Source organism: Alphaproteobacteria bacterium (assembly GCA_040218575.1).
In the GTDB taxonomy this organism is placed as follows: domain Bacteria; phylum Pseudomonadota; class Alphaproteobacteria; order JAVJRE01; family JAVJRE01; genus JAVJRE01.
In genome coordinates, this window is record JAVJRE010000003.1 from 57,672 (window position 1) to 115,342 (window position 57,671).

General features: G+C 66.7%; 51 protein-coding genes (2 of these 51 cut by a window edge). 22 read left to right on the plus strand and 29 right to left on the minus strand.

Features of this window, described 5'->3' with window-relative positions; genetic code table 11:
- From RIE31_04050 to RIE31_04075, 6 genes are all read right to left on the minus strand, one after another.
- Positions 1-760, minus strand: partial view of a YcaO-like family protein gene (locus RIE31_04050; GenBank protein MEQ8639767.1) — the 5' portion only. 491 nt of this gene lie to the left of the window's left edge; 760 of the gene's 1,251 nt are visible here — the first part of the coding sequence; the start codon lies at positions 758-760; the stop codon falls past the left edge of the window.
- Positions 757-1,164, minus strand: coding sequence for a hypothetical protein (locus tag RIE31_04055; GenBank protein ID MEQ8639768.1), 408 nt, complete (start codon positions 1,162-1,164; stop codon positions 757-759). The genes RIE31_04050 and RIE31_04055 overlap by 4 nt, the downstream gene beginning before the upstream one ends.
- A 91-nt stretch (positions 1,165-1,255) precedes the next feature.
- Positions 1,256-1,672, minus strand: coding sequence for a hypothetical protein (locus RIE31_04060; protein ID MEQ8639769.1), 417 nt, complete (start codon positions 1,670-1,672; stop codon positions 1,256-1,258).
- 135 nt (positions 1,673-1,807) lie between these two features.
- Positions 1,808-4,903 (minus strand): adenylate/guanylate cyclase domain-containing protein, encoded by a 3,096-nt coding sequence (locus RIE31_04065; GenBank protein ID MEQ8639770.1) that lies wholly within the window; start codon positions 4,901-4,903, stop codon positions 1,808-1,810.
- Positions 4,904-5,096: 193 nt separating this feature from the next.
- Complete coding sequence (locus tag RIE31_04070) at positions 5,097-6,755, minus strand: gamma-glutamyltransferase (protein MEQ8639771.1); 1,659 nt, start codon at positions 6,753-6,755, stop codon at positions 5,097-5,099.
- Positions 6,752-7,954 (minus strand): MFS transporter, encoded by a 1,203-nt coding sequence (locus RIE31_04075; protein ID MEQ8639772.1) that lies wholly within the window; start codon positions 7,952-7,954, stop codon positions 6,752-6,754. Before RIE31_04075 ends, RIE31_04070 begins: the two co-directional genes overlap by 4 nt.
- A gap of 377 nt (positions 7,955-8,331) precedes the next feature.
- On the opposite strand from RIE31_04075, the gene RIE31_04080 reads away from it, so the two are divergent.
- On the plus strand, positions 8,332-9,216 hold the full coding sequence (locus RIE31_04080; protein MEQ8639773.1) for a transglutaminase family protein: 885 nt from the start codon (positions 8,332-8,334) through the stop codon (positions 9,214-9,216).
- Positions 9,217-9,303: 87 nt separating this feature from the next.
- On the opposite strand, the gene RIE31_04085 is transcribed toward RIE31_04080, so the two are convergent.
- Both RIE31_04085 and RIE31_04090 read right to left on the minus strand, forming a co-directional pair.
- Complete coding sequence (locus RIE31_04085; protein MEQ8639774.1) at positions 9,304-10,158, minus strand: universal stress protein; 855 nt, start codon at positions 10,156-10,158, stop codon at positions 9,304-9,306.
- A gap of 10 nt (positions 10,159-10,168) precedes the next feature.
- Positions 10,169-11,653: a SulP family inorganic anion transporter gene (locus RIE31_04090; protein MEQ8639775.1), complete on the minus strand. Its 1,485-nt coding sequence runs from the start codon at positions 11,651-11,653 to the stop codon at positions 10,169-10,171.
- Between the two features lie 419 nt (positions 11,654-12,072).
- Here RIE31_04090 and RIE31_04095 point away from each other — a divergent pair, with 419 nt between their 5' ends.
- Both RIE31_04095 and RIE31_04100 read left to right on the plus strand, forming a co-directional pair.
- Complete coding sequence (locus RIE31_04095; protein ID MEQ8639776.1) at positions 12,073-13,332, plus strand: MFS transporter; 1,260 nt, start codon at positions 12,073-12,075, stop codon at positions 13,330-13,332.
- On the plus strand, positions 13,329-14,258 hold the full coding sequence (locus RIE31_04100) for a sialidase family protein (protein MEQ8639777.1): 930 nt from the start codon (positions 13,329-13,331) through the stop codon (positions 14,256-14,258). The genes RIE31_04095 and RIE31_04100 overlap by 4 nt, the downstream gene beginning before the upstream one ends.
- Here the strand turns inward: RIE31_04100 and RIE31_04105 are convergent.
- The 6 genes from RIE31_04105 to RIE31_04130 form a co-directional block, all read right to left on the minus strand.
- Positions 14,255-14,899, minus strand: coding sequence for a glutathione S-transferase (locus tag RIE31_04105; protein ID MEQ8639778.1), 645 nt, complete (start codon positions 14,897-14,899; stop codon positions 14,255-14,257). The genes RIE31_04100 and RIE31_04105 overlap by 4 nt on opposite strands.
- A 37-nt stretch (positions 14,900-14,936) precedes the next feature.
- Positions 14,937-15,149: a hypothetical protein gene (locus RIE31_04110; GenBank protein MEQ8639779.1), complete on the minus strand. Its 213-nt coding sequence runs from the start codon at positions 15,147-15,149 to the stop codon at positions 14,937-14,939.
- A 52-nt stretch (positions 15,150-15,201) separates the two neighbouring features.
- Complete coding sequence (locus RIE31_04115; protein ID MEQ8639780.1) at positions 15,202-15,963, minus strand: carbonic anhydrase; 762 nt, start codon at positions 15,961-15,963, stop codon at positions 15,202-15,204.
- A 62-nt stretch (positions 15,964-16,025) separates the two neighbouring features.
- Entirely contained in the window at positions 16,026-17,255 is a 1,230-nt protein-coding gene (locus RIE31_04120; protein ID MEQ8639781.1) for a sulfatase-like hydrolase/transferase, read from the minus strand.
- Between the two features lie 91 nt (positions 17,256-17,346).
- Positions 17,347-18,201, minus strand: coding sequence for a sterol desaturase family protein (locus RIE31_04125; protein ID MEQ8639782.1), 855 nt, complete (start codon positions 18,199-18,201; stop codon positions 17,347-17,349).
- Positions 18,202-18,343: 142 nt separating this feature from the next.
- On the minus strand, positions 18,344-19,141 hold the full coding sequence (locus RIE31_04130) for a hypothetical protein (GenBank protein MEQ8639783.1): 798 nt from the start codon (positions 19,139-19,141) through the stop codon (positions 18,344-18,346).
- 276 nt (positions 19,142-19,417) lie between these two features.
- Between RIE31_04130 and RIE31_04135 the strand changes: the two genes are divergently transcribed.
- From RIE31_04135 to RIE31_04160, 6 genes are all read left to right on the plus strand, one after another.
- Positions 19,418-21,028: an aromatic amino acid ammonia-lyase gene (locus RIE31_04135; GenBank protein ID MEQ8639784.1), complete on the plus strand. Its 1,611-nt coding sequence runs from the start codon at positions 19,418-19,420 to the stop codon at positions 21,026-21,028.
- A 129-nt stretch (positions 21,029-21,157) separates the two neighbouring features.
- On the plus strand, positions 21,158-22,249 hold the full coding sequence (locus RIE31_04140) for a DUF917 family protein (GenBank protein MEQ8639785.1): 1,092 nt from the start codon (positions 21,158-21,160) through the stop codon (positions 22,247-22,249).
- 32 nt (positions 22,250-22,281) lie between these two features.
- A complete protein-coding gene (locus RIE31_04145) occupies positions 22,282-23,934 on the plus strand; it encodes a urocanate hydratase (protein MEQ8639786.1) in 1,653 nt (550 codons plus the stop codon).
- Between the two features lie 44 nt (positions 23,935-23,978).
- Entirely contained in the window at positions 23,979-25,328 is a 1,350-nt protein-coding gene (locus RIE31_04150; GenBank protein ID MEQ8639787.1) for an FAD/NAD(P)-binding oxidoreductase, read from the plus strand.
- Between the two features lie 10 nt (positions 25,329-25,338).
- Positions 25,339-25,713, plus strand: coding sequence for a DUF5368 family protein (locus RIE31_04155; GenBank protein MEQ8639788.1), 375 nt, complete (start codon positions 25,339-25,341; stop codon positions 25,711-25,713).
- 96 nt (positions 25,714-25,809) lie between these two features.
- A complete protein-coding gene (locus tag RIE31_04160) occupies positions 25,810-26,658 on the plus strand; it encodes a hypothetical protein (protein MEQ8639789.1) in 849 nt (282 codons plus the stop codon).
- Here RIE31_04160 and RIE31_04165 read toward each other — a convergent pair.
- The 3 genes from RIE31_04165 to RIE31_04175 are packed head-to-tail and all read right to left on the minus strand — an operon-like array spanning position 26,655 to position 28,749.
- Positions 26,655-27,068, minus strand: a complete 414-nt coding sequence (locus RIE31_04165) for a Fur family transcriptional regulator (GenBank protein MEQ8639790.1) — start codon at positions 27,066-27,068, stop codon at positions 26,655-26,657. The genes RIE31_04160 and RIE31_04165 overlap by 4 nt on opposite strands.
- A 14-nt stretch (positions 27,069-27,082) precedes the next feature.
- Positions 27,083-27,904, minus strand: coding sequence for a metal ABC transporter permease (locus tag RIE31_04170; protein ID MEQ8639791.1), 822 nt, complete (start codon positions 27,902-27,904; stop codon positions 27,083-27,085).
- 14 nt (positions 27,905-27,918) lie between these two features.
- Entirely contained in the window at positions 27,919-28,749 is an 831-nt protein-coding gene (locus RIE31_04175) for a metal ABC transporter ATP-binding protein (GenBank protein MEQ8639792.1), read from the minus strand.
- 212 nt (positions 28,750-28,961) lie between these two features.
- On the opposite strand from RIE31_04175, the gene RIE31_04180 reads away from it, so the two are divergent.
- Positions 28,962-30,047, plus strand: a complete 1,086-nt coding sequence (locus tag RIE31_04180; protein ID MEQ8639793.1) for a zinc ABC transporter substrate-binding protein — start codon at positions 28,962-28,964, stop codon at positions 30,045-30,047.
- 75 nt (positions 30,048-30,122) lie between these two features.
- A complete protein-coding gene (locus tag RIE31_04185) occupies positions 30,123-30,257 on the plus strand; it encodes a hypothetical protein (GenBank protein ID MEQ8639794.1) in 135 nt (44 codons plus the stop codon).
- Here RIE31_04185 and RIE31_04190 read toward each other — a convergent pair.
- Both RIE31_04190 and RIE31_04195 read right to left on the minus strand, forming a co-directional pair.
- Positions 30,254-31,303, minus strand: coding sequence for a 2-oxoglutarate and iron-dependent oxygenase domain-containing protein (locus RIE31_04190; GenBank protein ID MEQ8639795.1), 1,050 nt, complete (start codon positions 31,301-31,303; stop codon positions 30,254-30,256). The two genes, RIE31_04185 and RIE31_04190, sit on opposite strands and share 4 nt — an antisense overlap.
- A gap of 11 nt (positions 31,304-31,314) precedes the next feature.
- Positions 31,315-31,968 carry a DUF427 domain-containing protein gene (locus RIE31_04195; GenBank protein MEQ8639796.1) on the minus strand — a complete coding sequence of 218 codons (654 nt, stop codon included), beginning with the start codon at positions 31,966-31,968 and terminating at the stop codon, positions 31,315-31,317.
- 160 nt (positions 31,969-32,128) lie between these two features.
- On the opposite strand from RIE31_04195, the gene RIE31_04200 reads away from it, so the two are divergent.
- On the plus strand, positions 32,129-33,001 hold the full coding sequence (locus tag RIE31_04200; GenBank protein MEQ8639797.1) for a universal stress protein: 873 nt from the start codon (positions 32,129-32,131) through the stop codon (positions 32,999-33,001).
- Positions 33,002-33,019: 18 nt separating this feature from the next.
- Here the strand turns inward: RIE31_04200 and RIE31_04205 are convergent, their stop codons facing one another.
- The 3 genes from RIE31_04205 to RIE31_04215 form a co-directional block, all read right to left on the minus strand.
- Positions 33,020-33,658, minus strand: a complete 639-nt coding sequence (locus RIE31_04205; GenBank protein MEQ8639798.1) for a glutathione S-transferase family protein — start codon at positions 33,656-33,658, stop codon at positions 33,020-33,022.
- A 63-nt stretch (positions 33,659-33,721) separates the two neighbouring features.
- Complete coding sequence (locus RIE31_04210; protein ID MEQ8639799.1) at positions 33,722-34,333, minus strand: glutathione S-transferase family protein; 612 nt, start codon at positions 34,331-34,333, stop codon at positions 33,722-33,724.
- Positions 34,334-34,434: 101 nt separating this feature from the next.
- Positions 34,435-38,139 (minus strand): hydantoinase B/oxoprolinase family protein, encoded by a 3,705-nt coding sequence (locus RIE31_04215; GenBank protein ID MEQ8639800.1) that lies wholly within the window; start codon positions 38,137-38,139, stop codon positions 34,435-34,437.
- A gap of 160 nt (positions 38,140-38,299) precedes the next feature.
- Here RIE31_04215 and RIE31_04220 point away from each other — a divergent pair, with 160 nt between their 5' ends.
- The 7 genes from RIE31_04220 to RIE31_04250 all read left to right on the plus strand — a co-directional run bounded on the left by RIE31_04220 (position 38,300) and on the right by RIE31_04250 (position 46,464).
- Positions 38,300-39,361: a DUF6282 family protein gene (locus RIE31_04220; GenBank protein ID MEQ8639801.1), complete on the plus strand. Its 1,062-nt coding sequence runs from the start codon at positions 38,300-38,302 to the stop codon at positions 39,359-39,361.
- 51 nt (positions 39,362-39,412) lie between these two features.
- The gene (locus RIE31_04225) at positions 39,413-40,348 is read left to right on the plus strand and encodes a glyoxylate/hydroxypyruvate reductase A (GenBank protein ID MEQ8639802.1); all 936 of its coding nucleotides are present in this window, start codon (positions 39,413-39,415) and stop codon (positions 40,346-40,348) included.
- Positions 40,349-40,481: 133 nt separating this feature from the next.
- Positions 40,482-41,966 carry an amidohydrolase family protein gene (locus RIE31_04230; protein MEQ8639803.1) on the plus strand — a complete coding sequence of 495 codons (1,485 nt, stop codon included), beginning with the start codon at positions 40,482-40,484 and terminating at the stop codon, positions 41,964-41,966.
- Positions 41,967-42,012: 46 nt separating this feature from the next.
- Entirely contained in the window at positions 42,013-42,924 is a 912-nt protein-coding gene (locus tag RIE31_04235; protein MEQ8639804.1) for a DMT family transporter, read from the plus strand.
- A gap of 18 nt (positions 42,925-42,942) precedes the next feature.
- Entirely contained in the window at positions 42,943-44,319 is a 1,377-nt protein-coding gene (locus tag RIE31_04240; GenBank protein MEQ8639805.1) for a YihY/virulence factor BrkB family protein, read from the plus strand.
- A complete protein-coding gene (locus RIE31_04245) occupies positions 44,316-45,323 on the plus strand; it encodes an Ldh family oxidoreductase (GenBank protein ID MEQ8639806.1) in 1,008 nt (335 codons plus the stop codon). The genes RIE31_04240 and RIE31_04245 overlap by 4 nt, the downstream gene beginning before the upstream one ends.
- Positions 45,324-45,474: 151 nt before the next feature.
- Complete coding sequence (locus RIE31_04250; GenBank protein ID MEQ8639807.1) at positions 45,475-46,464, plus strand: homocysteine S-methyltransferase family protein; 990 nt, start codon at positions 45,475-45,477, stop codon at positions 46,462-46,464.
- Positions 46,465-46,515: 51 nt separating this feature from the next.
- On the opposite strand, the gene RIE31_04255 is transcribed toward RIE31_04250, so the two are convergent.
- Genes RIE31_04255 through RIE31_04265 form a run of 3 tightly spaced genes read right to left on the minus strand, consistent with a single transcriptional unit; the run spans position 46,516 to position 50,092 of the window.
- The gene (locus RIE31_04255; GenBank protein ID MEQ8639808.1) at positions 46,516-47,835 is read right to left on the minus strand and encodes an FAD-binding oxidoreductase; all 1,320 of its coding nucleotides are present in this window, start codon (positions 47,833-47,835) and stop codon (positions 46,516-46,518) included.
- Positions 47,836-47,881: 46 nt separating this feature from the next.
- On the minus strand, positions 47,882-48,829 hold the full coding sequence (locus RIE31_04260) for a homocysteine S-methyltransferase family protein (protein ID MEQ8639809.1): 948 nt from the start codon (positions 48,827-48,829) through the stop codon (positions 47,882-47,884).
- A 33-nt stretch (positions 48,830-48,862) separates the two neighbouring features.
- On the minus strand, positions 48,863-50,092 hold the full coding sequence (locus tag RIE31_04265; GenBank protein ID MEQ8639810.1) for an amidohydrolase family protein: 1,230 nt from the start codon (positions 50,090-50,092) through the stop codon (positions 48,863-48,865).
- A 133-nt stretch (positions 50,093-50,225) separates the two neighbouring features.
- Here RIE31_04265 and RIE31_04270 point away from each other — a divergent pair, with 133 nt between their 5' ends.
- Together RIE31_04270 and RIE31_04275 are read left to right on the plus strand one after the other, a co-directional pair.
- Positions 50,226-51,821 (plus strand): gamma-glutamyltransferase, encoded by a 1,596-nt coding sequence (locus RIE31_04270; GenBank protein MEQ8639811.1) that lies wholly within the window; start codon positions 50,226-50,228, stop codon positions 51,819-51,821.
- A gap of 3 nt (positions 51,822-51,824) precedes the next feature.
- Entirely contained in the window at positions 51,825-52,916 is a 1,092-nt protein-coding gene (locus RIE31_04275) for a zinc-binding dehydrogenase (protein MEQ8639812.1), read from the plus strand.
- Between the two features lie 19 nt (positions 52,917-52,935).
- Here RIE31_04275 and RIE31_04280 read toward each other — a convergent pair whose 3' ends face one another.
- The 3 genes from RIE31_04280 to RIE31_04290 form a co-directional block, all read right to left on the minus strand.
- Positions 52,936-53,634: a class I SAM-dependent methyltransferase gene (locus RIE31_04280; GenBank protein ID MEQ8639813.1), complete on the minus strand. Its 699-nt coding sequence runs from the start codon at positions 53,632-53,634 to the stop codon at positions 52,936-52,938.
- A gap of 221 nt (positions 53,635-53,855) precedes the next feature.
- The gene (locus RIE31_04285) at positions 53,856-56,063 is read right to left on the minus strand and encodes a PAS domain-containing protein (protein MEQ8639814.1); all 2,208 of its coding nucleotides are present in this window, start codon (positions 56,061-56,063) and stop codon (positions 53,856-53,858) included.
- 16 nt (positions 56,064-56,079) lie between these two features.
- A complete protein-coding gene (locus tag RIE31_04290; protein ID MEQ8639815.1) occupies positions 56,080-56,544 on the minus strand; it encodes an Hpt domain-containing protein in 465 nt (154 codons plus the stop codon).
- Positions 56,545-56,713: 169 nt separating this feature from the next.
- On the opposite strand from RIE31_04290, the gene RIE31_04295 reads away from it, so the two are divergent.
- Positions 56,714-57,487: an SIMPL domain-containing protein gene (locus RIE31_04295; protein MEQ8639816.1), complete on the plus strand. Its 774-nt coding sequence runs from the start codon at positions 56,714-56,716 to the stop codon at positions 57,485-57,487.
- On the opposite strand, the gene glpD is transcribed toward RIE31_04295, so the two are convergent.
- Positions 57,484-57,671: the final stretch of a glycerol-3-phosphate dehydrogenase gene (gene glpD, locus RIE31_04300; GenBank protein ID MEQ8639817.1), read on the minus strand. 1,465 nt of this gene lie beyond the right edge of the window; 188 of the gene's 1,653 nt are visible here — the last part of the coding sequence; its start codon lies beyond the right edge, outside the window; the stop codon is at positions 57,484-57,486. The two genes, RIE31_04295 and glpD, sit on opposite strands and share 4 nt — an antisense overlap.

Consider the following 57,671-nt stretch of genomic DNA (forward strand, 5'->3'; position numbering starts at 1 on the left):
CTGACGTGATGTCCCAGACGCCAACAGCGATGCCCGCTTCATCAAACTGACCCAGCAACGATCGGCAGAGCGGATCATCAATGCTGTCCAGATCAATACGGGTCAGATTCTGAGCGGCGCTGTTTTGTATCTGCCACAGGGTAGTGGCGTCACGCTCAACCACTTCGAGCATGCCGTGCAGAGTCGCTTCGCTCAGCACATTTCCCGAGGCCAGGCCATTTGAGCCGGACTGAAAAACGCCGGCATGGGGCAGTGCCGGACCGGAGAGATTGAGGCTGACGCATTCGAACGGAATCCACAGGCTCTTATTGGCGGCGATGTCTTCGCCTTCGATCCACAGAATGGGGTCCGACCGGCCGAGGCGGGCGCGGCCCGCCAGCGGCAGCCCGGCGACATCGATCAGGTCCCGGCGGCTGAGCATCTCGTCGATGCTGGCAAGCATGAGTGGTTTGTGAATGGTCTCGGCGTGGTGGGACTCAATCGCCTCCATGACACCGGACGCCTTGGCCGCCTCCAGGGTGGCGCCCTTGCCCTGGGCGACCGAGAGTGACCGTGAGTTCGGGCGCGTGACCATGACGACCGGGATGCCGATCTGGTCGAGGCCCGTGACGTTGGCCACACGGGTAATGCCCATGGCCGGCGCCAGCGGCCAGACGCGATTGAAGGTTTCGGCCGGACTGACGGACCGGTGGGTTCCCCAGCGATACGCCTTGGACGTGAACGTGGCGCCTTCCATCTTTGGCTCGGGGTAGGAGTTCATGCCTTAGCCGCCTGTGCGGAGCTCTCTTCCGCTTCTGACTTTCCGGCCCAGTATGCGATACGCCCGGCAACAAACTCACTGTCGTCGGTCAATGGCAGAACATCCGAAGCGCCACTTTCCAGGCACACTTGCTCCAGGTCCTTTGACGGCACATGGAGCAGGACAATCAACCGGCAGTCGTCGCCGGCGGCGCTCTTCAACCGGACACATCGCGCCCTGGCGGCGTCAAGGCCCGGTTCCATATCAACCACCAGGACGCCTGGCTGGCGCTGCCGACTCTCAAGCACAGCTTCGTCGTCGGTTGCGACGCATAGCGCCTGCAGCGACCGCATGGAAAGCAGGTCAAGGTAGAGCCGTCGCAGCGGCTCATAGGCGATGGCGAGAAAAACTGGCGGACGACTCATCGGGTCGTCCGCCAGGCAGTTTGTATCAATCGGTCGTGTTTCATTTCCATTCACTGGCGATGCCCGGTTTATCCGGTGGTCATCGGCGGGCCTAGCCCTGGGCGGCGGAAATGAAATTCGCCGTTGAGCGACGGTCCATGTCTTCACCGGTGCCGATGAAGTTGGCCGCATGGCGCTGGCTGTCGTCGGGCGTGGTGCCGATGAAGTTGGCCGCATGGCGCTGGCTGTCATCGGGCGTGGTGCCGATGAAGTTGGCCGCGTGGCGCTGGCTGTCATCGGGCGTGGTGCCGATGAAGTTTGCCGCGTGGCGCTGGCTGTCATCGGGCGTGGTGCCGATGAAGTTGGCCGCGTGGCGCTGGCTGTCGTCTGACGGGCGGACCACGCGTCCAACCGAAGACACAGCCTGACTGACGGACGTCTCGATCCGATCAGCCTCACCATTTTCGATACGATAGAGATGGCCGTCTGGCGCGCGCGTCAGTACAGCCGCATTGGATGCCCTGCTCATGGACTTCTCCTGTCATAGTGTGGACCGGGAAGTCAGAGATATCAGTATTTTAGGTTTCGACGGTGTGAGGTTAGTCACACGCCGGGCTGTAGTTAAGCCACGGCTTAAATAGCCTAGTCACAAGAAATCAGAGTGTTACGCGGCGATTCCAAGACGCAAAAGCTCCGACTCAGCGTCGCGAATCATGATCAGGCCTTGCTCGTCCTGCCCCAGGCTGACAAGGGCATGCCCCTTGCCCAGTTCTATGCGGGCCAGCAGGGGGCTCAGCTCATAGCGCTTGGCCAGCTGGAAGGCCGCATCAAACGTCTGGATGCTGTCGCGGGCGGCCTGGGGGGCGGACGGAGCGCCGGTCCTGAGGCCCAGTTCCGCCTGAACACAAAGCGCCAGCGCCTCATTAGCGCGTTCGCCGGTCTCCCGTGCCATGGCGACGGCGCTTGCGGCTGTGCGCATGGCTTTCTTTTTCAGCCCGACCTGGTTCAATGCCTCGGCATACCAGGCCAGATAACGGGACATGTATGTTCTGAGGCCGGAAGACTCGGCGAGGATAAAGGCGCTCTCGAACTCGCTGACCGATTTCCGCGCTTCACCGATACCCAGATAAGCGTAGGCGCTTCCCATCTTCAGGGCGCACAGCCAAACATGGTTATGCACTGATTCCGTGAGGGCGATGCCACGCTCGAACAGGGAAGATGCAGTCACAAAGTCTTTCTGATAGATGTGGACGAGGCCGAGGGCGTGCAGGCAATAGATCTGACTGAAGCGGTCCGATCCGCCAAGTGCGATCGCCAAGCCTTCCTGACCGATCTCGGCGCCGAATTCGAAACGGCCCAGCTCGGCCGCACACCAGGCAAGCTTGGCGCGACCGGCCGCCGCGGTTACCGCGGCAAGGCCAAACCGGGACTGGTCGGCATCGTGTTTTTCGAGCCGGTCCAGTATTTCAGTCCACAGATTCCAGGCGCGCCTGAGGTCGCCGGTGTCCTGACACATGGCGGCCAGGCGGGACCCTGTATGGATGAAGTGGGCATCATCATCGCCGTCCACCGCATGGTCAAAGGCGGCTTCCGCGCAGGCCAACGCATCCTTGAGGTCGCCGATGGACCAGGCGTGCAGCGCCTTGGCCGCCAGGGCCCGGCCGCGCAATTCCCAGTGCTCCAGTTCATCGGCCCGTTTGATCACATGGGCGATCAGGCGTTCCTGCTGCTGCTGCCGGTTCCTGAGGAAATAGAGGACAGCAAGTTCCAGTTCGGCAAAGAGAATCTCCGCCTCGTCGTGGTCGTGATCGCTGTCTGTGGCGATTTTGATCGCCGCCTCAAAATAGCCGATGGCGGTATCGATCGCTGACACCGACATGGCATGTCTGGCCGCCGCCAGACCATAGGTGACGGCCTTCGCCGCCAGTCCGGCGTGCATGGCGTGATGGAACAATTCCGCCCGCGCGTAATTCCCGTCGAGACTCGCGCGACGGGATTCGAGGAAGGCGAGTGCGGTGCGATGCAGAACCCGTCGCCGACTGCGCAGGAGAAGGGAATAGGCGGTTTCCTGGAACAGGGCGTGGGTGAATCGCAGGCGAATGTCCGGGAACAGGCTGTCGACGGCGATATAGCCCTGCAACTCCAGATCGCGGATATGGCGCCTCAGCTTCCGTTCGCTGGTTCTCGACACCGCATGCAGCAGGCCGAAGCTGAACGTCTCTCCGGCGACGGAGGCATAAAGCAGCAGTTGGCGCAGCTCTTCGGGCAGTCGATCAACCCTGCTCAGGATGATGTTTTTCACCGCATCAGGCAGCTCGCCATAGTCGCCAAAGCCCGCATGCCCGGCGGGATTGTCGATCGGATCCCCATGGTGCGGGTTGCTGCCGGCGTCGTGGACCAGCTCGGCGAGAAAGAACGGGACGCCGCCGGAGCGGCGCAGAATGGACCGGTACTGTGCGCTTTCCTCGCTGACCTCACCGAGGCGATCACTGATGAACTCGCGGGTTTCGGTGGGACTGAGCCTTTCAAGCCGCAGCCGGTCCACGGCAATGGGGCATTCCTCATCCGTCCACACGTGAGTGCGCGAGCTGCACAGGAAAAACAGCCGACCGACGGCAATCCGGTCGATGAAACCCTTTATGATGGCGATGGTGTCTTCATCGGAATTGTGCAGGTCTTCGAACACCACCACCATGGTGTGGTCAAGACTGCGGGCCGACAGTATCGCGGCGATGGTCGCTGCAATGTGGTCTTGACGGCTGACATGATCGAGCCGCTCCCACGACGCATCAGAGTGCGGCAAATCCAGAAGCTCGCAAAGAACGGCTGTCGCATGGTGGCCATCTATATGATGGGCCCGGACAAATTCCAGAACCTGCTCATTGCGGAAGCCCGGACTGTCGCCGCCGTCCACGTCCAGAATCGTCTGGACCAGGGAGCGAAGTCCGTGATGGGGCTGCAGGGAACAGATAGGCGATTGCCGGATTCGGATGACCTCGGGCGGTGACGGGGCGGGCTTTATGCGCGTCAGGAACTCTTCGATGAGCCGCGATTTACCCATGCCGGCGCTGCCGTGCACCAGAACCATTTGCGGATTGTCCCTGGCGACTTTTTCATAGGCGCCGGCAAGCTGGCGAAGCTCTGTCTGGCGCCCGATGAAACGGGAAGGCGCCGCCACCGTGTGCGCCGTGCTCGGGCGGGCGCGCTCAAGCTGATAGATGGTGAACGCACGGGTGAAGCCGCGCGGCTGCCAGTCCTCTATCTGGCTGACGGTCATCATGGTGGATACGGATCTGTGTACCGAGTGGCTGAGCAGGGTCTGGCCAGGGGCGGCGTGCTGCTGAAGCCGTGATGCGATATATACGGTTTCGCCAATCGGCCGGTAGTCGATATTGACGTCGTTGCGAACGGCTTCCAGGACCACTTCGCCGCAGTGCATGCCAATGCGAACCTGTGGCAGGGCGGAAGTCCGGGCGGCGCTGGCGACGTTTTGCGTCGGCGCTTTCCCGGTCAGATGCAGCGCCGCGGCGCAGGCGCGCTCCGCATGATCGGATTGGGCAATGGGCGCACCGAACACCACCAGCAGTCCGTCCCCCAGAACCTGGCACACGGTGCCGCCATAGAAGTGAATGATCTCCGTCATGCCCTGCAGATGACGGTTCAGAACTTCCTGGGCGTCTTCGGGATCGCGACCGGCCACAAGACGGCTCGACTCGACGATGTCTGCAAACAGCACGGTCACATACCGTCGTTCGCCCAATCGCAGATCATGTGTCGTGGCGGGAGCCTGGAGCCCCAGGGGGGCGTCCAGACCGGCTGTCCTGACGCGCATGTCACAAGCCAAGGTTGATAAGCGACAAATTAGTGAAAATTGGACCACGCACGGCGCCGGGCGTCCAGCACGAACTGGCCCGGTGAATTCACGGTTAATCTGCAATAACGGCGGAAATCCGCTAAAAACCGGCGACGGCAGTATGGCCCAGTGGGGCGGCGCCCGCCCGCAACAGGCCGTCGGCGGATTTTTCGACGAATCCGACGCGGGAGAAGTTGAGGCGGGTCGGCGCCTCTGGCAGCGGAATGACCGTGTGACCCAGCGCCACCAGCCGCTGGCGCGTGGCGTCGGCGATCCGGTCATCGACCAGCAGGCTGCGCCCCTGGCTGTGCAGGCGCGGCTCGCTGACGGCTGTTTGCAGGTCGTGGTCCAGAACCAGCCGGTTGAGGAGAGCCGCCACAACACCGGAGCCGCTACGCAGGCCGCCGGCCCCGGCGCCGGCCAGGATTCCGCCTGTCGCCTGACGGCCCGTGAGGACAGGTACGCCAAACAACGGCATCTTGCCGGGGGCGACGGCGTTGGGATGATCCGGGCGGGCGTCGAAGTTCTGCATGGAACTGTTGAGGAAGACGCCGCTTTCCGGGTCATAGATCAGCGACCCGTAGGCGCCGGTGACGCTCAAGGTGGCGGCGGCGACATTGCCGGCGCCATCGGCCACCGCCAGATGGCTGGTTCCGGGCAGGGTGGCCTTGGTGGGCGTCGGTCTGTTCGTCCGCGCAATTTTGCGCGAATAGCGCCACGGATCTCCGGCCGGTACCGGCCGCCCGATGGCCTGGTCCATGGCGATCATCGTGCTCCGCTCTCGACAATAGTCCGGGTCGAGCAAGCCGTCGTCCGGCACGGAGGCATGATCGCTGTCCCCGCCGAAGGTCAGCCCGTCGGCGAAACCGAGGGCCAGGGCTTCTCCCAGTATATGCAGGCGGGTCGCTTCATCGCCGGCCCTAAACTCAGCCAGCCGGTAGTGGATGATCGACAGGACTTCCTTGGCGATGGTGTCATCGCCGGTGACATAGGCCAGGTCGGCAAAATGCTGCGGCGTCTCGTCAAAGGTCCTGACGCGATAGGCTGAAAGATCACCCTCGGTCATGATGCCGCCGGCGGTGGTGACGGCGTGGGCCAGGGAGCGGGCCACCGGCCCGTCATAGAAGGCGCGGGCGCCTTCGCCGGCGATGCGGCGCAGGGTGCGGGCCAGCCCCGACTGGTCCATCCGGGACTGCTCCTTGAGGACCATGAAAGGCACCTCAGGCGACTTTCCACCGGGCAGCAACAGATCCGCGGCGGCGGGGAACCCGGCCAGCGTGTCGCGCAGCAGCGCGATGGCCATCGCGTCTTTCCAGTTGAAGTCATAGCCGCGTTCGGCGCAGGCAATCGCCGGCGCCATGATCGTCGGCAGTGGCAGGGTTCCCAGTTCGGCGTGCACGGCGCACAGGCCGGCGACCAGACCCGGAACGCCGACCGCCATGGCGCCCTCACAGGGCCGGGCGGGGTCCCCGAACATCCTTGCGTGGGCCGCGGCGGGGGCGCGGACCTGAAAGTCATAGGTGATAAAACGGCCGGCTTGCGCGCTCCTGGCCGATAGCCGGCCGTGACCGCCAATGCCGCACGACAGGGGTTCGACAACGCAGGCCGTAAAGCCGGCGGCGACGATGGCGTCGAACGCGTTGCCGCCCTGTTCCATTACCGTGACGGCAGCCCGGGCGGCGTCCGGATGGCCGGTGGCGGCGATGCCGTTCTCCACCTCCAGCAGGTCTCTGTGGTGATGATCGCGCGGCAGTTTCATGGATCGGTGTCCGCATAGTCTGATGGCCCGGGGGCGGGCGTGGACCGACGGCCTGTTGTCCGGCCCGTGCGCGGCATCAGCATGGACACAAGCCCACGGCCGACACAACCGACGAGGAGAAGCGTGCACGTGCTGGCGATGAGAACGAACAAAGCATCATGGCCGAATGTCTCCATGACAAGGGCGGCCGGCACCGGGCCCATGAGCAAACCTAAAGAATAGGAAAACATCAATCCGCCATTGACCGCCGTCCTGGTGTCTTCGGGAAGGTCGTCGTTAATGATGGCGGAGCCCTGCGGATAGATGGCGCTGGCCAGGCCGCCAAGCAGAACAATGCAGGTCAGAAAAAGAGCGAGGGATTCGAGCGCATACACCAGGGTCATGCTTGTGGCGGCCAGTGCGACGGAGGTCATGCACAGGGTGAAAGTGCGGCCGAGGCGGTCAGAGAGCAGGCCCAGCGGATAGGGGATCAACATTCCGCCCACCAGCAGCAGCGCCAGAACGGCCGGCGCGGCGACAGTCAGTACAGTCTGCTGGGTGACGTACACGGCCAGCATGCCGAACTGCATCCCGGTCAGGGCGCCGCCGACGACGATCACGAAAATCGGCCAGGGCCGGCGGGACAGCAACAGGGCGGCCCCCCGGATCATGCCGCGCGGCCGGCGCACCGATACGGCCGGCGGCGCAGCGAAGCGGACGGGTAGCGCCGCCAGCGTGACGATCAGGGCGAAGATCAGGAACGGAGTCATGGAGAGGGGTGAGGCGGCGGCCGTGGCCGCCATGCCGAGGACCGCGGCGAACTGGCCGGCGAGAATATACAGGCCCATGATCCGGCCGCGATGATCGTTCGCCGTCAGGCCATGCAGCCAGGTTTCGGTCAACACCGTCAGGGCCGCCGCCGCCACGCCCATGACGGCGCCGACCGCCATCCATGTGGCAATGGACGACAGAAACGGGAACAGTGCGACCACCCCGGCGATGAGCGCGCAGAACGTGGTGAAGGCCGGCCGGTAGCCAAGCCGGTGGATGATGCGGTAGGAGCCGATGGCGCCGACCAGAAGGCCGGTCATGACCGCGCTTTGTACGAGCGCCGCACTTTGCGCCGGGTGGCCCAGCAGGGTGATGCGCACGACCATCAGCGCGATTACCGGCGCGATGGTCAGTTGAATGGCTATACGGGCGGCCAGAAGATAAAGCATGGTTGCTACCCACGGCGAAAGACGACTCTCGATTCGTGCCTGACTACCCTGACATCACGCGGGCTCTGGCATCGCGTGGGAGTGACCACCGGAGCGCCCATCATGGCACATGGTGCTCCGGGCCACACAGTATAGAGCCGGAGCCGGGATGGAAGGTGAGGCGGGTCACACCGGCGGGGCCGCCGGCGACAGGTTGCGGCGCCGACCGACCAGGCCGCCGGGCGTGCGACCGGCCGGACGGACACAAGATCGCAGGTCGCTCCCCGGCTTTTCGGGAAGTGACCCTTTTCGGCCATCCGGAGTGATCCGCCGACCAGATCGATTTGGCCTGACAGCCTGTGGGCGGGCTCATGCTAGTCTCGCCGCGGAGGCCCGTATTGATCACGCTGTCGATTCATCACCAGACGTCCTACCGATACCGAACACCGCTGGCCTTCGGTCCACACCGGCTGATGCTCCGCCCCCGTGAAAGTCGCACCCTGCGTCTGATTGCCCATGATCTGGAGCTGACACCTGCCGCGACGGTCACCTGGGCGCACGACGTGGCCGGCAATGCGGTGGCCACCGCGACTTTCCAGGAGGCGTCGGACAGGCTGGTCATCGACAGCGTCGCCAGGCTCAGTCTCGGCGCCGATCAGTGGCCGGTCTTCGATATTGCCGCGTCGGCAGCCTACTATCCGTTCCTGCTCAGCGAGGACGAGATGACCGACCTTGGCGCCCTGCGGCTGCAGGGGTATCTGGATTCCTCCGGCCAGTTGCGCGACTGGGCGCAAGGGTTTGTTGCCGGGGTTCCCACCGGTACGCTGGCCCTGCTCAAGGATCTGTGTGCCGGTGTCGCCGCGCAGATTGTCTATGAGATGCGCGACGACGAAGGGGCGCAAACGCCGCTCGAAACGCTCATACGCGGTCAGGGCTCATGTCGCGACTTCGCAGTGCTGTTCGTTGACGCCGTCCGCAGCCTGGGGTTCGGCGCGCGTATCGTCTCGGGCTATCTGTACGACCCCGACCGCATGGCCGTCGGCTCCGCCGGCGCCGGCTCGACCCACGCCTGGGCGGAGGTCTATGTGCCCGGCGCCGGCTGGATCACTTTTGATCCGACCAACCGCAGCGTCGGCGGCTTCAATCTCATTCCGGTGGCCATGGCGCGCCACATACACCAGACCATGCCGGTATCCGGCAGCTATATAGGTGATCCGGATGCGTTTGACGGGATGGATGTGCAGGTGCATGTGGAGCGCTGCGAACCGCCCGATCAGGTCTGACCGGCCCGTCTTTGGGCAGGTGCGGCCCCTTGCGCCAGCCGATCCGCCGCGCGGCGACGCGGGCGACCGCGGATGCCGACGCCACCCTCAACGATAGAGCAGAACCGGAATCTTGCAGGCGCGCAGCATGTGCTCCGTGGTCGAGCCGATAATCAGGTTGCGCACGCGGGAGTGGCCATAGGCGCCCATGACCAGCAAGCCGATGTGATGATCATCCACGGCCCGGGTGATCTCCGCTTCCGCATGACCCTGGCGAAGAATCGCCTCGACCGTGTGACCGGCAGCCTGCAACCGGTGCGCGGCGGCGTCGATCTGGCGGCGGGCCGCATCCTTGTCCGGCGCCACCATCAGCAGGCGGCATGACAGGCCGTTGAACAGACGATTGCCGGCTATCTCGGCGACGGCCTTCAGGCTGCTGGTCCCGCCGTCAAAGGCAATGAGCATGCTGGTGATCGGCTGGAAGGCCCGCGCCGCCACGAAAAGCGGCCGCTGTGAGGCCCGGACCACCCGTTCCAGATTGGAGCCCAGATGCAGCCTGGCGAAGTCCGCCGCCTCGCCGCGCTTGCCGATCACCACCATGCTGGCGTCGCTTTCGGTCTCTACAACCGCGTCCACCAGATCACCGAACCGCAGACGTTCGGTAATGTCGGCAATACCGGCGGCCTGAAGGATCTGCCGCGCGCCGTCGAGCAGGGCGCGGCCCCGTTTCTGCGCCAGCTTGCTGCGCTCCGCATCGTGCTCGCTGAGTTCCTTGAGCAGCGCCGTGCGGGCCCCGAAGAACAGGCTGCCGCTGCGATCAGCGGGTGGGCTGCCGGTTTCACGCCGACCCAGGATGTGCAGCAGTTCTATTGAGGAATCCGTGCGGCCGGCAATCCACGCCGCATGATCGCAAACGCTGCGCGCGTAAACCGAACCGTCAATGAGAGCCAGAAGTTTGCTCATGTCTCTTCCCTCAATGGCCCAGCAGCTTTTCCATGGCATCCGGTTTGTCGTGAACAGCCAGCCGGTCAACGATGGTTTCACTGGCCTGGTTCATGCCGATGATTTCCACCTCAGCGCCCTCACGCCGGTATTTGAGCACGATCATGTCCAGGGCGATCACACTGGAAATGTCCCACACATGGGCGCGACTGACATCGATGATCACCTGCTCCAGCGCTTCCTTGAAATCAAAAGCGTTGGTGAAGGCCTCTGTGGAGGCAAAGAACAACTGCCCCTCCACCACATAAGTGCGCGCCGTGCCATCATCGGACAGAACCGATGTGACGCGGAATATCTGGGCGATCTTCCAGGCGAAGAAAATGCCCGACAGCAGAACCCCCACCAGCACACCGATGGCCAGGTTGTGAGTAAAGACGACGGTCGCCACCGTCGCCACCATAACGATGGAGGAACTGCGCGGATGGTGGCGCATATTGGTGATGGATGACCAGCTGAACGTGCCGACCGAAACCATGATCATGATAGCGACCAGGGCCGGCATGGGAATGCGGCTGACCCACTCGTCCATCACCAGGATCATGAACAGAAGGAAGAGCCCGGCGCAGGCGGTGGACAGGCGCCCCCGGCCGCCGGATTTCACATTGATCATTGACTGGCCGATCATGGCGCAGCCGGCCATGCCGCCGATAAAACCGGTGGCGGTGTTGGCCAGGCCCTGACCGATGCATTCGCGGTTCTTGTCGCTTGGCGTGTCGGTCAGCTCGTCGACGATGGTAGCGGTCAGCAGCGATTCCAAGAGCCCCACCGTGGCCACCGCCAGGGAGAAGGGCAGGATGATCAGAAGAGTCTCGATGGTCAGGGGGATATCGGGAATAAGAAAAACCGGCAGCGTCGCCGGCAGTTCGCCCATGTCGCCGACGGTGCGCAGGTCCAGGCCAAAGGTCATGGCCACCGTGGTCAGAACGACGATGCACACCAGCGGCGCCGGGATCGCCCGGGTAATCAGCGGAAACAGATAGATGATCAGCAGGCCGGCAATGACCATCGGATAGGTCAGCAGAGGAACGCCGATCAGCTCCGGCACCTGGGCCATGAATATGAGAATGGCCAGGGCATTGACGAATCCCGTAATCACCGAGCGCGAGACAAAACGCATGAGGGAGCCCAGGCGCAGAAAGCCGGCGGCGATCTGCAGCAGCCCGGCCAGCACCGTGGCCGCCAGCAGATATTGCAGACCATAATCCTTGACCAGCCCGATCATCAGGACGGCGGTGGCTGCCGTAGCGGCGGAAATCATGCCTGGCCGCCCGCCGGTAATGGCGACAATGACGGCGATGGAAAAAGACGCATAGAGGCCAACCTTGGGGTCGACGCCGGCGATGATCGAGAAGGCGATAGCCTCCGGAATCAGGGCCAGGGCGACGACCAGACCGGCGAGGAGGTCGCCGCGAACATTCTCGGTCCATTGGCGGCCATAGGCGCGGGCTGAGAGCATGTGGTTTCCGATGCAATGGGCAGGACGCGCGCGCGGTAATCCGCGCATGCAAAAGGCAATGGAAGCGGGGAGCGATTCAATGAAGCCGACAGTCGGTGCCGGCCCGGCACGACGCCGCTGAGAGACGGCTTCATAGCCGCCGCCGGCGGGTCGGCGCAACCGTGCCTCGCCACCGCTCGCCTGACGAATGGCGGCCCGGCGCATGGGCGCGGCGCTCCGGGCTGAGGCCCGGCGCAGGCCGGGGTCGTCCCCTCCGCCGGAGCGGCCTGCATGGCTAGCCGGCCGGTGCGCGCCATGCGCAATCGCCGCTATTGCCAGCCTGGCTTGTGGTCGCCGGCCGGCCCTGACAGGCTTGGTTGCCGGCGCGGTCGGCGGTCGGGTCGGCGCGCCAATGAGCCGCCAGTCATGGGATTCCACATTTGGCAGGTCTGGACCGGATTACCGGCGGTATTGGTCGCGCGCTTACGGAACGGTCCTTTCGGCGCTTCACCCTGGGCAACGGCATCGCCCTCATCGGCTATACCATGCAGCGTGTCGCCGTCGCCTGGCTGGCGTGGGAGCTGACCGGATCGAAATCAGCGCTGGGTCTGCTGGCCTTCGCCGAACTGGCGCCGATTCTGTTCCTGGCGCCGCTGACCGGCGCCATTGCCGACCGCATCAATCCCTTCACCCAGTTCCGCATTGCCCAGTTCCTGGTTCTGGTGCATGGCGTGGGCCTGTCCATTCTTGGCTTCACCGGCACCATCAGCATCGAATGGCTGGTGGCGTTCCAGGCCTTTATCGGCTTTGTCACCTCGTTCAGCGCGCCGGCCCGCATGTCCCTGGTGTCAGCCCTGGTCACGACCCCGAACCTGTCGGCGGCTATCGCGCTCAATGCTCTGGTCTTCAATATTTCGCTGGTGGCCGGCCCGCTGCTGATGAAGCCACTTCTGGCCGTCGGCGGCGCGCACTGGGCCTTCGTCGTCCATGCTTTTGGCTTTGCAGTGTTCAACCTGATGCTGATCGGGGTCCATCCGAAAGCGCCGGAGCGCACGGCCGGAGCGCGGCGCGGCATTCTGCGTGACGTAGCGGCCGGAATGGCCTATGCGGCGCGTCATGCGACGATCGGTCCGCTGGTCGCCCTGCTGGTGGTGACCGGGTTGTTTGCCCGGCCGATCCTGGAGTTGCTCGCGGCGGTGTCGGCGGACATGTACGGCATGGCGGCCGAGGGGTTTGCGGTCCTGTCGATCGCCATGGGGGCGGGCTCGGTGCTGGGCAATCTGTGGCTGGCCCATCGCGGCCGGCTGGATGGCCTGGCGAAGATCCAGTCGGCGGTGCTGCTGGCGATGGCCCTGTCCCTGGCCGGCCTGGCGGTGGCCCCTGTGTTTTCGGTCGGCGTGGTGTTCGTTGCCATTGTCGGCATGACCCTGGCGGCCAACGGTATCATCACCCAGACTCTGATCCAGACAACGGTGGACCCGGCCCTGCGCGGCAGGGTGCTGAGCCTGTTTGGCATGACCGTGCGTGGCGTGCCGGCGCTGGGCAGCCTGGCCGCCGGCATCGCGGCTGATGCCTTTGGCCTGCGCGCGCCGGTGATGGTCGGGGCGATTGTCGTACTGCTGGCTTTCGCCGTGTTCGCCTTGCGCAGTCGGGCGATCCAGCGCCAGGCGGAGCGGGCGGCCAGCGAGTCACGGCCGTGACAGCCATACTGTCGGTGGCGGACGTGCTGGCGGTTGCGCCGACCGCGCTATGTCATGCCCCGAGCCTGACCCGGACGCCGGACGGCCTGCTGGCGGCGTGGTTCGGTGGCACGACGGAGGGTGCGTCCGACACCGCCATCTGGACCGCCCGCCATGTGGCCGGCCGCTGGCTGGCGCCACAGATTGTTATGTCCATGGCGCGCGAGCCGTGCTGGAACCCGGTCCTGATGCGCCTGGCGGCGGATGATCTCCGCCTCTATTTCCAGGTGGGCGACAGCCCGCTGGCGTGGCGCTGCATGGTGGCGGCATCGGCTGACCACGGGGTCACATGGACGGCGGCGCGGCCGCTATCCGGTGACGCCAGCGGGCCGGTCCGCTGCCGGCCGCTGCGGCTTGAGAATGGTGATCTTCTCTCGCCGTCCAGCCGCGAACAGCATGGCTGGCAATGCCATGTGGAGCGCAGCGGCGACGGCGGCCGCACCTGGCGGCGTATTGATGTGCCCGGTTGGCCGGAGGTCGCCGCCATTCAGCCCTGCCTGCTGGATCATGGCGGGGGCGTTATACAAGTGCTCTGCCGCACACGCCAGGGACGGGTGGCCGTAAGCTGGTCACAAGATGGCGGCGCCAACTGGAGCCGGCTCCGTCTCAGCGCCCTGGCCAATCCGGACGCAGCGCTGGATGCGCTCCGCCTCACCGACGGACGCCTGCTTCTGGCGAGCAATCCACAGGCGGGCGACCGAACGCCCCTGACCGCCGCCGTATCGCATGATGGTATCGCCTGGCACACCGTGCTGACATTGGCCGACGGGCCGCGCGACCATGCCTATCCATCGCTGGCCGAGACGGATGACGGCCGGGTGCATGTGGTCTGGTCGATAGACAAGGCGCGACTGAGCCACGCGGTGATTGATCCGGCGCGGTTCTAATAGTCCTGATGGCCGCGCAGTTCGTCGTAGGGCACCATGACGTGCTGACGGTAGGCAGGGCGTGCTTGCAGGCGTTCATACCAGGCCGCCACATGAGGCAGATCGGGCCGTTGGATATCCAGGGTGAACCAGCGGTAGAGACTGGCTCCGGCCGGAATGTCGGCCAGTGAGAGATCCTCACCGAGCAGGAAGGGGCGGTTGGCCAGGATGCGGTCGAGCAGGCCGAAGTGGCGCGCCGCGCCGGCCAGCGCGCGGTTGATGACGGTCTGGTCGCGCTTGTCCGGCGGTGTGCGATAGAAGGCCCAGAAGACGCCGAGAACTTCCGGCAGGAGGGACGACTGGGCCCAATCCATCCAGCGGTCGGCCTGTGAGCGATCTGCGGCATCATCGGACCAGAACCGGCCGCCGCCGTGGCGCGCCGCAAGATAACGCAGAATCGCGTGGGACTCCCAGACGACCACGCCGTCCTCCTCGATGACGGGCACCCGCCCGTTGGGGTTCATGGCGAGAAACCCGGGCGTGTCGAGGCGGCTGACGCGGCCGCCGGCAGGAACATGGCGATGGGTCAGACCGAGTTCACCGACCAGCCACATGACCTTCTGGACATTGAGAGAACTGGCCCGGCCGTAGACCGTCAGCATGGCGTTGCCGCCCGCCGTGGCGCCGCAGGCACTTCAGTCAGTCCCTATCCGTCGGCTCGCCCGAATCGGGGCCTGAGTCGGAGTCGCCAGCATCATCGGCGGTCACCGTGTCGTCGTCGGGTCCGGCACTGGCATCCTCACGCCTGGCCGCCGCCTGCTGACGTCGCGCCTCGGCCTTGGCGGCCTTCTTGTCTTTCTTTTGCTGCTCGCGCTGACGGCGTTCGAAGTCGTAATTTGGCTTGCGGGCCATGAGCTTCCTTTCCTTGCGGGAATCCTGAGGGCGGTGATAGGGCGGCTGTGGCTTACCTGATGTCCGGCATGCTGCACGGTGATGATGCGAGTTCTGCCGGCGCATCGTCCGCCGCCGCCCTCGCCACCATCGGCCGCTGCGCCATCGGTGCGCTCTGCGGCTCTACCGGGTCCAGTGCATATTGATCGATCGACGCCAGGGCGTCGCGCTCTGCGGGCGAAGACAGGTGCGGTCCCAGATCGCGCAGCAGTCCGTCGTGAATGGCGTAGATCCAGCCATGCAGGTGCAGCGACTGGCCGCGCGCCCAGGCGTTCTCCACCAAGGGCGTCGCCGCCAGACGGCGCACCTGCATGCCGACATTGATCTCGCACAGGCGGTCGAGTAAACGCCGGCGGTCGCCCATGGCGTCAAACACCGGCCGGTGTTTGCGATAGAGCATGGACAGCGGTTGCAGCCAGTGATCCACAAGGTCACCGCGACGGTCGCTGATGGCCTGCTCGACGCCGCCGCAGCCATAGTGGCCACAGACGATAACGTGCTGCACTTTCAGGTGCTCAACCGCATATTCCAGAACCGACAGGATATTCATGTCGGCGGTGTGCACAACATTGGCGATGTTGCGGTGAACGAAGACGATGCCGGGGTCGAGGCCCAGAACGTCATTGGCCGTGATACGGCTGTCAGAGCAGCCGATCCACAGATAATCCGGGGTCTGCTGGGCTGCCAGGCGGCTGAAGAAGCCAGGGTCGTCCTGGGTCTTGCGCTCCGCCCAGGCGACATTGCGGGCGAGCAGGTGTTCGAGAGTGCGTGACATGGCAGCCTTTGTCTGGTCGGGGCGTGGCGGCTCGCATGTGGCGCCGGCAGCAACGGCCAATACTAGGCTCTTGCCCCCACTGTCGGCCAGTCACCCATCACGAGGTCACGCAATTGCCCGGTCAGAGCCGGGTAGCGGCGGCTGAGATTCCGCGACTCGCCGGGATCGCTGGCCAGATCGAAGAGCTGGTCGCGCCCGGCTTCGTGGAGAAACTTCCAGGTGCCGCGGCGCACCGCCCACTGATCATGGGTCGGCCCGGGCACGGGCCGGGCCGAGCGGTCAATGCGCCAGAGCAGGTCCCGTTCGGCGGTGTGTTCGCCAGCGAAGAGATCGTGGCCATCGGTCACGCCGTCGGCCGGCAGGTTCGCGGCGGCCAGCAGGGTCGCCGTCAGGTCCATCAGCATGACCGGCTCTGTATGGCGCTGGCCGGCCGGGATGGCAGCCGGCCAGGACAGGATCAGAGGCACCCGCAGACCGCCTTCGCGCAGGCTGGCGAAGCCACCGGAGAAGGCGCCGCTGTCGGCCAGTTCGGCGCCGCCATGGTCGCAGGTAATGGCGAGGAGGCTGTGATCGGTCAGGTCGTGGGCGCGCAGCGCCGCCTCGATGCGGCCAACACTGTGGTCGAGATGGGCGACGGCGGCCCGGTAATCAGCCGCCGACCAGCTCTGCCAGCGGTCACGGGCGGCCGGATCATCGTCGTGACCGGGCGGCGCATAGGGCGGCAGCATGGCGTTGAAGGAGAGGTAGAGAAAGAAAGGCGCCGGCGCTGCGGCGGATATGAAATCTATGGCGTCATCGGTGAAGAGGTCAGTGGTATAGCCCGGCCGATCCACCGGCAGGCCGTCAAGAAAGAGGCCGTTGCCGCCATCGCGCAGTCGGTGCGAGTAGTAATCTATGTTCCACGCATTGAAGCCGAGAAAGTGGTCGAAGCCGTGCGCATTGGGGCTGTCGTCCGCCGTATAGCCCAGGTGCCATTTGCCGGACAGACCGGTGCGAAAGCCAGCATCGGCGAAACGGCGCGGCAGTGTCGGCTGGCTTGTGGGCAGCCCCGGCTGGCCTGGCTGAATATTGCTTTCCAGGCCCAGACGGCGCGGATAGAGGCCGGTCATGAGGGCGGCACGGCTGGGGCCGCAGATCGGCGCGGCGGCATAAGCGTCCGTATAGACGGCGCCGGCGGCGGCGAGACGGGCAATATTGGGCGTCGCCGCGCCGGCACCGAACGGCGCCATGTCGCCATAGCCCATATAGTCGAAGACGATCAGGATGATATTGCGGGCGGGAGGTCTGGCCATGGTCGCCTTGATGGTATCGGGCAATCGCCCCGGAGGCCGCACTATAAGCGTGTCCGGCGCCGGGCACACGGTTGCGCTGACGGCGCATCGCTCAGACAGGGGCGCGTCCGCCCTGGTGCAGCTTGCGGACCAGTCTTCGGCGCCAGACGAAAAACGGCCACAGGGTCTGCGCCAGCCATGTGGCGGGAAAGCCCGCATCGCGCACACCAAGCGGCGGCATGGCTGTCGGCGGCATTCGCCAGGTGCCGAACAGCACGTCCCACAGCGCGAAGACGGTGGCGAAGTTGGTGCCGTGTCCGGTCATGTCGCGCACATGGTGCCAGCGGTGCATCACCGGGCTGACCAGAATCCGGCGCAGCGGCCCCCACGTCCATGGCAGATCGGCGTGGACGGCAAAGCCGTACCAGGTGCGGATTACGCCGTTGATGGCAATCACCGCCGGCGGAAACCCCACAAGGGACAGGGCCATGGCGTTGATCGCCGTGGTCGCCAGGCGGTTGAGCGGATGAAAGCGCATGAGCGTGGTGGCGGTCATGGCCGGGTCGGAATGATGGATGGCGTGGACCGGCCATAGGGCGGACAGGTGCAACAGGCGGTGGCGCCAGTAGCCGATGAAGTCGGATACGACGACACAGGCCAGCACCGCCACCCACAGCGGCCAGACGGCGAAGTCGGCGGTGTTCAGCAGGCGCAGCCCGCCGGCTGTGGTCGCCCGGTCGATCAGGTCAACCAGCAGCACCATGAGCGGCAGGACCGCCGCCAGGTCAATCAGATGATAGATCAGGTTGAGGCGAACCGCCGGCAGGGCGCGCCGGGCATCGGCCAGCAGGCGGCGTCTCTTTACCGCCAGCGCCAGCAAGGAGAAGAGAACCGCCAGCAGAGCCAGTCGGCGCGATTCCCCCACCAGCATCTGCCACGCCTGGTCGGCGATGGACGCGTCCGGCATCGGCGCTGACTCCCCTGTGGCGCTGCGTTCGCCGCCATGGTCCGTCCATACCATTGACAGGCGGTTTAGGAATCAGGGGAATCGATTCCCAATTAGGTCAAATGCCGGCGATCATCACTGTCCGTCGCCAGATTGTAGGCCGCTAGTCTTCCTGTTCCTCCGGCGCAACGATGGACGGCGTGATAAAGACGATAAGCCGGTTCTCCTTATGGGTGTGAACCGAGCCGGCGAACAGCGAGCCAAGACCGGGGACACCGCCCAGGAACGGCAGCGCCGCTCTCTCTGCGTCCTCGTCCGCCGCCAGCAGGCCGCCAATCAGCAGTGACGTGCCATTGGCGATCTGCAGGGTCGAGTTCAGGGCGAAGTCGTTCAGCAAAGGCACGTCGCTTAGCTGAGTGACGGATTCGGCATCATCCGTCACCGGTGCCAGGTCCCCTTCGAATGTAAGCGCGTTGTCCTGGTTGAGCACGGTAACGCGCGGCCGGGACAGGATATCGACGCTCTCGCGTTCCAGCGCCAGCAGCAAAGTACCGTTGCGGAACCACGCAGAGCCGATGCGCGAGGCGAGGCTCACATCGTCGGCGTCGAAGCGCGACGAAAAAAGACCGCCCAGGAGCGGCAGGCCGCTGGCGTCCACCCTGTTCTGGTCGTCCACGTCGATTCCATCGCTGACCGGTACGGACAGTGAATTCACGCCGTCGCCAAGGACCAGCCAGTTGACCCCCAGTTCACCGAGGCGGCTCGAATTGACCACCAGGAACCGGTTGTTGACGATGATCTGGTTGTCGCTGGACGAAGTGGAGTCGCCGTCTTCCACATCATCGTCGTCGGAATACTGAATGGGCGGCGGCGGGCCACCGCGGTCGCTGTCACTGGCCCGCACCATGACGGCTGGCCATGCCAGGACAAGAACAAGTACGGCCATCAGGGTGGTGCGCATGTGAGGGCTCCTTGCTTGCACGGTTGGTGGGTCATCTTAACCTGTATCCCGGGGCCTGTGTCTGCGGGCTGGACCGCAACCTTGTTGCACACGGATTTGCCGGCTGCGACCCGGCTATTAGCGGCTTTCGGCGCCGGTGGTGGCCGGCGGGCTGTCCGGCAGCGTCGTTTTGCCGCTTTGGTAGTGACCCGGCAAAGCTGCCACCCTTGGCGCGGCGGATCTGACGGGTGGGATCGTGACCGGTCATGGCCGCGCCCGCCGCAGGAAGAGCCTGGCATGACGATAATTCTGACCGGTGACGACCTGACGCCAGCCGATGTGGTGGCGGTCGCACGACATGGCGCCGCGGTCAGCCTTGGCGCGGTCGCGCGGAGCGAGATCATCCGCGTCCGCGATCATATCGAACAACACTGGATGGGTGGCGACGCACCGCCGATCTACGGCTTCAATACGGGTGTTGGCAAGCTGAAGGGATATGCCATCAGTCCCGAGGACAACCGGCAGTTCCAGATACGGCTGGTGCTGTCCCACTGCGGCGGCCTGGGCGATCCGGCACCGGTCGACGTGGTGCGCGCCATGATGCTGATCCGGGTCAACGCCTTCTGTCAGGGCGTATCGGGCCTTCGCATCGCCGTGGTGGACCGCATCGTGGAGTTGCTCAATAAGGGCGTGACGCCGGTGGTGCCGGTTCAGGGCTCGGTCGGCGCCAGCGGCGATCTGGCGCCGCTGGCCCATATGGTGGCGGCGATGATCGGCCTGCCCCAGGCCGAATGCGACTATGCCGGCCGGCGCATGGCGGCGCCCGACGCCCTGGCCGCTGCAGGCATCGCGCCGGTGCATTTCGATCTGGAGGCCAAGGACACGCTGGCCTGCGTCAACGGCAACGCGTTGAGTGCGGCCATCGCCACGCTCAATCTGCATGATGCCTGGCAACTGGTGCGTATGGCGGACATTACGGCGGCGCTGTCGCTGGAGGCGGTGCGGGGCGAACGCGCCGCCTTTGACGAACGGCTGCACCGGGTTCGCAAGCAACCGGGACAGATTGACTGCGCCGCCAACATCCGGGCGCTCGTCCGTGGCAGCGAGCGGACCAGCGACGAGGCGCGGCAGGTGCGCCTGCCCCATGACCTGATGAATCCCGAATACAAGCCGCGTGTGCAGGATGTGTATTCGCTGCGCTGCGCGCCACAGGTGCATGGGGCTGTACGCGGCAACCTGACCTATTGCCATGACGTGCTGAGCCGCGAGATCAATGCGGCGACGGACAATCCCCTGGTATTCTGGAACAGCGCCGGCGGACTCGATCCGATCTCCGGGGGCAATTTCCATTGTGAGCCGATCGCCTTCGCCAGCGATATTGCGACCCTGTCGCTGACCGAGATGGCGAACATCGCCGAGCGTCGGCTGTTCATGATCTGCGATCCGTCACTGAGCTATGGCCTGCCGCCGATGCTGGCCGGCGAGCCGGCCGGACTGAATAGCGGGTTTCCGGTGATCGCCTGTTCTGCCGCGGCGGTCACGTCGGAAATGCGGACCCTGTCCTTTCCCGCCAGCGCCGACAACATCCCGACCAAGAGCAGCCAGGAGGACCATGTGAGCATGGCCACGTGGGCGGCGCGCAAGACCGCACGAGTCCTGCCTTGTCTGGAGAAGGTGCTGGGGATCGAATATCTGATTGCCGCCCGCGCCGTGTTCATCACGGCGGACCGCCTGGGCCGTTTTCGTCTGGGCGACGGGACGACGGTAGCCTATGACGGACTGGCCCGGCAGGATGTCTTTACCGCCGACGACAGCTATATGCCGCAGCAGTCCGGCGCGGCGGTGGACGCGGTTGCCAGCCGGTCGCTGCTGCGCGACGTGGAGTCGCGTATCGGCCCGCTGCTCTGACCGGAAGCGCGGCCGGCCGGTGCGGCGACTGGCCGGGCGGCGTACGCCGTCCGGGCCGGCCGTTGCGGCGGACATGCTCTACGAATCGGCTCCATGCTCTGGCGCCGGTAAAACAGGAGAACGGAGCCCATGGGCAGGATTCTGAAAGCAGCAGACGTGGAAGCGGCCGTGCGCGGCGGCGCCATCTATGCCGCCGGTGGCGGCGGCTGGATGGACCATGGCCGGATGCTGGGCACGGCGGCGGTCAATGCCGGCGAGCCTGAACTGGTCAGCCTGGACGAGGTCGCCGATGACGCCTGGATCGCTACGGCGGCGGCCATCGGCGCGCCGGCCGGCACCACCCAATGGCAGATGCTGGGGGTCGATTATGTGCGGTCGGTTGAACTGCTGGCCGAGGCGCTGGGCGCACCGGTGTACGGCCTGATGATCGGCCAGAACGGCATGTCCAGCACACTCAATGGCTGGCTGCCAGGCGCCATTCTCGGCACCCGGGTGATCGACGCGGTGGGCGATATGCGGGCCCACCCCACCGGCGATATGGGCTCCATCGGTCTTGCCGGATCGCCCGAGCCGATGATCCAGACGGCGGCCGGCGGCAACCGCGCGAACAACGCCTATATCGAACTGGTGACACGGGGCACCACCGCGAAGGTGTCGCCCATCCTGCGCACGGCGGCCGACATGTCGGGCGGATTCATCGCCAGTTGCCGCAACCCGGTGCGCGCGTCGTATGTGCGCCAGCACGCGGCCCTCGGCGGCATCAGCCTGGCCCTGCAACTGGGTGAGGCGATCCTTGCGGCAGAGACAAAGGGCGGCGCGGCCGTCATTGACGCCATCTGCAAGGTGACCGGCGGCCGTATCGTCATGACCGGCAAGGTGACGGCCAAGGCGGTGGTCTATACCTCGCAGGCGTTCGATATCGGCACCATCCGGGTGGAGGAGGGCAAGCGCGCCGCCGTGCTTCATGTGATGAACGAGTATATGGCGCTGGATGACGGCGATGGCGCGCGGCTGGCGACCTATCCCGACGTGCTGACCACGCTGGGCGGCGACGGCCAGCCGGTCAGCGTTGGCCATCTGCAGGAGGGCATGACGGTCTCCGTCTTCCACCTGGCCAAGGACAAGATCCCGCTGAGCTCCAGCGTCAGGGATCCGAGCGTCTATCCGCCGGTGGAAAAGGCGCTTGGCATCGATCTGGCCACCTACGCCCTGGCCGGTTAGCGGCGGCCTGTTCAGGGAAGGCGGCAAAGCCCATGGCTCGCACGTTCAACATTACCGGCGGCACGACTCTGCGCTGTAAGGGCTGGCGGCAGGAGGCCCTGCTGCGGATGCTGGAAAATGTCCTGGCGGTCGGGGAACGACCCGACGAGTTGATCGTCTATGCCGCGCTTGGCAAGGCGGCCCGCGACTGGCCGTCGCACGATGCCATCGTTCAGGCGCTGCAGACCATGGACGAGGACGAGACATTGATCGTCCAGTCGGGCAAGCCCATCGGCCTGGTCAGGACCCATGCCGCGGCACCGCTCGTGATCATGGCCAACTGCAACATGGTGGGTCGTGAGGCGACGCCGGAGACCTTCTACCGGCTGGAGAAGGCAGGGCTCATCTGCTGGGGCGGACTGACGGCGGGCGATTGGCAATATATCGGCTCGCAGGGGGTCATTCAGGGCACCTACGAGATTTTTGCCCAGATTGCGCGCCAGCACTTCGCCGGCAGCCTCAAGGGCCGGACCATTCTGACCGCCGGCATGGGCGGCATGGGCGGGGCGCAGCCGCTGGCCGGGCGCATGGCCGGCGCCGCTATCCTGACGGTGGAGGTGGATCCCGAACGCATGGCCCGTCGTCTGGACAGCGGCTGGCTGGACCACGCCACCGACAGCCTGGATGAAGCGCTTGCTCGTCTGAGCGGTGCGGCCCGCGACGGCGCGGCGGTATCCATCGGCCTGTTGGGCAATGCCGCCGATGTCTATCCGGCAATTGTCGAGCGCCACGTGACGCCGGATATTGTCACCGACCAGACCTCTGCCCACGACCTGATATACGGCTATGTGCCGGCCGGGTTCAGCCTGGACGAGGTGCGCCGTATGCGGCGCGACGATCCCGACCGCCTGATGAGCGAGAGCAGAACCTCCATCGTTCGTCATGTGCGGGCCATGCTGACCCTGCAGGACCGCGGCGCCATAACATTTGACAATGGCAATCTGATCCGCAGCCAGGCGATTGCGGGTGGCGTCGCCAATGCCAAGGACATTCCCGTCTTTACGGAGGCCTTCCTTCGGCCATTGTTCGCCCGCGCCATCGGCCCGTTCCGCTGGCTGTCGCTGGCCAATGAGCCGGGCGACATCGCGGCCATTGACGATGCCATGCTGGAGATGTTCGGCAATGATCCGCTGGTCACCAACTGGGTGCGCCTGGCCCGCCAGCACATCCCCTTCCAGGGACTGCCGGCGCGCATCGCCTGGCTTGGCCATGGCGCGCGCACCGACCTGGCGCTGGCGGTCAACGCCATGGTGCGCGAAGGCCGGCTGGCCGGGCCTATTGCGTTTACCCGTGACCATCTGGACGCGGCGGCCATGACCCATCCGGACATCATGACGGAAAACATGGCCGACGGCAGTGACGCCATTGCCGACTGGCCGCTGCTGGACGCGGTGCTGATGGGTGCGTCCATGGCCGATCTGGTGGCGATCCACTCCGGCGGAGGCGGCTATGCGGGCACCATGACCAGTGCCGGGGTTACGGTGGTGGCCGATGGCACCGATGCGGCGGACCAGCGTCTGCGCCTGGCCCTGACCAACGATACGGCGCTGGGCGTCATGCGCTACGCCGATGCCGGTTATGATGAGGCGCGGGCGGAAGCGAAAGCCAAGGGCATCCGGCACATTTCTCTCGGCGATGCCGGATGATTCAGATCATGGCGCGGGCCGGCGGGCGCGCGTCTGATAGATCGATGGATACGAAATCTTGTTCTGACGAGTCCGGCGGGTTCGGCGTGGCCGGTCCGCCTGTCGGTCGCCGCGCCGTTCTGGCGGGCGCCGGGGCTGCGGCGCTGGCCCTTGCCCTGCCCTGGGCCGGGCGGGCCGCCGGCGTGGCGACCAAGGCGCGCATCCTCGTCGCCGGCGGTGGGGCGGCCGGCCTCGCCGCGGCGTCGCGCCTGGCGGCGCGGCTGGACGGGGCCGACATTGTTTTGCTTGAGCCCAGGGCAGAGCACGTCTATCAGCCCGGCCTGACCCTGGTCGGCGCCGGCATCAAGCGCGACGCCTATGTCCGCCTGTCCACGGCCGACTATGTGCCGCGCGGGGTCGCCTGGCTGCGGGAGAGCGTCGTCGCGTTCGAGCCCGAGGCCAATCGCCTGGCGACCGATGGCGGGCAGACTCTGACCTACGATTTTCTCGTCGTCGCCACCGGTCTCGCCCTGGACTATGGGGCGGTGGCCGGAATGGAACCGGGCCTGATCGGCCACGAGGGAATCGCCAGCGTCTATGCCGGGGCCGACGCCGCGCGGGCGTCGTTCGCCGCTCTTGGCCGGTTCGTCGAGTCTGGCGGGGTCGGCCTATTCGGCCGGCCGGCGACCGACATGAAGTGTGCCGGCGCGCCGCTGAAGCAGACCTTCCTGGCGGATGATCTGTTGCGCCGGGCGGGCCGCCGCGACCGGGCCGAACTGACCTACATGGCCCACAACGATACCGTGTTCGCCGTGCCGGCGGTGGACGCCAGGGTGCGGGACCTGTTCGCCCGTCAGGCGATCGCCGTCCGCTCCGATCATGTTCTGACGGCGATTGATCCGGCCCGGCGCATCGCCACCTATGCCACGCCGGCCGGGCCGGTGGAGATGGGCTGGGACTTCATCAACCTGATTCCGCCGATGACGGCGCCGCCTGCCGTGCGGGACAGCGCCCTGGCCTGGCCAACCGGGCCTTTCGCCGCCGGCGGCTGGCTGGAGGTGGACCCTTTCACCCTGCGGCACCGGCGATTCGCCAATGTTTTCGGCATCGGCGATGTGTGCGGCATTCCCAAGGGAAAGACGGCGGCCAGCGTCAAGTGGCAGGCGCCGGTGGCCGTAGATCATCTGGTCGCGGCAATCGCCGGCGGGACCAGCGCCGCGCGCTATGACGGCTATACGTCATGTCCGCTGATTACCAGGATCGGCCAGGCGATGCTGGTGGAGTTCGACTATGACAACCGGCTGGTGCCGTCATTCCCCTTTATCCGGCCGCTGGACGAAGGCTGGCTGCCGTGGGTGATCAAGGTGCGGGCGCTGAAGGCGAACTACACCGCCATGCTGCGCGGTCTGGCATAGGGCGGCGGTCATGGCGGAACTCTCCTTCGCTGTCTTGTGGGCCATTGTTTCGGAGATGCTGGGACTCTGGCTGTGGCCGGTGATCGCGGCCGCTGTGGCGACCATCGCGCTGGTGATCGCCGCCTGTGCCCGTGCGGGCGGACCGCAGCGGCGGGCGTGGCGCAGCGGGCTAGTGGCAGCGGGTCTATCCGGCGCTCTGGCTTTCCTTGCCGGTCCGGCCCTGACCCAGGCAGGCTTCGCCAACCTGCACACGCCGGCCGACTGGCTGGCGCTGGCGCTGTTCGCCCTCCTTATGGCCATAGCCGGCGGTTTGCTGGGGCTCGGTGTGACGGGGCTCGTCGTGGCGGGTCGGGGCGGGCGGCGACGCAGCGATCGGCGAGACTGACCGCGCGGCCAGAACCCGGCGCCGTCGCTCTGGCGGCCGTTCGTAGCGGTGCTAGAATGAGAGGATGCACCGCGGCCCTACCCTAACCAGGACTTAATGACCGAGCCGCCACGCCTGGACCGGCCACCGGCCGAGACCTTTCCCCCGACCTATGACCAGGCCACGCCGGCCGACTATTTCCGTGTGCTGGGGGCGCTCGACTATGCCATGCCGGAGCATGTGGCCAATTTCGTACGGCGCAATGCCCCGGCTATCGCGGCGGCGCGTGGCGTATCGCGCCTGCGGGTGCTGGACTTTGGCTGCGGCTATGGCGCCATCGGCGCGCTGATCCGCCATGATCTGTCCATGGCTGCCCTGTCGCGGGCCTTTGCCGGGCACGATCATCGGGCGGACGGCGGGTCCGGCCCGGCGGTTCTGCCGCGCCGCCAGGACGCGCCGGCACTGCATCTGGGCGGGCTGGATGTAGCCTCACGCGCAGTCGCCTTTGCCCTGCGCAACGGGCTGATCGACGCCGGGTTCAGCGACGATCTGACCGCCGGAGCGGCCAGTGGTGCGCTTGCCGATTTTCTGGCGGAGACCGATCTGCTTATTGAATCGGGTGCCCTGATGGCGCCGCTGTTTGTCTGCTTTGAGCGGATGATTGAGGCTGGCCGCAAGCCGTGGCTGGCATTGGCGCCGCGGCCCGATCTGCACATGGCGCCGCTATGTGCCATGCTGCGCAAGCACGGCTATGGCCTGGAACCGCTAAGTCGCGGGCGCATCTTTTATCGCCGGCTGATGATCAGCGAGCACGAGCCGATCACCGCGCGCAGCGCCGCCCTCGGCCGGGACATGGACGATGCGTTCGACGGCGACCGCATGTTCGTGCGGCCCTGTCTGGCACGGCCACTGGCAAGGCAGGGCGGGCTGGCGGTTGGCGACCTGGTGCTGATGGACGAGGATTAGGCGTCGCCGGGCGGCGGGCCTGATTGCGGGCGCGACGCGCAGCGCCGGCACAGACCGTGAATTTCAATGGTCGCATGGTCCATGGCGAAGTCATGGCTGCGGGCGGAGGCCTGCAGGCGTGAGGACTCGCCCGCCGCCGGCAGTTCCGCGATGGTCTGGCAGCGGTCGCAAATGGCGAAGGCGACCGGCGCATGGTGGGAACCGCCATCGCACGCCACATAGGCGTTCAATGACTCGATGCGGTGGGCGCGACCGGACGCCACCAGATGATCGAGCGCGCGGTAAATCTGCGCCGGCGCGCGTAGACCGGCCGGACGCAGGGCATCCAGAATCTGATAGGCGCTCATGGCCGCGGCATGATCCGCCAGGACGGACAGTACAAGGTTCTGGTTGCGTGTCAGTGTAGCCACGGTTCGTCCCTCCCTCAGCCCGCCATGGTCCGCCGCCGCTGGCGCCATCGCCAAAGCCCGCTCGCCAGCCAGCTCAACCCAAACAGGGCAAAGGCGACGACGACGATGGACGGGCCGGACGGTGTGTCGAAGCGCAGCGATCCACCGACGCCGCCCAGCACCGCCAGAACCCCGGCCAGGCCGGCGAACACCGCCATCTGTTCCGGTGTGCGGGCGAAGGACCGTCCCGCCGCCGCCGGCAGGATGATCAGGGCGGTGATCAGCAGGATGCCGACGATTTTCATGGCGATGGCGACGATAGCCGCAACCAGCAGCATGAACAGAAACTCGCTGCGGCGGGGGTGAAGCTGTTCGGCGCTGGCGACCTCATGGCTGACGGTCATCGCCAGCAGCGGTCGCCACAGCCACATAAGGCCGCCGAGGACGGCGCCGCCGCCGCTGTAGATCAGGACAAGATCGCCTCGCGATACGGCCAGAATATCGCCGAACAGATAGCTCAGCAGGTCGACCCGCACCGAGTCCAGAGTGGCGATGGCCACCAGTCCAAGGGCCAGAGCGCCATGGGCCAGAATACCCAGCAGGGCGTCGGTGGGCAGGGAGCCGCGCCGTTGCAGGCCGAGCAGGGCCAGGGAGACGGCGACGGCCACGGCAAAGACACCGAGGACGAGGTTGGCCTCGATCAACAGGGCGATGGCGATGCCCAGCAGGGCGGCATGAGAAATGGTGTCGCCGAAATAGGCCATGCGGCGCCAGACGATGAAGCAGCCAACCGGCCCGGCGACGATGGCGACGCCGATCCCGGCCAGCAGGGCGCGCACGACAAAGTCGTCCAGCATTGCAAGGCCCGGCATCAGGGGGCCGTGTGGCCGCCGGCGGCGCGCGCCGGCGGTGCGATGGCCGGATCGCCCGCCGCCGCGCCGGCCACAGCCAGGCTGCCGTCAGGGTGGTGCACATGGTCGTGGTGATGGCGATAGACCGCCAGCACGTCGGCGGCCCTGGGTCCGAACAGGCGGCGAAACTCATCGTCGCGGGTCACCTCCTGCGGCCGGCCGATACAGCAGATGTGGCCGTTGAGGCAGATGACGCGATCAGTCTGGGCCATCACCAGATGCAGATCGTGGGACACCATGAGAACGGCGCAACCGGTGCGCTGACGCACAGCGCCAATCAGATCGTAGAGGGCGATCTCGCCGGTGAAGTCCACGCCCTGCACGGGTTCATCGAGGATCAGAAGATCCGGCCGGCCGATCAAGGCGCGGGCCAGCAGCACCCGCTGCAACTCGCCGCCGGACAGGGCCTGCACCCGCTCGTCGATCATGTGGCCCATGGCCACTTCGTCGAGAGCGGCGCTGATGGCCGCCGCCGGGTGACGGCGCGTCAGAGTCATCAGGCGGCGCACGGACAACGGCAGGGACCAGTCCAGCGGCATGCGCTGCGGCATGTAGCCGACACGCAGCCCGGCGCGTCGTGTCACCTTGCCGGTATCCGCCGTCATGACGCCGGCCAGAAGCCGCACCAGGGTCGTCTTGCCGCTGCCATTGGGGCCGATCAGGGTGACCAGCTCACCGGCGGCGAGGCGCAGATTCACATCATGGACCAGCCAGCGTCCGCCACGCTGCATGCCGAGCGCGCTGGCCTCTATCAGAGGCTCGCCGGGTGACAAGGCCAGCGGTGGGGCCATCTGTCCCGGGCCCGGATTGGTGCCCGGCTCCATGGGCGGGCCCGGGTGTGGTCCTGTGTGTGGGGCTGTGTGGGTGGTCATGCGGAATGTTATATCATAACATAGGAGCCCGTCCACGTATGACACGCCATCCACCCACGATGCCGGCTAGCCATGACACCATGCCCATGCGGTCACTTTGCGGCCGGCCGGGTGCACACGCAGGCCGGCCTGTGATCCGGCGTCTGGCGGACGGAGTTCGCCGGGCGGCTGTCGGCTTGATGCTGGCCGGTTGTGGCGTGCTGGCGGCGACGGGAGCCACGGGTGCTTTGACCTCGGCCGCCGCAGCGCAGGACACCTCGCACGAGGCCCTGCAGGTGGTGGCGACCATTGCGCCGATTCATTCTCTGGTTGCCGCCGTTATTGGTACGGGTGGAGAGACCGACGACGGGCACGGCGGTGGCGGGAGCGGAGGCGGTAATCCGCCGTCGCTCCATCTTCTGGTGCGCGGTGCCGCTTCACCGCATGCCATGGCGCTGCGGCCGTCGGATGCGCAGGCGCTGCAGTCGGCGGCGCTGGTTTTCTGGATCGGCCCCCACCTGGAAACCTTCCTGGCCGACAAGCTGGCGACGCTGGCGCCGGATGCCCGCATCATCACCCTGTCAGAGGCGCCGGGCGTGACTATCTGGCCGCTGCGCCGGACGGCGGCGTGGATCGATGAACATGATGATCACGACCATGGCCATGATGGCGGTGAAGAGGGTGGCGACCACGCGGACGATGGTGACCGGCACCAGGACAGAGGCGACCCGCATCTATGGCTCGACCCGGTCAACGGACAGGCCATGGTGGCGGCAATCGTCGCGGCGCTGAGCGCGGCCGACCCGGCGAACCGCGAGACCTATGGGGCGAACGGCGCGGCACTGGCCGAACGCCTCGCCGACCTGCAGCGGCACATGGCCAGTGAGCTGACGCCGGTGCGATCCGTTCGGTTCATGGTGTTTCACGATAGCTGGCAGTATCTGGAGCGTCGCTTCGCCCTTACCGCGGTCGGCGCTCTGGCGCTCAACCCGGAAGTGCAGCCGGGCGCCGCACACATGCGCCGGATGCAGGCCGCCATAAGAGAGCACGCGGTGCGCTGTGTCTTCGCCGAGCCGCAGTTCACACCGCGGGCCGTCCAGGCAGTGATCGAGGGCACCGCCGCGCGCACCGCCGTACTGGACCCGTTGGGGGCTGATCTGGCCCCCGGCGCCGACCTCTATGTAACGCTGCTACGGCGCAATGCCGCCGCCCTGGCCGGCTGCCTGGGCGGGCCTTGAGACGGCCTCGGCTGGCTGGCGCAGGCCCGACACGCTATTGTCAGCCGGTCTTTCCCGGCAGCAGGAGCCCTGGCCATGGTGTGCAGTCGCCTTCGCCACTTTCATATTGCCGTCGTTCTGGCGCTTCTTGTGGCCATGACCGGGCTCGGCGCCTGTGCCTATGGTCCGGGCGGCGGTGGCGGTGACCGCGAAGGTCACGATCAGTACTAGCTCTGGCCTCCCCAACTCTGGTCAGGCGCGGCGTTGGCCATGGCCAGGGTGCGCTGGTATTTGACGCGTCTGTGCTCGTCGGCGCTGATCGGCGGGTACAGCGGTACCTCGCCCGGTGCCAGGCATGTAGGCAGGCAGGCGATGCGCGCGTCCCAGTCGGTATTGTGAAAGAAGACCAGTGACTGGCGGCGAGTGTCGCCGGCGGCGTCGGGCGGCGGGACGGCTACGCGATGCAGGGTGGAGACCCAGCGGTCATTGGTCCAGCGCGCCAGCAGATCGCCGATATTGACAATGAAGGCATCGGCGTTGGCGACGGCCGGCGGCGCCACGTCTATCCAGGCATCCGGTGCGTTGTCAGCGACGCCGGGCCGCCGCACCTGCAGCCCGCCCGGCACATCTTCGGCCAGCAATATGGTCAGCATGCCATAGTCGGTGTGCTCGCCGGCGCGCAACTGGCCGGGTTCCGGCGGCGCGTCGAGAGCGGGATAGTTAATGGCGCGCAGGCTGCTGAGTGGCCGGCGGAAAGCCGGGCGAAAGCTCTCCGGCGGCAGATCGAGGGCGAGGGCGAAAAGGTCCACCAGACGATGGGCCAGGGCCAGCAGGTGATCGAAATAGTCGGTCCAGGCGGCGCGCAGGTCCGGCGGCGCCGCGGGCCACAGATTGGGTGCGAAGAAATAGGCTGCCGCAGCGTGTCGTGGCGCATCGGCCGGCGTCGCGTCAAAGGGACCGATGCTCAGGCTCTCTTTGAGGTCGCCCGGCGTCACCTTGCCCAGCGACTGGGCCAGTCCTTCCACGGCTACCGGCAGATAGCCATAGGGATAGGCCGGGTCGGCTGAACGCACCGCCAGTTTCCGATCCAGCGGCAGGTCAAAGAAGGCGCGAGCCGTTTGTCGGCACCGGTCGATCACCGCCGCCGGAACGCCATGGCCGGTGAGCACAAGAAAGCCGAGGTCGCGACAAACCTCATCAATGCGCCGCGCCACATGCGCCGCGTCTGCGCCGCCGGCGCCAACCGGCGTCAGGTCAATGACCGGGATGTCCGCCATCACAGAGAGGCTCAGCCGTAGGGTGTGGCGTCGCCGTCGGCGCGCAGGGTGGTGGTCTTCAGCACCCGGTCCTTGATGCGCTCCTGCCACTCCCGGCCGGCGGCGTCCTGCCACCACACTGTGGTGTTGCTCTCGGCCGCGAACTCATAAGGGCCGATGCCCTTGTTGCGGGTCGGGTGCCATTCCTTCACCAGAGACGGGAACAGTGCCTTGAACTGATTGGTGGTATCGATGCGGCCGGGGATTTCCCGCGGCCCGGACACGGTTTCGCCGTCCTCGGTCCAGCGCTCCACGCGGCCCCAATAGAACCCCATATAGCCCTTGAGCACGGCCATTTCCGGGTAGGGATTCTCATAGGTCCAGACAATATTCGGCACGCTCCGGTCGCCTACCGTCACCGACCAGTAGCTGGCCACGCCCTTGTAGGGGCAGAAAGTCTGGTGGTCGGTTTTGCTGAACAGGTCCATCCGCAGGTCGGCCTGCGGCATATAGTACATGGGCGCGTGGCCCAGCTCATACATGACCCGTGTGGCATCGCTCTCGGCGATCACGGTGTCACCGATCCACGCGGCGACGCGCGCCGGCACGGCGTCGAAATCCATGACATAGTCGGGATTCAAGGGCCAGCCGGGGGAGGTGGCGGGCTGTTCCAGTGTCTGGCTCATGGCGGCCTCCTGCTGATGGGCGCTGGTCACAGACTGGCCGACCGGGCGCCGCGTGTCGAGTTTCGTCGCGGTGGCGGATTGGCATAGTGTAGGCCTCATGGTTCTCTTGATGGCCTATGGTTTTCTTGACGGCCCATGGTTTTCTTGACGGAAAGTGACAATGGCAAAGACTGACATGCGTATCGTTGTGGCCTGCGACCTGTCGGCCCGTTCTGATCGGGCGCTGGCCCGCGCTTTTGCCCTGGCGGCGGAGCGTCAGGCGCCGCTGCATGTCCTGCATGTTGTGGATTCCGGGCTGCCGGAAGAGCTGCGGGCGCATGCCATTGCCTGGGCCGAGCGGGCGCTGGTGGACGTTTGCCAGCCCCATCGGGAGAGCACCGGCGTGACGGCCAGGATCGAGGTGGTGTCAGGCCAGGCCAAGGCCGATATCGTTGCCCATGCCCGGGCTGCCAAAGCCACGCTGATCGTCCTTGGCATCCACGATATGGATCAGGACCGTCCGGCGCCTTTTGTGGAGACCACGGCCGGGGTCATCCTGCGTATGAGCCCCGTACCGGTGCTGCTGGTGCGTGAGGCGGTGAGCGGCGCCTATGGCCAGGTGGCGATCGGCGTGGATTTCTCCGTCTTCGCCCGCGCTGCCCTTAACCAGGCCTTCGCGGTGGCGCCGGCGGCGCGGTTTCATCTGATCCACGCTTATATGGTGCCGTTCAAGGGTTTTCTCGGCAGCCCGGCTTACAGCGCCGAAGTGATGGAAGACGAGCGGCTGCAGTTTGAACTGTTCCTGGCTGGGGAAATGGACTTGCTGGACGAACGGGCCCGCGCACTGGGCATGGGCAGCAGCGGTGTAGAGCGGGTCATGGCCGAGGGGGAGCCGGCGGAGGTGCTGGTCGGGGAATGCAGGCGCCTGAAGGCCGATCTGGTGGTGATCGGTACACACGGTCGCACCGGCGTGTCGCGGGCGCTCCTTGGCAGTGTCGCGGCGGCCCTGCTGGAGGCGCCGCCGTGTGATGTTCTGGTGGCCAAGCCCTATTGAGCCTGGCCGGTCGCCGGCTCAGGTCCGGCGCTGGGCGGCCAGCGTCATGCCGCGCCGCACGGCGGGGCGGCGGCCGACCGCCGTCATCCATCGCCTGAGATGGCGGTGGCCGGCCAGCGGCTGACCGGCGAAAGCGCGGAAATCACGGCGCGCCATGACGGTCATGGGATAGGCGATGATGTCGGCCGCTGAATACTCATCGCCGGCCATAAACCGGTGGCTGGCCAGATGGTCGTCCAGCTCGGCGAAGCCGCGGGCGAGACGCCGCTCCCAGAACTCAGCCGCCTCCGCCTGCGGTGCGGGTGTCATTTCATTCATCCAGTAGTGGGCGGTGAAGGCGGGGTAAAGATCGCTGGCGATGATCATCACCCATTCGAGAAAGCGGGCATGCTCTTCCGGGTCGCCGGGCACGAAGCGGCCGGTCTTCTTCGCCAGATAGAGCACGATGGCGATGGACTGGCGCAGCACCACCGGCCGGTCGAAGGGGCCGTCATGATCGACCAGCGCCGGCAGACGGCCCGGCGGTTTGTCACGCAACAGCGCCCGGCTGGGCCGGTCGGGATCCTGCAGCCGGGCGCGGAACGCGAGAGCCGATTCCTCCAGCATGATGGTGCAGCGCTGGGCCAGCGAACTGCGTGAGGCGAAGAGAGTGAGCATGATCGGGTCAGCGCGTGTGGTGCGATGGGCGCGTCTGGCTGGGCGCGTCCGGCTGGATAGGGCTTAGCTGGACTGGGCCATGCCGGTCCGCACCGCCGGCCGCTTGCCCACCAGTTTGTGCCAGCGGCGGATGGCCTTGAAGCCGCGCATGGATTTGAAGTCGGCCAGCGCCAGGTCAATGGTGGGATAGGCGCACATGTCGGCGGCGGTATAGGCGTCGCCCGCCAGATAGGTGTTGGTGGCGAGATGCTCTTCCAGCTCGCGCACATACCCCAGCATACGGGTTTCCCAGTAGTCGCCGGCGATGGTCTGCGGCTCCGGCTTCATACCGCGCATGTAGTAGGACGAGGTGAAGGCCGGATAGAGATCGGTGGCGAAGATCATCAGCCACTGCCAGCACCTCGCCCGCTGGCGCGGCGTGGTTGGCAGGCCGATGCCGGATTTCTCCGCTACATAGAAAATGATGGCCATGGACTGGGTCAGTATCACGGGCTTGCCGTCGGCGCCGTTGTGATCCACCAGGGTCGGCATGCGCCCCTGCGGATTGGCCTTGAGGAAGGCCTTGGCTTTCTTCTGGCGGGTCTGCATCCGCGCCGTGTAGGGCAGACCCGACTCGGCCAGCATGATGGTGCAGCGCTTGGCAGGCGACGAGCGTGAGGTGAAGAGTTCGAGCATAGGGGTCTCCGGGTGCGGGGTGCGCGGTCTGGCGTCAGTCTAGGCGCGGCCGGGGCGGGCGAACAGGCGCGATCGGGTGGGGCGGTCCGGCGGCGCGATGGCTACGGGTCTGTGGCTTGCCGGGTTTCGTGATGGCCCAACCCGCCGCCGCCGGGCAGGTCAAGGACGACGCTGTCGCCGGCCGGAACGATCTGCTTGCCCTTGCCGCGGAGTGTGCCGCCGGAGCCAAGGCGCACCGCGCCGGCCACCCCGTCGCTGCCCCCGTCGCGGCCTCGCGCCGGATGGCCGATGCGGTCGAACAGGGCAAAGACGGCAAAGGGCGCGCCGTCGCGGTGGGTGATCTCTACAGTCTGGCCGTCGCCACCGGGCCAGCGGCCGGCGCCGCCGGAGCCGGGCCGCAATTCCTTGCGCAGAAACAACAAGGGCGAGACCTGCTCGGTCACCTCCACCGGCGTGTTGCGAACGCCGGACGGGAAGGCGGTCGCCGACAGGCCCGGTCGGCCAGGCCGGCCGCCGGCGCCGCCGGATAGGAACACCGTCACGGTGAAGGGCGGGCCGCCACCATCGGCATGGCCGCCGGTCATGCCGTGGCCGCCGGACAGGCTGGGAATCCACAGCGCCGACGACCCTTCGGCCGGCACCGTGCCGGGCGCCGCCCGGGCCAGGCCGCCCAGCACCACATCCGGCAGCAACTGGCCGATGACGTGGCGCGCGGTCACCGCCGCCGGCCGCGGCGCGTTGAGGATGGAGCCAACCGGCGCCGTCACCCGCACCGGCGCAAGCGAGCCGGCATTGTTCGGCACCGCCGCGCCGACGATGCAGCGCACACCGAAGCTGGCATAGGCCTGGGCGTAGGTCAGCGGCACATTGATGCCAAAGGGCGAGACCGGCGACGAGCCGGTGAAGTCCACGGCGATATGCGGGTCGTCGCCTGTGTCAACGGTCATGCATGCCTGCAGGCGAACCGGCGCGTCATAGCCATCGCTGACCAGCGCATTGTCATAGACGCCTGGCCGCAGGCGGCGGATCTCCGCCCGCATGGCATCGCGTGAGGTGGTGATGATGTGATCGGCGATGGCCGTGAGATCGGCCATGGCGAACTCGTCCATCATCGCCGCCAGACGGGTGCCGGCGACGGTGTTGCTGGCGGCCAGGGAGTAGAGATCGCCGGTCACCTGCAGCGGCTCGCGCACATTGGCGCGCACGATGGCCAGCAGGGACTGGTTCGGCTGGCCCCGCCGGAACAGGGCCATGATGGGTATGGCCAGTCCTTCCTCGTAAACCTGGCCGCTGTCGGGGCTGAAGCCGGGACCGCCGATATCCACCACATGCACTGTGGAGGCGAACAGGCCAACGGCCCGGCCCAGATGGAAGACCGGCGTGACGGCGGTGAAGTCGAACAGGTGGCCGGTGCCGAGCCACGGGTCGTTGGTGATGTAGGTATCGCCGTCGGCCATCTGGTCGAGCGGCACGGCGTCGAGAAAATAGCCGACCGACGCGGCCATGGCGTTGACATGGCCGGGTGTGCCGGTGACCGCCTGGGCCAGCATGCGGCCGGCGCGGTCGAACAGGCCGGCTGACAGATCGCCGGCTTCGCGGACGGTGGTGGAGAAGGCGGTGCGGATGATGGCCTGCGCCTGCTCCTCGACAATGGCGATCATGCGATCCCAGATGAGCTGGCGCCGCAGCCCCTCCGCCACACCCGGCACGGCGGCGGCTTGCTGCAGGCGGTCGAGAATCACATGGCCCTGAAGGGTGGTGCGGGCGGTGAAGCCGGCCGGCACCAGAATTGTGGTTTGCGTTTCGGCCAGCACGGCGGGGCCGTCAATCCGGCTGCCGGGCGCCAGGCCGGCGCGGTCATAGAGCGGCGCGTCGGCCCATTTCGCCGCGCCGGGCAGACGGATGGGCCGCCGGCCGCCAGTCGGCGGCGCGGCGGCTGACGTGGTGTGCCCGTCATATGGTGGCGGGCGGGTCTGTGTGTCATCGGCCGTCGTCGCGGCGACCAGACACGACCAGGTCAGCACCTCCACCGCCAGGCCCGGCACGGTGCGGCCGTATTGACGTTCATAGGCCGTCTCGAAGGCCCGACGGATCGCATCGCCGGTGGCCGCCGTGATGGCCGCCGCCGGCACCGGCACCTTCACTTCATGGCCCTGGCCCACGTAGCGCGCATAGGCGTGGCGCTGTTCGACGGAGGCCGCGCCGCCGGCGGCCAGCCGCACCACGCCTTCGGCTTCCTGTCGCATGGCGTCGAACAGAGCTGCGGCGGCGGCGTCATCGAACCGGTCGAGGCGCATGTAGTGGCTGTGCACCACTTCATAGGCGACCGGCGCACAGAGAAAGCCGACGGCCGAACCGACCCCGGCATTAGCCGGAATGATGATGCGGCCGATCCCCAGCTTGTCGGCCAGCCGTGCAGCGTGCAGCGGCGCCGCCCCGCCGAAGGCGATCATGGTGCGACCGGCGATGTCGCTGCCCTGTTCGGCCGCATGGACGCGCGCGGCGGCGGCCATGGTCTCGTCAACGATTTCCAGAATGCCGGCCGCCGCTTCTTCTGGCTCCAGGCCAAGAGGCGTGGCGATGACGGAGTCGATCGCCTGTGTCGCAGCGGGGCAATCAAGGGTCAGGCGGCCGCCGGCGAAGGCCGCCGGATCAAGCCGGCCAAGGGCCAGGCTGGCGTCGGTGACCGTTGGCCGTGTGCCGCCCCGGCCATAGCAGGCGGGGCCCGGGTCGGCACCGGCGCTTTCCGGCCCCACCTGAATCCGCCGCAGGCTGTCGAGGGCGGCGATGGAGCCGCCGCCGGCGCCGATTTCCACCATCTCGATGACGGGAATCCTGACCGGCATGCCGCTGCCCTTCATGAAGCGATGGGCGCGGTCCACCTCCAGCAGACGGCTCACCTGCGGCGCGCCATCGTCCAGCAGGCACAGCTTGGCGGTGGTGCCGCCCATGTCGAAGGACAGTACGCGGTCCTCGCCCAGCCGGCGGGCGATATGGCCGGCGAGGATGGCGCCGCCGGCCGGACCGGACTCGATCAGACGGACGGGGAAGCGGGAGGCGGTGGCGATGGTGACCAGGTGGCCGCCGGAGGTCATCAGCAGGCACGGACAGGTAAAGCCGGCGTCCGCCAGGCGGCGCTCCACGTCCGCCAGGTAGCTGGCCATGAGCGGACGGATATAGGCATTGGCGACGGTGGTGGACTGCCGGTCATACTCGCGCATTTCCGGCGACACGTCGCTGGACAGGCTGATGGCAAGGTCCGGCAGGGCGTCGCCGAGCAGGGCGGCGACCCGCTGTTCGTGCGCCGGGTTGGCATAGGCGTGCAGCAGGCCGATGGCGAGACTTTCCACGCCCGCATCACGCAAAGGCGGCGCCAGCGCCATGACAGAGTCCTCGTCCAGCGCGGTTACAACCCGGCCGCGCGCGTCCATCCGCTCGCTCACCGGCAGGCGCAGCGCCCGGGCCACCAGGGGCGGCCGGCGTTCGGCCATGATGTCGTACTGGGCAAAGCGATTCTCGTAGGCGATTTCCAGGGAGTCGCGATGGCCTGCGGTGGTCACCAGGGCGGTGGCCGCGCCTTTGCGCTCGATCAGCGCATTGGTCGCCAGCGTGGTGCCGTGCAGCACCAGATCCACCGCGGCGGCGGTGACGCCGGCTTCGTCCAGCACATGGCGGACGGCGGTCATGAAGCCTTCGGCCGGCCGCTCCGGGGTGGTCAGAACCTTGATGGCGGTCTGCCGGGCGTCGTGCTCAAGGACCGCATCGGTGAAGGTGCCGCCGATATCCACGGCGAGGCGTGTGGTCATGGGGCCAACCCTGCCACGCGGCCGGGCAAAGGAAAACCGGGCCGCCTCCGCCCCGCCACCTGTTTAGCTTCACGGCGGTGTGCGCGCCTGGCTTCGCTGCCCGGTGGCAAAACCCGCCCAACGCGCGTTAGGATTGGCGGGCAAACTCCGGGAGAATGCCATGTCCAGCATCGCCGCCACCACCGCCACGCCGACCCGCGAACGGTCGGTCACCTCCTATCCGGCCCGCCGCCGCTTTCGTCAGGGACCGATTGATCCGTCGGCCGCCGCCATTGTCGGCGTGGAAGATGCGGTGGACATCCACTGTCACGCCCATGACGGCTCGCAGGACCCGCTGGGTCTGATGAAGCTGGCTTCGCGCAGCGGCATGAAGGCGATCCTGTTCAAGTCAGTGGTCGGTGGCCGCGAGGACCCGGCCGGCAGTGTGCGTCGTCTGCAGGCGCAGTTGAATGGCTGGGCCGCCGCCGAGGGTGTGCGACCGGTGCAGTGTTGGGCCGGCTTTTCCGTGGCGCGTGGCTATAAGACGGAAGTAGACCCCGCCTTCGTTCGCCAACGTCTGGAGTCCGGTTGTGTCGCGGTCTGGCTGCCCAATATCACCACCGCCAACACTTTGTCGGTTATCGGTGGCAAGCCCGCCATGTGGGGCGAGTCCGATGATCCCGATTTTCACGGTGACCCGTTGCCGTGGGACAAGGCCCTGCAGATCGGCCAATACGCTCTGGATGATCGTGGCAAGCTGAAACCGCAGATGGATGAGATCATCCGCATGGCGGTGGACCACGACGCGGCGCTGTTCCTGGGCCATCCGTCGAAGCCGGAACTGTGGGCCATGGCCGAGCTGTGCCAGAAGCTGGGCTTCACCAAGGCGGTGGTGGACCACCCGTTCAGCCCGTTTGTTGACCTGACGGTGGAGGAATGCCGGCAGGCGGCGGAGGCCGGGCTGTGGCTCAACTTCACCTATGACGAACTGTCGCCCCTGCTGGGGGTCGATCCGGCGGTCATGTATCAGGCCATTCGCACGGCCGGGCCGGCCCATTGCTGCCTGTCCAGCGACGCCGGCGAGCCGCTGTTCCCCAATTCGGTGGAGGCGCTGCGGTTGCTGCGCGGCCACATGGCGGCTTTCGGTCTGACCGCGGAAGAGCTGTATCAGGTGTCCACCACCAACCCCATGGCCCTGATGCCGACCGGCGAAGCCCCGGCCATGGCGTCGGCAGCCGAATAGGCGATCGCGCCCGGCGTCCAGCCCGTCGGCCCGCTCCGTCGCCGTCCCGGCATGACAGCCTTTCTGTTCTGCTGCACCGGCTATCCGGAGGCGGCGTGGCTGGCGGCGCTGCGCCAGCATCTGCCGCCGGAGGTGGAGGTGCGGACCATGCAGGCCATGGGCGATCCGGCCGACATCGCCTATGTGGCGGCGTGGATGCCGCCGGACGGGCTGCTGGCCAGCCTGCCCAACCTGAAAGTCATCTTCTCCATCGCCTCCGGCGTCGGCCATATCCTGAAAGATCCCAGTGTGCCGGCGCATGTGCCGCTGGTGCGCATGTCGGATCCCATGCAGTGGAATCTGATGGCGGAGTTCGCCGTGCTGGGGGTGCTCACCTTCCACCGCTTTCTGCCCTTCTATCTGGATAATCAGAAGGACGGCCGGTGGGAGGTGCGCTGGCCGCTGGATACGCCGACCCGCCCGGTGGGCGTTCTGGGCCTTGGCGGCAGCGGCCGGGCGGTGGCGGCGCGGCTCACCGACCTAGGCTTCACGGTCCATGGCTGGAGCCGCCGCAAGCACGAGATCGCCGGCATCACCACCTGGGCCGGGCCGGACGGGCTGCGCGCCATGCTGCCGCGGTGCGCCTATGTGGTGTGTGTCCTGCCGCTGACCGACGAGACGAGAGGCCTGATGGACCGGGCGTTTTTCGCGGCCCTGCCCGACGGCGCTCATCTGATCAATATCGGCCGTGGCGAGCATATTGTGCAGGCGGACCTGCTCGCCGCGCTCGACAGCGGGCGCCTGGCGGGCGCTTTCCTGGACGTCTTCGACCAGGAACCGCTGCCACCGGATCACCCCTACTGGCGCCATCCGAAAATCATCGTGACGCCGCATGTGGCCGGCGAGCTGTTGCCGCGCTCGGCGATGAAGGTGATGGCCGACAATGTGCGCCGCCACATGGCCGGTGCGCCGCTGCCCAATCTCTATGACCGGGCGCTGCAGTACTGACAGCGGGGTGAGGCGGCGCCCCTACAGCACCGCATGAGCCTGTCCTAGTCTTCGCTCCTGCAATTGGGGCCCTGCAAACAGGCCCCCGCAAACAGGCCCGTGCAAACGGGCCCCTGCTGACGGGAGAACGGCAATGGCGGAGCGCGCCTCGGTGGACGGCACGGCGGACCTTCTTATTCGCGGGGCTGACCGGGTGGTGGCCTATGACGCCACGACCGGCAGCCATGTCTATCTGACGGACGCCGACGTGGCGGTGAGTGATGGCCGGTTCAGTTTCGTCGGTCATGGGTTCACCGGCGGCGCGGACCGTGAGGTCTCCGGCCGCGGCCTCATGGTCATGCCGGGTCTGATCGACCTGCACTCCCACCCCTGGTCTGAATCCATGAATCGCGGCTTCGGCGAAGACATGGCCAATGCCTGTCTGCATTGCACCATGTACGAGCACAAGCCCGGCTGGGGCGACGATATGGCCGGCTGGCTGGCAACCGCCAGCATGGCTTATGCGGAGTTGCTGCGCTCTGGCGTCACTACGCTGACCGACATGACCACGCCCTATGAAGGGTGGATCGAGAATTTCGCGGCGTCCGGCCTGCGCGGCTTCGTGGCGCCCATGATGCGCTCTGCCCTGTGGTCGCTGGACAGTGCCGGCGAGGTAGTGGGGTGGAACTGGTTTGACGATGACGGCGCCGAATCCTTCGCTCGCGGGCTGGAGGCGGTGGACGCCGCCATGGCGCACAAGAGCGGCCGCATGAGCGCCATGGTCATGCCGGCGCAGGTGGATACCTGCACCGAACGCTTTCTGCAGGATGCCCTGGCGGCAGCGCGCAAACGGGGCATCGGCATGCAGACCCATGCCTGCCAGGTGCTACCCGAACTGTGGGAGATGGAGCGGCGACACGCCATGAGTCCGGTGGCGTGGATGGAGGCGATTGGCGTACTGGGAGCGGATGTGACTTTGTCTCATGCACCGTTCCTCGACCACCATTCATGGCTCGGCAATGACTCTCCGACCGACCTGGAGCGGCTCGGCAAGGCCGGAGCCAATGTGGCGCACTGTCCGACGGTGCTGACCCGCAGCGGCGTCATGCTGGAGGACTTCCGACGCTACCGTCAGGCCGGCGTCACCATTGCCATGGGCACCGACACCGCGCCGCAGAATATGATGGAGGAGATGCGCATGGCCGCCATCATGGCACGGGCGGCGGCGGCCGATCCCACCGCCGGCACCACGCGATCCGTCTTCGAGGCGGCGACCCTGGGTGGGGCGAAAGCCCTGCAGCGTGATGACATCGGCCGTATCGCGGTGGGGGCCTGCGGCGATCTGGTGCTGGTGGACCTCAACCACCGTGACATGGCGCCAGGCCACGACCCCATCCGCGCCCTGGTGTTCAACGCCGCCGAGCGACCGGTAAAGGACGTTTATGTGGGTGGTGAGCAGGTGGTGGCCGATGGCCGGGTCCTGACCGTCGATGAAACGGCCATGACCCAGGCCATGACCGCGGCCAACCAGCGGGCCATGGCGGCCTATGCCCGGTTCGACCGGGCCGGCCGGCCGGCGGACGAGGTGTCGCCGCCGGTCTTTCCCCTGGCCCGTGACTGGCCGGCAAACCGGCCCTAGGCCGGCCATGTCGCGCGGGCCACGACGCCACCGGCTCTAGCGGCCCATGCCCCTGTGGATACCCCTGACGGTTCTGGCGGCCTTCTTCCAGAACCTTCGCTCTGCCCTGCAGAAACGTCTGGCCGGTGCATTGCCGCCGATCACCGCGACCTATGTGCGGTTCTCTTTCGGATTGCCGGTGGCGCTGCTGATTCTGGGCGGTCTGGCCTTGTTCGACGATGCGGCGTTGCCACAGCCGGATCTGCGCTTTGCCGTGTTCTGTCTGGTCGGCGGCGTCGCTCAGGTGTGGGGAACCCGGCTGCTGGTCGGACTGTTCGCCTATCGCAACTTTGCCGTGGGCACCACCTACTCCAAGACCGAGACGGTGCAGACCGCCTTGTTCGGCATCATTGTCCTGGGTGATCGGGTGACGGTTGGGGCGCTTGCCGGAATCCTTATCAGCCTGGTTGGCGTCATGATGATTTCCCTGGCCGGCCGCGGCGTTGGCGCGCTGGGCCTGATCCGGTCCCTGACGGCGCGACCGGCGCTAATGGGCATGGCCTCGGGCACCGCCTATGGCGTGGCGGCCGTGTGTTATCGGGCGGCATCTCTGTCGTTCGGCCGCGACGATTTCCTGATGCCCGCCACCTTCACGCTTGTCACGGTACTGGCTATCCAGACGCTGGTCATGACCGCCTGGCTGGCCTGGCGCCACCCGGGACAGATCAAGGCCAGCCTGCACGCCTTTCGCGCCAGCGCGGCCATCGGCCTGACCGGTGCGCTTGCCTCGTTCGGCTGGTTTACCGCCATGACCCTGCAGAATGCCGCCTATGTGCGGGCCCTGGGGCAGGTGGAGCTGGTGTTTACGTTCATGGCCTCGCGGTTTGCCTTTGGCGAACGCAGTCGCCCGGTGGAGTGGCTTGGCATCACGCTGGTCATCGCGGGTATCCTTGTTCTGCTGATCTGGCGACAGGGCTGAGGGAGTTGGCGTGTGAGCATGGATGACCGGAGTCCCATCAGAGCCTTTGCCGACCGCATGGTCTGGCATGATGACGACGCCACTTCGTCCCCTGGTCTGCCGCGCCGGATGTTGCAGCTTGCCTATCGTCTGGCCCTCGATCTGGCGGAAGGGCAGCTGACCCTGCGTGCCATGAGCCTGGTGTATACGACCATCCTGTCGTTGATTCCGCTGCTGGCCATCAGCTTCTCGGTGCTCAAGGGATTCGGCGTGCACGACAAAATGCGACCGTTCCTGCTTAATCTGATGGCGCCGCTGGGCGACAAGGCCGAAGAGGTGGTGGGACGCATCATTCAGATGGTGGAGAACGTCAATGCCGGTGTTCTGGGCACAGTCGGTCTTGCCATCCTTTTCTATACGGTCATCTCCTTGCTTCATAAGGTGGAGCGGTCAGTCAACTATGTCTGGCGGGTGGAAAGCTCACGCGGTGTAGCCCAGCGCTTTCGTGACTATCTGAGCGTTCTGCTGGTCGGGCCGGTTCTGGTCTTTTCGTCGCTGGGCATCACCGCAACTTTGTCATCGTCCACGGCGGTCACCTGGCTGGCGCGGTTTCCGCTGGCCGGCGCATTTCTCGATACGACCGGACGCCTGTTGCCTTTGCTTCTACTGACGATGGCGTTTTCGTTCATCTATGTCTTTCTGCCGAATACAAAGGTCCGCGTCGGGCCCGCCTTGATTGGCGGCCTGCTCGCCGGCGTCCTCTGGCATCTGGTGGGCTGGGGCTTTGCGGAGTTTCTGGCGGGCTCGGCGAGGTACACGGCGGTCTATTCCACTTTCGCCACGCTGATCCTGTTCATGCTGTGGCTGTATCTGACGTGGCTCATCCTGCTGTTGGGGTCTGCTGTGGCGTTCTATCTGCAGCACCCCGAACAGGTGCGCGAGGGCGGCTGGCATCGCCTGCTGAGCCTGCGGGCGCGGGAGGCGCTGGGGATTCATGTGGCGCGGGAGGTGGCGCGGTGCTTCATCAATGGAAGCGCGCCGCCGACGACCGAGGGCCTTGCCGGGCGAAGCCGGGCGCCACATGGCGAGGTGGAAGCGATTGTCAGTGGCCTGCAGGATGCCGGGCTGGTGACACAGACAACCGGCGAGCCGGCGGGGCTGGTGCCGGCGTTGCCGCCGGACCGGGTGCCGCTGCGCCGTCTGGTGGCCTCTGTTCGTGAGGTGCCGGCAGCAGCCGGCCAGACGCCACCGCCGCCGGACTGGCTGCGCGAGGGCGGCGTCGGCCGCCTGATGGAGGATCTGGATCAGGCGGCGGCCATGCGTCTGTCGGGCCGCACGTGGCAGGACCTGGCCATCGCCGACGGCGAGGCGGAGCCGCACGACAGGGCCGCACACCACAAAGGAGAGACGGCATGAGCGAAACCCTCACTCTCGACCAGGTCGCAGAGCTGGCCCGCGCCGCGCTCTCCGGCCGTGGCGCGGCGGCCGGCCCGGCCGCCAGCGTCGCCCGCTCCATCGTTCAGGCAGAAGCGGATGCCATGCGCCCCATTGGTCTCGGCTATCTGCCGACCTATTGCGAGCATCTGGGCTGCGGCAAGGTGGACGGCAGGGTGGCGCCGGAGGTCAGCCGGTCGGCGCCTTCGGCGGTGCGGGTGGATGCCAGACACGGTTTCGCCCATCCGGCCATCGAAGCCGGCAGCCCCCTGCTGACCGAGGCGGCGCGCGAGACCGGGGTCGCCGCCATGGCGGTCACCAACTCCTATGCGTGCGGGATTGTCGGCCACCACGTAGAGGCGCTGGCCCGGGATGGTCTGGTCGCCTTTGCCTTCGTCAATGCGCCGGCGGCGATTGCGCCATGGGGCGGCCGCCGGCCGCTGTTTGGCACCAACCCGCTGGCCTTTGCCGCACCGCGCGTCGGCGCCGCGCCGCTGGTCATCGATCAATCGTCCAGCGTGGTGGCCAAGGTCGCCATCATCAATGCCATGAACGATGGCACGGCGATTCCACCCCATTGGGGCTTTGATGAATCCGGCGCGCCGACCACAGAGGCGGACAAGGTGCTCAAGGGCGGCACCATGGCGCCTTTCGGCGGTCACAAAGGGGCGGGCATGGCGCTGCTGGTGGAGATCATGGCGGTGGCCATGACCGGCGCCACCTGGTCACACACCTCGTCGCTGCTGACCGACAATGCCGGCGGCCCGCCGGGCATCGGCCAGTTCTTCATAGGGCTGGATCCGGCCCGGTTCGCCGACGGATTCAGCGATCGGCTGGAGGTGCTGCTTGGCGCCATGACGGCACAGGATGGTGTGCGTCTGCCCGGCGACCGGCGTCTGGCGGCGCGACAGGCCACGGCGCGTGATGGGGTCAGCGTGGATGACGTGCTGCTGGCGCGTCTTCGGGGGTATGCCGGAATCTCATGACATGGTGATTCCGTTCATGACGCCAGGGCATGGGCTGGCGGTGGATATTGTGCCGTGGTGGTCGTGGACAGGCTGCGTGGCCGCCGCCTAGGCTGCGCTAAGGGTCGGTGCATGAGCGCCTGACCCACGACGGACCAGCCGCGGAGGAATCATGTCCGACTATGCCAGCCTGAAGGCGCGTCTCGACAAGGGCGATGTGATCATCCTGGACGGTGCCATCGGCACCCACTTGCAGACTCTTGGCGCGCCCATGGACAAGACCTGGGCGGCCAGCGGCCTGTCCACCCATCCCGACACCACGCGGCTGATGCACCAGCAGTACATCGAGGCCGGGGCCGACGTCATCACCACCAACACGTTCTCATCGGCCCGCCATGTGCTGATGAATCTGGGTCTCGCCGACATGGCGAAGGAGCTCAACATCCGGGCGGTGGCGCTGGTCCAGCAGGCGCGCGACCGCGCCGCCAGGGGCCGCCCGGTATGGATCGGCGCCGCTGTATCCAACTATGGCGTCATCGCCGGCGGCAACCGGCGCATGCGCGACGCCATGCGCAGCCGGCCACGGGTCGGTTTCTGGGGCGAGTATCCGGAACTGAGCGAAGAGGATACGCGGGCCAGCATCCGCGAGCAGGCAGAGGTCCTGGTCATGGCCGGCGCCGATTTCCTGATTGCCGAGTCCACCGGCACGACGACGCAGCGACAGTGGGTGTCGGAAGCCTGTATGGGGCTTGGTGTGCCGGTCTGGGTCGGTTTCAAGACACGGCTGGAGGACGGCAAGGTGATGAGCGGCTATGCCGACCCCGAGACGTTCGAGTCTGGCATGGACAAGGTGCTGCCGCTGGGTGGCGAAGTCATGAGCATCTTTCATAGTTCGGTGGAGGCAACCAGCGCGTCGATTCCGCAACTCAGGCAGAAGTGGCCGGGCCCGATCGCCGTTTATCCCGATGCCGGGCGGCGCGACTATCTGGACCGCCACGGCGATACAGCCACGACCAACGCCACCTCGGTCGCCGACTTCACCAGGCTGGCCAAAGAGTGGGTCGGCCTGGGCGCCCAGGTGATCGGCGCCTGCTGTGGCTTCGGTCCGGAATACATCGCCCCTCTGCGCGACGCGCTGCCCAAGAAAATCCCCGGGCGCTAGCCCGGGGAGGTTCGCAGGCCCGGCCCGGCTCTCCGGCGCGGCGGGCGCGACCTAGCGCTCGTTGTCGCCGACCGCCATGGCCTTGCGCCGCCGCCGGTCCACCACGAATTTGAGGATCGGCGCCGGCGGCAGGATGCTGGGCCGGGGAATGGCCATCTGTTCGCGCAGAAGTTCCGAATCTCCGCCCGTGGCATAGTCGGCAAGCAAAGTGCCGGAAGCTGTTCCACGTGAAACATTGGCCGCGTTGCAGGCCACCGAGGCAAACACATTGTCGCGGATACGGCCGAAAATATGGCCCTGGTTGCGCGTCGGCCCCAGCACGCCGTGCCAGGTATCGATGATCTCCACATCCTTCAGGCTGGGCCAGCGGCGCAGGATCGATTCATAGTGGTTGGCCCGGGCGCGGGCATACATCTCCGGCGTCGCCCGCATTTTCGGCAGAAAGTCGAAGGTGTTGCGCATCAGGATGCGACGGTCCTGAGTAATGCGCACGGTCGAGCCAGCCGGCGCCGACGGCAGAAGCCCGGCCTCGCCCGGTGCGCCGATGCCCTCCCATTCCTGATCGCTCAGCGGCCGCGTCAGGCTGGCGAACAGACCAGCCGGCACCATGCGCCACTTCGCCCACATCAAGCCAAGATGCGGCGAGTATGTATTGGTGCAGATGACGATGTTGGTCGCCTTGATTGTGCCCTTGGGGCAGGTCAGTTCATGCGGCTTGCCGTAGCGCATGGCCATGACCGGCGATTCCTCCAGCACCGTCACATTGGCCGGCATGGTGCGGGCGAGGCCGCGGGTCATGGCGGCGGGGTTCATCAGCGCCGTGCCGGGTGTGTGAACGCCCCAGCGATAGAAGTCGGAACCGGTACGGGTCTTGACCTCTTCCTTCGACAGGACCGAGTGCGGCGCCTGCAGTTTTTCCATGCCGCGGGCATAGCCTTCCAGCATGGCGTCACCGGTGTCGCCGGCGCTGACATAGAGCTGGCCCCAGTCGGACCACTGGCAGGAGATCTGGTTGTGCTCCACCAGATGCTTGAGCTGGTCGCGGCCGAACTCACTAAGCCGCTGCATGCTGCGGATCTTCGGGAAATCGGCCTCCGGCGGCTCGCCATGAAACCAGATGCCCAACACAAAGCCGGAGTTGCGGCCCGATACACCCCAACCGACACGCTGCCCCTCAATCAGGAAGACCCGGTCATCGGGTCGGTTCTCGGCCAGCCGGCGGGCGGCGGCCAGGCCCGTCACGCCGGCGCCGACCACCGCCCAGTCGCAGCTCATGTCGCCGTCCACGCGGCGCGGCGGCGACGCCTCCGGCAGAATATTGTACCAGCCGTTGGTATCGCCATCGTCAGGCGTAATGGTCGTCCTGGGCATCTGCCTCTCCAGCCTCCGGTGTCACGGTTGATTCATGGTAGCGCGGTCACGAACGCAGCGCATGGGTCATCGCGGCGATATGGCGCGGCTCGATGCCGCAGCAGCCGCCGATGACCGATACGCCGCCGGCGACCCAGCGGCGGGTGGCGGCGGCGAACTCCGCCTCGCTGCACACCTGGTCGAATTGCCATTTGGGCCATTTGATGCCGCCTGAATGGGGATAGGCCAGACGCGGCCCTGTCCAGTGGCGGGCGACCATGGCCAGGGCCGGATCGGTGACGTCAAAATTGCTGTGCATGATGCCGACTGCGGCCCGCTCTGCTGCGGCCGCCGCGTTCAGGGCACCGGTCAGCAGCGGCAGCAGATCGTCCAGCAGCACACTGTCGGTCAGGGGCAGGCCACCGCCGCGCGTGGAGGCGATGACGGTCTTATTGTCGGCCCCCCAGCGGCAGGTGACGCCCAGCAACAGAGGCAGGCCGGAGGCCGCCGCCGCCTCGACAATGATCCGGCTGATTCGCGGCTCGGCCAGCATTTCCAGCACCAGCAGATCGACGCCTTCGTCCAGCAGATAGCCGATCTGCTCGTCATAGATACGGCGCAGGGCGGCGGACTCCGGCGCCTTGCCGCGATCACCGCGTTCGGCAAACGACGAGACGGAGCCGGCAATCCACACCGGCCGGCCGTCGGCGGCACTGGCCACCGCCTCGCGGGCGAGGCGCACGGCGCGGCGGTTATAGTCTTCCGTGCGGTGGCCGAGGCCGGCTGGCTCCAGCACATGGCGGGCGCAGGCGAAGGTGTTGGCTATATGGATGTCGGCGCCGGCGCGGATAAAGTCCTCATGAATCCGGCGCACCAGATGAGGATGGGTGTCGAGCGCTTCGGCGCTCCACGCCACGCCGTTCATGGGCACGCCGCGCCGTTCCAGTTCGGTGCCCATGGCGCCATCCAGCAGGATCAGATCACCGGCCATCATGGTGGTGCAAAGGTCGGCCATGGCTGCGTCTCCGGGTAAGGTCAGGGGGCCGCTTCAGGCGGGCCGGTGGAGGGTGGCCGGCTGGCGGGTGACGGTGGGGCGGCCGCGTTTGAAGACCATCAGCGGTGGCGCCAGTTCGGCGACAACGCCGGCCGCGTCGGTGTGATCGAGAATTACCAGATCGGCGGCCTTGCCGACCTCCAGACCATAATCGTCCAACCGCATGAGGCGCGCGGCGCGCGTCGTCACCATATGGAGGCAGGCCTCTATATCGGATCGCGCGCCCACATGGGCGATGTTGGCATAGAGATTGGCCATGCGCACCAGCGAGCAATCGCCGAAGGGGGTGAAGGGGTTCAGCACATTGTTGGTGGACAGCGCACAATTGACTCCGGCGTGGAGCAGCCGGTGCGCCGCCGTGACGCCACGGGGGTGGTTTTCGCTGTGATCGCGGCCCATGAGAAAGAGATCGGTGGACGGCAACACGGTCAGCGCCACGCCGGCATCGGCCAGGCGTCGGGCGGCGGCGTCAAATTGCGCCGGCGAGGCGGCGGCGAGCTTGGTGACGTGGCCGATAGCCACCCGTCCGCCATAGCCGAAGCGGTCGGTCAGGCGGCACACCTGGTCGAGATCCAGTCGCGTCGGATCGGCGCCGAAATCCAGGTGCATGTCGATGTCCACGTCGAACTCCCGCGCCATGGCGAAGACGCGGTCGATCTGGCCGGCGGGATCGGAGTCCGTATAGGGCGCCGCGCCGACAACCCGGCAACCGCGCTTGAGCGCCTCCACCATCAGATCGTCGGTGCCCGGATTGTTCAGCAGGCCTTCCTGAGGAAAGACGCAGATCTCCATATCGATGGCCCAGCGATATTCATCGATCAGAGGCAGCACACCGTCGAGTCCGCGCAGGCCAATGGCGGGGTCCACCTCCAACTGGGTACGCATGTGGGTGGCTCCCTGCAGGATGCACTTCTCCAGGGTGCGCCGCGCCCGCGTCTGCACGTCCTCGGCGGTGAAGCCTTTCTTGGCTTTGGCCACCTCGCCAATGGCTTCTTGCAGGTCACCTCGTTCCGATGCGCAGCGGTCGAGAATGCAGGACTTGTCCAGATGAATGTGGGATTCAACGAAACCGGGCGAGACGTAGCGGCCGGCGGCGTCATGCTGTGGCCCGTCCGCCGCCAGGTTCGGGGCGATCGCCGCGATGCGGCCGTCGGCGATGGCAATGTCCACGAGCGGGCGGGTGGCATCTGTGCCGATTCGGGCGTTGCGAATGATGCGGTCCATGGGTCCCTGTCTTGCTCTAGGCCGGCCGGTGGGGAACTGTGGGCCGGACCCGTTGTGGCCTCAACCCAGCCCGCCGTACGGGCCGGTCGGGGTTTCGCCAGGGTGGCGAACGGGGATCTGAAGAGGAGAGAGCGTGCTGCACACAGCCCAGGCCTATGGCGGCATGGTCGTCGCTCCGCATCATCTGGCCGCGGAGGCCGGACGCGACGTGCTGCGCGATGGCGGCAATGCCATTGAGGCGATGCTGGCGGCGGCGGCGGCCATCGCCGTGGTCTATCCGCACATGAATGGTCTTGGGGGTGACAATTTCTGGCTCATCCATGAGCCAGGCGAAACACCCCTGGCCATAGAAGCCTGCGGCACAGCGGCGAACGCCGCCACGCTGGCGCACTACCGTGACCGGGGGCTGGCGGAGATTCCCGGGCGCGGTCCGCTGGCCGCCCTGACCGTGGCGGGCGCCGTCGCCGGCTGGGGCGCGGCCCACGCCCTTTCCCAGCAACGCTGGGGCGGGCGACGGCGGCTGGCCGATCTGCTGGCGGCGGCCATCGGCCACGCGCGCGACGGATTTCCCGTCACTCGGTCGCAGGCCGAGACAACCGCCGATAAGCGGGACGGGCTGCAGGACGTTGCCGGATTCGCCGACCTGTTCCTGCCTGGCGGCAACGCCCCATCTGAAGGTGAGCGTTTTATCCAGCCGCTGCTGGCTGAGGTTCTGGAGGCGCTCGGCCGCGATGGCGCCGACAGTTTCTATCGTGGCGACATGGCGCGGCTGCTGGCGCACGGTCTGGCGGCGGCGGGCAGCCCGCTGCGGCTGGCCGATCTGGAGTCGTTTCAGGCGAAAGCGGTGGCGCCGCTGTCGGTTCCGGTGGCCGGCCATTCGGTGTTCAACCTGCCGCCACCCACCCAGGGTCTGGCCGCGTTGATGATTCTGGCCATCGCCGACCGGCTGGGCTCGACGCGCGGCGCGGACGAAAGCGCCTATGTGCATGGTCTGGTGGAGGCAACCAAACAAGCCTTTGTGGTGCGCGACCGGATTATCGGCGAGCCGCTGACCATGGCGGCGTCGCCGGCGATTTATCTGCAGCCGGCGGCGCTGGATGCCATGGCCGCGGCAATCGATCCGGCCGTGGCCGCGCCCTGGCCGCCGGCGCGGATCGGCGGCGATACGGTGTGGCTGGGTGCGGTGGACAGAGAGGGTCGCGCCGTCAGCTTCATCCAGAGCCTGTACTGGGAATTCGGCTCTGGCATCGTCGTGCCCGGTACTGGCATCGTCTGGCAGAACCGCGGCATGAGTTTTCGCCTGACAGACGGCCACCCCAATGTTCTGGGGCCCGGCCGGCGACCGTTCCATACCATCCAGCCGGCCCTGGCCCGGCTCAGCGACGGCCGGGTCATGGCCTATGGCACCATGGGCGGCGACGGCCAGCCGCAGACCCAGGCGCGACTGTTCACCGGTCATGTGCTGCGCGGCATGGGTCTGCAGGAAGTGGTTTCGGCGCCGCGCTGGCTGCTGGGCCGCACCTGGGGCGAGGAGACTTCCGCCCTGCGGCTTGAGTCCCGCTTCGCGCCGGAGGTGGTGCACGGGCTGCGCCAGCGGGGCCATGATGTGCGCCTGGCGGCGGACTTCGATTCCGTCATGGGTCATGCGGGGGCGCTGGTCGGCTGGCCCGACGGGCGCATCGAGGGCGCGGCCGATCCGCGCGGCGACGGCCAGGCCTGTGGAGTGTGAGTGATGGTGACAGACGCACTTCCCGCACAGATGACAGCGGTGCTGTTGACCGGCCATGGCGGGCCGGAGCGGCTTGAGGTAAGGCATGACGTGCCCGTGCCACAAGTGGCGGCCGGCGAGGTGCTGGTGCAGGTAGCGGCGGCCGGCATCAACAATACAGACATCAATACGCGGCTTGGCTGGTATGCCAAGTCCGTCACCGGCGGCACCGACCAGTCGGTGGCACTACCCGCCGCCGCGGATGATGATGGCGGCTGGTCCGGCGCCATTGCCTTTCCCCGCATCCAGGGGGCCGACGCGGCGGGGCGGATCGTCGCTGTCGGCGCCGGGGTGGCGGCGGGGCGTGTGGGCCAGCGGGTGCTGATCGAGCCATGCCTGCGGCGGCAGGACGCGACAGGCATCCTGCGGGCCGATTATCTGGGCTCGGAACGCGACGGTGCCTTCGCCCAGTATGTGGCAGTGCCGGCGAGCCACGCCCATGGAGTTAACAGCGCCCTCTCCGACAGCGAGTTGGCGGCGGTACCGTGCGCCGGCTCTACGGCGGCCAATCTTCTGACCCGCACTGCCGTCGGCGCCGGCGACCGGGTTCTGGTGACCGGCGCTTCCGGCGGCGTCGGCTCGTTCGCCGTGCAACTGGCCCATGCGCGTGGTGCCCACGTCGTCGCCGTGGCGGGCCGTGATAAGGAGCGAGAGGTCAGGGCGCTGGGCAGCCGCGAGGTGGTGCCGCGCGGCGAGTCGGTTCTCGCGGCGCTCGGCCCGGACAGCATTGACGTGGTGATTGACGTGGTCGGCGGCGCGGCGTGGCCGGAGCTGCTGGATGTGCTGCGGCCGGGCGGTCGCTATGGCGTGTCGGGCGCCATCGCCGGACCAATGGTCGGGCTCGATCTGCGGACACTCTATCTCAAGGATCTGGCGCTGCACGGCTGCACGGTGCTGGGCGAGGGCGTCTTCGCCGGCCTGATGACGGCGGTGGAGAGCGGCGCGGTCCGGCCGGTGGTGGCGGAGACCTTTCCGTTGGCCGAAATCCGGCGCGCCCAGGAGGTCTTTCAGGCCAAGGGCTTCGTCGGCAAGCTGGTGCTGATTCCACCACGGTGACGGCTGGTCCGAAGCCGGTCTAGCGCTTGCGTGCGACCAGACGAATGCCAGGCTTGAGGCTGAAGAAGAAGCGTTCGACGCTGAGGCCGTGATCGTCCATCAGGCGGGCGAGGCTGGTCCGGGTAAACCAGCACAGATGTTCCGGTGGTTTGACTTCCGGCCAGTCGAGCAGATTGCGCGGCCGGCGGAAGTGTCCGGCGTCCGGCGTGGTCAGGAACAGAACGCCGCCAGGCCGCAGCACACGGCCAAGGGCCTCGGCGAACGGATGCACGGCCGTCAGATGCTCGATGACCTCGGCGCAGTGGACCAGATCGAAGGCGGCCGGATGGCGCGCCGCGAAGTCCGGCAGATCGGCGGTTTCGAACCGGCAGGCGGGAAAGTCGTCCGTCGCGCGGGCAATGGCCTCGGCGTCAAGGTCAATGCCGGTCGCCTGATAGCCAGCCTCGTCGGCGGCGGCACAGGCAAAGCCCAGATTGCACCCGACATCGAGAAAGTCCCCGCCCCGGACAAAGGGCGCCAGGCGGGCAAGCCGTCGCCGGCTGCGGCGGATCTTGCGATGCCGTTTGGCATCGTAAGCGGGACTGGCATAGTAGCCACCATAGAAGCGGCCGAGCCAGGCGGCGTCCGGCATGGGCGCCAGCGCCAGGAAGCCGCAATCGTCACAGCGGTTGATGTGAAAGTCCGGCGTCCAGCCAAGCTCGCGAGCGACAGTCAGCACTCGTCGGCGGTCATCGTCCGCCCTGGCCGCCCTGGCCGCCCAGTCTGCGCCGGCGGCCACGTTGACAAACCGCCGGCTCCGGCAGACCGGGCAGTTGGGGCAGGGCTTGGCTGGTGAGGAAGCCGCGTGGGCCATGGGCTTGCTCCGGTCGGCCGCTGGGCGACTGAAGCTAAAGCAGGGGTCGCCCGCCGTGAAGCGGCGCTGCGCCCGAGATCCGCGGGTCAGGCGGTTTCGCCGGAGCTGGCGCTGTGATCGATGGCGGCGATGAGGGCCTGCAGCTCGTCGCTGGCCCGGTCAGCGCTGGCATGGTGGTGGTCGGTCATGGCCTCCCGTCGGGTCGGGCGGCCGGTGACAGAGCCAGTCCCGGCGCCGGCAGCGGGACCGGCATCCGCGCCGCGCGTTGGCGCAGGTGGTTGTGCGGGATTACCGCTGGTCTCGGTTTGGTCAACGCAGCGGGCGATTGCGACCATCAGGTGGCGCAGATCAATCGGCTTGGCGATGTGATCGTCCATGCCGGCGGCGAGGCACCGATCACGGTCGCTTTTCATGGCCGAGGCGGTGAGAGCGATTATGGGGACAGCACGCGCCGGCGCCTGCAGATTGCGGATGGCGCGGGTCGCCTGGACGCCATCCATTTCCGGCATCTGCACGTCCATCAGCACCAGATCGTAGGGTTGTGCCTGGACCGCATCCACCGCTTCCTTACCGTTGGCCACCAGATCGGTGCGGTGATTGAAACGGTGCAACAAGGTGGTGATCACCGCCTGGTTTACATGATTGTCCTCCGCCACCAGAATCCTGAGAGGCCGGGTAATGGCAAGGGATTCGGCATCGGCATGATCTTCGCGGGGCGGCATGCCCCGCCGGCAGCGAATGGAGAAGCGGAACGTGCTGCCGCGGCCCGGTGTGCTGGTGGCCGAAATCGTTCCGCCCAGTTGTTCGCTGAGCTCCTTGCAGATGGCAAGACCGAGACCGGTGCCGCTGAAATGACGGGAGTTCGAGCTATCGCCCTGGACGAAGCGGTCGAACAACCGCGGCAGTACCTCGGGATGAATACCGATTCCCGTGTCGCACACGGTGAAGAGCAGCTCTATGTCGCCACCATCCAGCATCTTGTGACCGACCGATACATCGACCTTGCCGGAATCGGTGAACTTGATGGCGTTGCCCACAAGATTGATGAGGATCTGACGAATGCGTCCGGCATCGCTGTTGAGAAACGGCGGAACGTCGGACTCGATGACCACCGTCAGGGGAAGCTTCTTCTCCCGCGCCTGCGGGCCGAGAATCGCGGTGACGCTGTCCGTCAGATCCCGCACCGGAAAATCATAGTGTTCGAACTCCACCTTGCCGGCCCGGAGTTTTGAGAAGTCGAGAATGTCATTGATGATGACCAGCAGCGCCTCCGCCGATTGCCGCGCGGTCAGCGCCATTTTCTCCTGCTCCGCCGCCAGGTCGGTGTCCAGAAGCAGGCCAAGCATCCCCAGAACGCCGTTCATGGGAGTGCGGATCTCGTGGCTCATTGTCGCGAGAAACTCCGACTTCGCGCGGTCGGCCGCCTGGGCCCGCTCTTTCTGCAGTTCCGCCTCGCGCGCCATGCGGGCGAACCGCTTGGCGTGGTCGCTCAACAGGTTGCGCGACTGCTCCAGCTCTTCATAGCTGTCTTTCAATATGCTTTCCGACAGCTTGTCGGCGTTGATGTCGCGCAATGAGCCGGCCAGCCGCTGGGGCTGTCCATCGGACGCCCAGACCGCCTGGCCGGCGGCATGATACCAGCGCCACTCGCCGGACCGTGTGCGCAGGCGGCATTTGAGGTCATAGGCCTGGCGCTTTTCCAGCAGCCGGCGGAAGGCTGCTTTGGCAAGCGTATGGTCGTCGGGATGCAGCAGGCTGGACAGGACGATGACGTCGTTGGCCAGTTCGAATTCACCGAAGCCAAGAAGCTGTTTGAAGCGCGGTGACAGCCACATGCGGTCGGCCTGAACGTCCCAGTCCCAGATGCCCACGTCAGCGCCGCGCACGGCCAGCTCAAAACGCTCTTTGGCGTCTTCCAGCTCATTGATCATGACATGGCGTTCGGTGACGTCGCGGGCGATACAGAACAGGCCGCCTTCCGTGGCCGGGACAGCAGTCCAGTTGAGCCAGCGCCACGACCCGTCAGCACAGCGGTAGCGGTTCTCGAAATCGACCACCGCCGCGCCGTCCTGCAGCAGGCGGGCACGGGCGAGAGTGGCGCTGGTGTCGTCGGGATGAACGAAGGAGAGATAAGGGCGCGACTTAAGCTGGGTTCGGGTCCAGCCGAGAACCCGTTCCCAGCTATCGTTCAGGTCGCGAAAGAACCCGTCGGCGCCGGCCACGCACAGCAGGTCATGGCTGGCGTCAAAGAAGGCGCGGAACGTTGAGGCGTCGTCAGCCGGAGACCGGGTCATGGCAGCACGCGCCCGGTCACGCGGTGGCGTTCAGCGCGCGCAGCCGGTTGACCAGCTGGGTGCCGAGTGCGCCGCCGCTGCCGCTCAACCGACGCTGAACGATAATGTCCAGCGCCGCGACGTGATGATCGACGATTGTCAGAACCCGACCGCGTTCAGCGGTGTGCTGGTTCAGAAGATCGCACAGGCTGGCAGCAATCTGGCTGAGCAGAGGGTAGTCGAAGGTGCCGCCCTGACCCTTCAGATTGTGGGCAATGGTGAACATGCGGTTGGTCGCGTCGTCCGGCGCGCGCTTGGTGCGCGCGGCAATGGCCAGGTCGCGGATGTAGCGAATCTCCGCCTCCGCCTGGGTAAGAAAGGCGCCGCCCAGCGCACTGACTTCCGCTTCTGCGGCGCGCAGGGCGGCTTCGGGATCGCTCGGGATGGTCTGGCCGTTGACGGACCGCCGGCCGGTGGTGGCCTGGGCTTGGCTGTCGGGCATGTCGTCCTCCAGTAGTAGGCTTGAGTAGTAATACAATCATAGATTGAATATTGGTTAATATATGTAACCGCGCATCACGGGCCTGCCGTATTGGCGTCAGAATGGCGCGGGAGACTGCGGCCAGGCATCGCCCCGTGTCGATGCGCCGGGAAACAGACGAGAGGCGAAGATGCTGTCCATTCATCATCGTATCCGGCCCTTGCACGTAGGCCGGCCCGCTGTGCTGATCGCCCTCCTGGTCGCCGGATTGACGACGGCCTTCATGGTATGGTCGCCGGCAGCGGCCGCTCAGGACGGCGCGGTGGTGACGGCACCGGACCCGGTGCTGCGGGTCAGTGGCAGCGGCGTGGTAGTCGCCGTGCCGGACATGGCCCGGTTCGAAGCCGGCGTGGTTGTGCAGGCGCGCACCGCCGGCCAGGCCCTGACCGCCAATGGGCAAGCCCTGAACGCGGCGCTGGAGCAGTTCGCCGGCCTGGGCATCGCCCGGCGCGATATACGTTCGACGCAGATCTCTCTGTCGCCGCTGTATGACCGTCCGGCCGGCGGGCAAGCGCCCCGCATCAGCGGCTATCAGGCAGCCAGCACCCTGCATCTGGTGATCCGTGATCTGGACCGGATCGGTGCCGTGCTGGATGCGGCGACGCAGGCCGGGCTCAACCAGGCCGGCGGCCTGTCCTTCGATGTCAGTGATCGGGTCGCCCTTGAGAATGAGGCGCTGGCCCTGGCGGTGGAGGCGGCGCTGGTCAAGGCCCGGGTGATGGCCGCCGCCGCCGGCGTGACGGCGGGACGAATCATCGAGCTGACCAGCGAGTCCCGGCAGGCGCCGCCGTACAGGACCATGGCGTTGGAAGCGCGGGCAGGTGATGGCAGTGTGCCGGTAGTGCCGGGCGAGCTGACCGTCAGCGCCGAGGTGCACCTGGTGATGGCGCTGACGGCGCCCTAGGTCGGCTGCTGCGCGAACCAGCGGGTGATGCGCTCGGCCGTGCCGGAGGGCGCGGTGAGGCCGAGACGGGTGCGTCGCCACAGCACGTCTTCAGCGGTGCGGGCCCATTCATGGGCGCGCAGCCAGCGCAACTCCACCGGGCTCATGCCGCCGCCCAGATCCGGCCCCAGATCGGCCAGCGCAG

Bases quoted from the DNA above. Each gene is read 5' to 3' on its own strand.
- RIE31_04055 (MEQ8639768.1), bottom strand. From the start codon at position 1,164: ATGAGTCGTCCGCCAGTTTTTCTCGCCATCGCCTATGAGCCGCTGCGA.
- RIE31_04060 (MEQ8639769.1), bottom strand. From the start codon at position 1,672: ATGAGCAGGGCATCCAATGCGGCTGTACTGACGCGCGCGCCAGACGGC.
- RIE31_04070 (MEQ8639771.1), bottom strand. From the start codon at position 6,755: ATGAAACTGCCGCGCGATCATCACCACAGAGACCTGCTGGAGGTGGAG.
- RIE31_04075 (MEQ8639772.1), bottom strand. From the start codon at position 7,954: ATGCTTTATCTTCTGGCCGCCCGTATAGCCATTCAACTGACCATCGCG.
- RIE31_04085 (MEQ8639774.1), bottom strand. From the start codon at position 10,158: ATGAGCAAACTTCTGGCTCTCATTGACGGTTCGGTTTACGCGCGCAGC.
- RIE31_04090 (MEQ8639775.1), bottom strand. From the start codon at position 11,653: ATGCTCTCAGCCCGCGCCTATGGCCGCCAATGGACCGAGAATGTTCGC.
- RIE31_04105 (MEQ8639778.1), bottom strand. From the start codon at position 14,899: ATGCTGACGGTCTACGGCCGGGCCAGTTCTCTCAATGTCCAGAAGGTC.
- RIE31_04110 (MEQ8639779.1), bottom strand. From the start codon at position 15,149: ATGGCCCGCAAGCCAAATTACGACTTCGAACGCCGTCAGCGCGAGCAG.
- RIE31_04115 (MEQ8639780.1), bottom strand. From the start codon at position 15,963: ATGTCACGCACTCTCGAACACCTGCTCGCCCGCAATGTCGCCTGGGCG.
- RIE31_04120 (MEQ8639781.1), bottom strand. From the start codon at position 17,255: ATGGCCAGACCTCCCGCCCGCAATATCATCCTGATCGTCTTCGACTAT.
- RIE31_04125 (MEQ8639782.1), bottom strand. From the start codon at position 18,201: ATGCCGGACGCGTCCATCGCCGACCAGGCGTGGCAGATGCTGGTGGGG.
- RIE31_04130 (MEQ8639783.1), bottom strand. From the start codon at position 19,141: ATGCGCACCACCCTGATGGCCGTACTTGTTCTTGTCCTGGCATGGCCA.
- RIE31_04135 (MEQ8639784.1), top strand. From the start codon at position 19,418: ATGACGATAATTCTGACCGGTGACGACCTGACGCCAGCCGATGTGGTG.
- RIE31_04140 (MEQ8639785.1), top strand. From the start codon at position 21,158: ATGGGCAGGATTCTGAAAGCAGCAGACGTGGAAGCGGCCGTGCGCGGC.
- RIE31_04145 (MEQ8639786.1), top strand. From the start codon at position 22,282: ATGGCTCGCACGTTCAACATTACCGGCGGCACGACTCTGCGCTGTAAG.
- RIE31_04150 (MEQ8639787.1), top strand. From the start codon at position 23,979: ATGGATACGAAATCTTGTTCTGACGAGTCCGGCGGGTTCGGCGTGGCC.
- RIE31_04155 (MEQ8639788.1), top strand. From the start codon at position 25,339: ATGGCGGAACTCTCCTTCGCTGTCTTGTGGGCCATTGTTTCGGAGATG.
- RIE31_04160 (MEQ8639789.1), top strand. From the start codon at position 25,810: ATGACCGAGCCGCCACGCCTGGACCGGCCACCGGCCGAGACCTTTCCC.
- RIE31_04170 (MEQ8639791.1), bottom strand. From the start codon at position 27,904: ATGCTGGACGACTTTGTCGTGCGCGCCCTGCTGGCCGGGATCGGCGTC.
- RIE31_04175 (MEQ8639792.1), bottom strand. From the start codon at position 28,749: ATGGCCCCACCGCTGGCCTTGTCACCCGGCGAGCCTCTGATAGAGGCC.
- RIE31_04185 (MEQ8639794.1), top strand. From the start codon at position 30,123: ATGGTGTGCAGTCGCCTTCGCCACTTTCATATTGCCGTCGTTCTGGCG.
- RIE31_04190 (MEQ8639795.1), bottom strand. From the start codon at position 31,303: ATGGCGGACATCCCGGTCATTGACCTGACGCCGGTTGGCGCCGGCGGC.
- RIE31_04195 (MEQ8639796.1), bottom strand. From the start codon at position 31,968: ATGAGCCAGACACTGGAACAGCCCGCCACCTCCCCCGGCTGGCCCTTG.
- RIE31_04200 (MEQ8639797.1), top strand. From the start codon at position 32,129: ATGGCAAAGACTGACATGCGTATCGTTGTGGCCTGCGACCTGTCGGCC.
- RIE31_04205 (MEQ8639798.1), bottom strand. From the start codon at position 33,658: ATGCTCACTCTCTTCGCCTCACGCAGTTCGCTGGCCCAGCGCTGCACC.
- RIE31_04210 (MEQ8639799.1), bottom strand. From the start codon at position 34,333: ATGCTCGAACTCTTCACCTCACGCTCGTCGCCTGCCAAGCGCTGCACC.
- RIE31_04215 (MEQ8639800.1), bottom strand. From the start codon at position 38,139: ATGACCACACGCCTCGCCGTGGATATCGGCGGCACCTTCACCGATGCG.
- RIE31_04220 (MEQ8639801.1), top strand. From the start codon at position 38,300: ATGTCCAGCATCGCCGCCACCACCGCCACGCCGACCCGCGAACGGTCG.
- RIE31_04225 (MEQ8639802.1), top strand. From the start codon at position 39,413: ATGACAGCCTTTCTGTTCTGCTGCACCGGCTATCCGGAGGCGGCGTGG.
- RIE31_04230 (MEQ8639803.1), top strand. From the start codon at position 40,482: ATGGCGGAGCGCGCCTCGGTGGACGGCACGGCGGACCTTCTTATTCGC.
- RIE31_04235 (MEQ8639804.1), top strand. From the start codon at position 42,013: ATGCCCCTGTGGATACCCCTGACGGTTCTGGCGGCCTTCTTCCAGAAC.
- RIE31_04240 (MEQ8639805.1), top strand. From the start codon at position 42,943: ATGGATGACCGGAGTCCCATCAGAGCCTTTGCCGACCGCATGGTCTGG.
- RIE31_04245 (MEQ8639806.1), top strand. From the start codon at position 44,316: ATGAGCGAAACCCTCACTCTCGACCAGGTCGCAGAGCTGGCCCGCGCC.
- RIE31_04250 (MEQ8639807.1), top strand. From the start codon at position 45,475: ATGTCCGACTATGCCAGCCTGAAGGCGCGTCTCGACAAGGGCGATGTG.
- RIE31_04255 (MEQ8639808.1), bottom strand. From the start codon at position 47,835: ATGCCCAGGACGACCATTACGCCTGACGATGGCGATACCAACGGCTGG.
- RIE31_04260 (MEQ8639809.1), bottom strand. From the start codon at position 48,829: ATGGCCGACCTTTGCACCACCATGATGGCCGGTGATCTGATCCTGCTG.
- RIE31_04265 (MEQ8639810.1), bottom strand. From the start codon at position 50,092: ATGGACCGCATCATTCGCAACGCCCGAATCGGCACAGATGCCACCCGC.
- RIE31_04275 (MEQ8639812.1), top strand. From the start codon at position 51,825: ATGGTGACAGACGCACTTCCCGCACAGATGACAGCGGTGCTGTTGACC.
- RIE31_04285 (MEQ8639814.1), bottom strand. From the start codon at position 56,063: ATGACCCGGTCTCCGGCTGACGACGCCTCAACGTTCCGCGCCTTCTTT.
- RIE31_04290 (MEQ8639815.1), bottom strand. From the start codon at position 56,544: ATGCCCGACAGCCAAGCCCAGGCCACCACCGGCCGGCGGTCCGTCAAC.
- RIE31_04295 (MEQ8639816.1), top strand. From the start codon at position 56,714: ATGCTGTCCATTCATCATCGTATCCGGCCCTTGCACGTAGGCCGGCCC.